This window comes from Streptomyces sp. NPDC059788, from assembly GCF_042732265.1.
GTDB lineage: Bacteria > Actinomycetota > Actinomycetes > Streptomycetales > Streptomycetaceae > Streptomyces.
Window position 1 is genome coordinate 65,988 of record NZ_JBHWHY010000023.1, and the last position, 56,391, is coordinate 122,378.

The following is a 56,391-nucleotide window of genomic DNA, read 5'->3' on the forward strand; positions in this document are numbered from 1 at the left end:
CGCCGTGCGCGACGAAGTGCAGGCGTCGCAGCGGTTCGGTGCGCAGCAGGTCGCGTTCCACCGGGTTCGGGCGAAAGGATGTCCGCCACAGGGGGTCGGTGAACACGGGGGACATGCCCACGACATTCGCCGGGACCGAGTGCACGGCGTCCGCGGAGCCTTGCGGTGCGCTCCGGCCGAGGTGACCGCCCATCTCAGCCGGTCCCGCTGGGCACGACGCAGTCGGCCGGCTGGGGCTTCTTCTCCGGCCAGCCCAGCCCCACGAACGCCACCCTCCGGGTGCGCGGATCCAGCCGGACCACGGCCACCGGCTTGTCGTAGGCGTTGCCCCCGTTGGTCAGACAGATCCAGCCGCTCGCGCCCCGCACCCGGTGCGCGGCCTCCAGGCGCGGCCACTCGGCGGCGACCCGCTCCCGCGGCGGTATCGACCCCGCGGCCTGGGCGTTCGCCAGGAACACGGCCTCGGCTATGGTGCGCACCCCGTCGTGGACCAGCATCGTCCGGGAATCCTCCAGCTGTACGGGACCGATGTCGCCCGCGGTCCCCTGGTCGATGAGGCCGCGGAGTTCTTGCAGTTCCTTGCGCGGGTCGGTCAGATAGGCCGGCCGGTCCGCGACCGCCGGCTTCCGGCCCGTGCTCGCCTGCCGTTCCTTCTCCCACGTACGCAGCGCCGCGTCCCACGCGTCCGGGTGGGCCGGAGCCGCGTACTGCACGGTTATCGTGGCGCTCTCCCCGTCACCACCCTGCAGTTTCCGCCAGTCGGCTTCGCTCATGTACCGGTCCAGGGTCGCCGCGCCGGAGCCGCTGACAATGGTGTATTTCTTCCCGTGGCACGGTACCTCGGCCAGCTTCAGGGCGAAGAGCCGGAGGTGGACCGGCCGGCCCGCGAAATAGACCACCTTCGCGTCGGACTCGCAGATGTTGTGGCCGATCAGCGAGAAGTCGTTGCCGGTGTCCCCCGGTTCGGTGATGCTCGGCGACTCGAATTCCTGGTCCTTCGGGCCGGGCGGCCCCGGTTCGGGGCGGCTGAACGCCTTGGCGAGCGACTCGTCGTAGATGTCGTGCGGCCGGATGTCCTTGACCAGGACGGTCTCGGCGTCCCGGAGCCCGCCGTGGAAGTCGGCGAGCGCGTCCGCCTGCTGCCGGTTGGTGGGGATGATGCGGGCCAGTCCGGGAAACGGGAGCCGGCCGCTGCGGTTGTCGGGGTTGGCGATCTCGTCGGCGCTGACCCGGCTGGCGAGCACCGGGATCTTCAGCTCGCCGGTCAGCCGCGCGATGGCCTGCTTGGTGGCGCCGAGGCTGAGGTTGAAGCCGGTGACGGCCCGCAGGTTGTCGCGCTCGGAGTCCGCCATCCCGGCGAGCCGGTCCACGACCGTTTCCTGCTGCGCGTAGTCGGCGCCGGGATTGGCCAGGACGAGCCGGAGCTGCGGGGTCTTCTCCATGCGGTTGGCCCGGTACTGCGCCAGGTACGCGCCCTGCAGTTCGCTGCGGAGCTGCTTGCGTTCGGCGGCGAGCTTGGGCTGCAGCGGCAGCATCATCGCGACGGTGACGCTGTTCTTCTGCTGGGCGACCCGTTCGTTCTCCTTGCGGATCGCCTCGGTCACCTGCCGGATCTCGGGCGTGCCGAAGTCGTAGCCGGAGCCGTTGACGCCGATGCACTCCCCCTCGCTCTGCACGACCCCCTCGGCACAGCGGTCGGGCGCGCCGATCCTCGCGGGGAGGAAGAGGGCGGCGGGGACGACCACGGCCAGAACGACGAGCACCGTGAACGCCTTGCGCATCCAGGTGGCCCAGAACGTGTTGTACAGCCAGTTCAGCAACGCCGCACCCTCCCTCACCCGATGTGTCTCGTGCACGTGCACGGTCTGAGCGGCTGTTTTCCGGTGAGCCGGTCGCTCCATTCGCGGGCCGTGTGGGTCAGCGCGCCGGCGCCGGCCGCGGGCTCCTCCCCCAGCCGCTCCAGCAGCTTGGGCAGGGTGTCGATCACGGCCTCGTCGAGGGGTTTTGTACGGTCCTCGCAGAGCCGTACAGCGTGCAGCAGCCGGTCGATGCGCTTGCGCCGCACGTCCCCGGCGACCTCCGCCTCGCCCAGTGCCCGCGCCCGCCGGTCGTCGGCGCGGCCGAGCAGCGGCGCCTCCGCGACGGCCAGCAGTTCGTCGCACCAGACCCGCGCACTGCGGGTCAGGAAGGTGCGGTCGAGGTAGTCCGTGACGGTGTCGGCGTCGCCGACCGCCAGGTGGTGGTGCATGCCGTGTGCGGCGGCGGTGCCGAAGAGTTCGTCGGCCGTGTCGTCCTCCAGGGCGCGGTAGTGGTCCCACAGGAGGGTCTGGTCCGCGTGCCAGGCCGCGCCGTCCGCCCGCAGGCGGTACAGGCGGCGCATCAGCAGGCGGCGCAGGCCGAGGTCGCCGATGAAGTGCCGGGGGCAGTGCGGCCAGCCGCTGTCCCGCAGCAGCTCCGCGATCCGGTACGCGGACAGGCGCTCGTCCCGGCCCGCCTGCACCTCGCGCATGAGGACCTGGGCGCATTCCGCGTCGTGCGCGACGGACAGATGGCTGAGCAGGTCGAGCCAGTGGCCGCGCTGCTCCGGCGGGAGTTCCTCCGGTGGCTGCCGGTCGACGAGGTCGTCCAGCAGGAGTTCCGCGACGGAGCGGCCCTCGGTGTCCTCCCCCGCGCGCACCCGCGCGTCCAGCAGCGCCCAGTCGGTGCCGTCGCCGGGCTCCCGGAACATCAGCGACGCCGTCGCCTCCCCCAGCCGGGTCACGAACAGCGGGCGTCCGCCGCTCAGCCGGTGGATGCCGCTGTCGATACGGAGCTGGGCCGCGTTGTCGCCCCGCGCCCGCCGTACCTGCAAGCGGGCCGTCTCCTTCGACTGCTGGTCGCGCGTGAGCACCGGCATACGGACGAGGAGGACGCCCCGCGACAGGGGCGTCAGGCCGGGTACGCCACCGGCCGGACGGCTCCACCGTGGCAGGCCGCCGTCGGAGGGCCGCCAGCTGACGGGCGCGTCGTCCTGCGTACCGCCGCGGTCGCCGGCGTGGTACAGGAAGCGTCCGCCGTCCTCCCGCCGCGCGGTCGCCATCACCACCAGCCGGTCGTGGTGTCCGCGCTCGCGGTCCTCCAGCACCGGCCTGACCAGCCGTCTGCCCAGGGCGTTGTCCGCGTGGTCGAGCAGCAGGGCGGGGCGCCCGGCCCGGGACAACCGGCCCAGCAGCGATACGTAGGCGGCCTCGATGTCCTGCCGCAGCGCGCGGAAGAGGAAGCCCTCGGCGACTTCGCGGGCCTCGCCGCCCTGCTGGAAGTGGGACGCCAGCGAGTGCAGTCCCAGCTTGGGGTGTCCGCCCGCGCCCGTGTACTCGCCGTAGCACGCCGCCAGCAGCGCCTTGCCTTCCTGGGAGGTGCGGGCGAGCAGCTCGTCGAGGACGGCGTTGATGAACGGTACGGCTCCCGGGTGCGCCACCAGGCCCGCGACGACGCCGACGTAGGTTCGCCCCGCCCGGTTCAGCACTCCCCGCCAGAAGGAGCCCCGCGGCAGCAGTTCGTCGTGCCGCTGCACCTCGCTCACCAGGGTGGCCGTGTCGGCGAGCGGGTCGCCGGCCGCGACGGCGGCGAGTCCCGCGTACAGCCGCGGGGTGGCGACCGCTCCGCCGTCGCCCTGCCACGCGCCGAACTGCCGGGCGACCTCGCGCAGCACCTCGGTCGTCACGGACCGCGTCTGCGGGTGCTGTTCCGCCTGCTCCCGGTACACCGTCAGGCCGCAGTCGATGTGCGCCGTCGGTACGTGGCGGCCGAACTCGTCCCGTACGCAGTGGAGGAGCCGGCCCTTGCCCATGCCCGGCCCGCCGACGAGCAGGACCACCGGCAGGTCGGGGCCGTGGAGCAGCTTCCGGTTGCGCCCGGCGCGGGTCTTGCCCAGCAGCCGGGCGAGCAAGCCGTCGTCGTCGAGCAGCTTGTCGAATCCGAGATCGTCAGGCACGGGCCCCCCGAGGCTTCACCGACCGTACCGCTTGTGATGACACGTCAGGTTAGTGCAGGCCCCCGGCCTTTAGGGAGAGTTCCCGCCCGAACCTGCCGCCACAGCTCCTCCTTGCGCTAATCCTCCCCCGTCTCGCCCTCCGCTCGGACGCGGCCGGCCAGCCGCTCGTACCGCTGCCGGGCCGCCTGCGGGGTGCCCAGCCCCAGCCCGAAGGCCACCTCGGGCCAGGTCATGCCGCGCCCGCGCGCCATCCGCAGCAGACCGGCCTCCAGTTCGTCCAGCTCGCCGCGGACCAGCGGGAGCAGGCTCAGCGCCGCGGTGATGTCCGCGTGGTCCACCTCGGGTTCGCCCTCGGCCGGCCGGGCCGCGCCGCTCATCAGGAACGACACCAGCCGTACGGCTTCGTGCGGCCCGAGGACCGTCGGATGCGTCTGCCGTTTGCGCTGCTCCTCGGTGGCCGCGTGCCGCTCCGCGATCCGGAAGAGCGAGGCGTGCACCCGCCGCGCGCGGGCCTGTTGCGCGTCCGGGAGGGAGAAGGGGTCGGTGCCGGGTCCGTCGTGCTGCTCGAAGGTCGATGCCATGCGGTCAGCCTGCACTCACCACGAAGCAGTGTCAACGGTTTATTGTGAACGCTTCGTTTGCACCGACAGTCACCAGCCGCACTCGTCGCCGCCGACGCGCGCGAGACGGTGGTCGCTGCCGGGCGCCGCCGCCCGGCTCGGGGGCAGAAGCCCCAGCTGCTGGGCGCGCATGACCGCGGCGAGGCGGTCGGCGGTGCCCAGCTTGCGGTACAGGTTGCGGACGTGGTTGTGCACCGTACGGGGCGAGATGCCCAGCCGCCGGGCGATGGCCGCCGCGGTGAGCGTCCGGCCGAGCAGATGCAGCACGGTGACCTCGCGAGGTGTCAGCCGCAGGGCCGTCACGGCGTCGCGGACGGCCGGGCCGGTGGCGGGGTCCTGCGCGGCACGCCAGCGCCGCAGATGCTGCTGATGGCGGTCGATGCCCGTCAGGAGAGGCTGGATGCGCCGCGCGTACGCGCGTTCCGCCGCGCTGAAGTCCCGCTCCCAGTGGTGGATGACGAAGCCGCGGGCCACCCCGGCCGGCGCGGGCAGCGGAATGGCCAGCATGTGCGCGCCCAGCGTCTCCCGGGCGATGCTGTAGCTCTCGCTGTTGCGCCAGTCGCGCTCCCCGCTGATCTGGGCCGCCGTCAGCGGAGTCGAGTCGGCGCCGGTGGAGTAGTAGGCGGAGAACGGGACACCCGCCCGCACCTGCCGTACGACCAGGGCCGTGAGGTTCTGCCGCGGCCCCATGGACGGCATCCACGTCAGCACCCGGCCCTCGCGCCGCTGCCAGTGGGTCTCGGACATGGCCACCGCCGACGACTGGAGTACGCGGGCCAGCTCCGCCTGCACCAGCGGCCACGGACGGTCCACGTCCGGGGATTCCAGTACGGCCACCGCCAGCTCCAGCATCCGCGCATGGTCCCGCCCCGCCCCGTACCCCACGTGTGGCCTCCCGTCCTCGCACCGGCGAACGCGCACCATGGCAACCCGCCGGAGCCCTTTCCTCAAGCACTGGCCACGGCCGATCCGCACGATCAGGCCACGCCCGTACCGCGCGTTCACCGCGCCCCCAGGAGCCTCGCCGGTCAATGCGCACTTTTACCCATAGCGGCGCTTTGGCCCCGTACAGCACGCTCAGTCACGACCGACCCGGTATCACCCGACCGAGAGAAGGCGATCCGCATGACCTTCGGCTCCCGCTTACCCCGGCGCGGCGCACTGACCGCGGCGGCGACGGCGGCCGCGGCCGCCGCCCTGCTGCTGGCCCCCACGTCGGCGAGCGCCACGAGCGGCCACACCGCCCCCGTGACGGCGGAGAAGAAGGCACCGCCCCGCCCCGCGGCCACCTGCTTCATCAACGGCAACAACGTCAACTACCGCACCGGCCCCGGCGTCAACTACACCTCGCGCGGCCAGGTGCACAAGGGCCAGGGCTTCGACATCACCGGCGGCAGGTGGGGCGACAACCCCGCCGACGGAATCTGGTGGAACGAGGGCACCTTCTGGGGCGGCGACGGCAACCGCTACTGGGTGCGCCGGGACTTCATGAACTGCTGACGCCGCCCGGCTCATCGGCACCCGAACGACGCCACCGCGGAAATGAGGAATTGTGGCAGCAACTCTGCGTACCCGCTCCGCCCTCGTCCTGTCCTCCGCCGTCCTGCTGGGCAGCGCCCTGGCACCCACCGCCTCCGCCGCCGAGGCGCCCCTCCTGGCCGACTCCGTCCAGACCTTCGGGAACATGGCCACCGGCTCCTGTCTGGACGACAGTCTCGCCTACGGCCTGCGCGGCTTCGGCTGCAACGGCATGGACTTCCAGAAGTGGAACGTCCATGTGTGGAACGACGCCACCTTCCAGTTCAGGAACATCAACACCCAGCGCTGTCTGTACGACGACGGCCGGGTCCTGGCCACCCGTCCCTGCAACTCCTCCCGTGAACAGAGCTGGTTCGTGACCCACCACGGCTCCGACTCCATCTCCTTCCAGAGCCAGGCCACCAACAAGTGCCTGGACGACAGTGAGTTCGGCCTGCGCACCATCCCGTGCGCCGGCGGCTCCAACCGTCATCAGCTCTGGCGCTGATCCGCCCGCACCGCGCCGTACCCGGCCGGTTCCCGCCGTACGACGGTGACGGTGGGAGCCGGCCTTCGGCCGTGACGACCGCGGCGAGTCCTTCTCGGCCCACGCGCCCCAAGGCGGCAAGGGGCGGGCCGGGGCGCCGTCGTCACCGGCTTGTTGCCGCCGAACGACCCCGGCCCGCCTGCGCTTCGTTCATCTTCCCCGAGGAACGAAGCGAGTCGATACTGCCCACCGCGGAGGCCGCCATGCGCGCCGCCGTGACGATCACCCGGACAGCGCAGCCTCGGGTGGCGGGCTCCCCTCGGCCGCCGCCCCCCGCCCGTCGCACGCGCCCGGTACCGTGTCGCCCTCCTGGGCGCCGGCAGTCCGGCCCGAGGCCGTCAGGAGGGTGAACCAGACGGTTTTGCCGACCGCGCCGGGGCGCGTTCCCCAGGCGTGGGCGAGCGCTTCGACGAGCATCAGACCGCGGCCGTTCTCCTCCGCGTTGTCCGCGAGGCGGGCCCGGGGCCGGGGCGTGCTGCTGCCGTCCAGGACCTCCACACCCAGCTCCCGGACGCTGTACCAGACGCGCAGCGTCAGCGCCCCCCGCGCGTGCAGGACGGCGTTGGTCAGCAGTTCCGACGCGAGCAGCAGCGCGGTGTCGGCAAGCGCGGCCAGGCCCCACAGCCGCAGCGTACGGAGCAGGAAGTGACGTCCCCGCGGAACCGAGGACGGCTCACCGGTCAGGCCCATGGCGGCCGTGTCGAGCGGGGCGGTGGGAAAACCGACGAGCAGGAGCGTGACGTCGTCGGAGTATGTGGCGGTGCCCGGGAGCAGGGCGTGCAGCACGCGGTCGGCGGCACCCTCCAGGTCCGCCGTGGTGGCGAAGACCTCCCCCAGCGTGGTGGTCAGCAGGTCCAGTTGCGTGTCGATGTCGGTGTGGGGCGTCTCCACCAGGCCGTCGGTGTAGAGGGCCAGCGTCGTGCCGGCGCGCAGGGGCAGGCGGACCTCCTGGTGCGGTACGCCGCCCACGCCGAGGGGGATGCCGGTCGGCACCGGCAGCGCGCTGACCTGCGCGTCCGGTGCGATGAGCCAGACCGGCAGGTGCCCGGCGGAACAGGCGGTCACCTCGCCCAGCGCCGGATCGGCCTCCAGGTAGGTGCAGGTGACGAACTGTTCCGGCAGGCCGCGGGTGAAGGTGTCGAGCGTCTGGATCAGCTCGCACGGCGGCGTCCCGGCGAGGGCCAGCGCCCGGGCGGCGGAGCGCAGCTGACCCATGACCACGGCGGCGTCCAGGCCGCGGCCCATGACGTCCCCGATGATCACGCCGACCCGTCCGGCACCCAGGTCGATCAGGTCGAGCCAGTCGCCTCCGACGCCCTGCCCCTGGGTGGAGGGCAGGTAGCGGGTGGCGGCGCGGGCCCCGGGGATCTGCTCGGAGGCGCCCATCAGACGCAGGGCCAGGGCGATGTGCCGCTGCTGCGCGTACAGGTCGGCCAGTTCCCGCTCGGCCTTCCTGCGCTCGGTGATGTCGCGCATCGTGGAGCAGACGCCGGTGATGACGCCGTCGCGGCTTTGGATCGGCCACAGGGTCACGTCGATGTCCAGCTCCCGGCCGTCGCTCGTGGCCCGCCGCGTCTCGTAGTGCTCGATCCGCTCGCCCCGGCCGACCCGCTCCAGCAGGTCCGCCTCCTCGTCCTTCAGATCCGGCGGAATCAGCAACCCGATGTGCCGCCCCAGCACCTCCCGCGCCTGATACCCGTACAACCGCTGCGCCGCCTCGTTCCAGAACGTGACCCGCCCGGCCACCGTCTTGATCAGAATCGCGTCCTGGGAGCACTCCACCAGTTCCCGGAACGGTTCCTGCTTGCCCGCGGCGTTCCGCGGGGACTCCATCGACGTCATCGGTGCCTCACTTCGCATGACGCATCCACGCCCGGGCGACAGGAGTGGCGACTTCACGTCACGGGACCCGCAGCCGGCTCGGACACGTCCCCGCCGTCCCCCGCGGTCCCTTGCCCGCGAGGGTGCGGATATTGGAGCATGTACCCTCCGCTCTCATCAGGTTTGTTCGCATTTGGACGCGACTGGCGCGGCCCTTGCCGCTTTCTGATCTGTCTACGCATGATTGAGCAAACGATCACGTGGGGCGTGCGAGCCGGAGCGGGGCCCGTGCGCAAGGGTCCGCCGTCAGGCCGGGGAACGGTCCCGGCCCGGGAGACGGTAGATGTTCTCCGCCCGGATGCCCTCGAAGTCCTCGACGAGGTTGAAGGAGACGCACTCCCCCGACAGCAGCGTGCGGGCCGGTTCGTCGCCCTGGATCGCCGAGCGGTAGGCCAGAACGTCCGGCCCCCCGCCCGACTGGGCGACCAGGCCGGCGCCTCGTTCATGGTCGAACCATTTGACGACCCCATGGGGCACAGCAATCACCTCGGTCGGGTGCAGTGGGCAGTACACCCATCGGGTGCCCCTACACCGGGGGTTAAGGGAGCGCGTTGGAGGGCGCACGCAGCTCACGCCCGGCGCCCGGCCGGCCCGTCACGTGGGCGCGAACCGTCGCCGCGCCGGTGCCTGAGCCGGTACCCGGCCGGCGACGGATGTGCCGGCGGCCGATCTGCCCGCCGGAGCTCAGCGCAGCCCTTCGATCAGGTCCGCGCCGAGAGCGGCACCGCCGCACCCCCGGACGGTGTCGCGCATCGCGTCCAGGCGGGCGCGTACGCCGGCGTCGGAGGTGAGCCGGGTGACCGCGGAGCGCAAGGCTTCGGCGGTGACGGCGTCGCCGTTCAGCGTTTCCGCCAGGCCCAGTTCCGCGGCGCGTTCGGCGTTGGCGGTCTGCTCGGGCGTGTGCGGGACGGCGACCAGGCCGACTCCGTGGTACAGCGCTTCCAGGGTCGAGTTCATGCCCGCGTGGGTGACGAACGCGGCGGCATGCCGCAGTACGGCCAATTGCGGGAAACGGGGCCGCAGTTCGACGGTGGGCGGGACGGGGCCGAGCTCGGCGGGGTCCAGGTCGCCCACGGTCATCGCCACGTACCAGGGCCCGTCGGCGAAGGCGTCGAGGCAGGTGCGGTAGAAGGCGGTGCTCCCCGTGAAGACGGAGCCCAGCGAGACGTACACCACCGGCATCCCGGCTTCCGGCGGCGACCAGGAACCGGCCTGCTCACGGCGCCCGATCGCGGGGCCGAGGAAGTGGAACCGCCCGTCGAAGGTGTCGGCGGCCGGCTGGAACGCGCGCGGCACGAAGACGAGGTTCAGCCGCTCGGTCACGTCCAGCGTGCCGTCGATGTCGATCCCGACGCCGTACTCCGCGGAGAACTCCGCGCAGTCGGCGGCGAGCGCGTCCAGCACCGGGTGTCCGGGCCCGAGCCCGGCGGTCAACTGCTCGGCAATCGAGTACGACTTGTTGGAGGCGAGATTGGGAACGGTACGCACGGCCGGTATACCGAGCCGCTCGGCGACGAGCCGCGCCGGCCAGTTCATCGCGTCGTAGCAGATATGGTCCGGCGGCCGGACGACGCAGTGCGCGCGCAGCACCGGGTAGGTGACGCGCAGCGCGGAGAAGGCGTGCCGCAGCCACCGGGCGACGGTGTCCGGCCCGATCTCCGGCGGCGTCGCGAACGGTCGCATCGACGGCAGTTCCACCCAGTGCGCACCGGCACCGGTCACCGCGTCGGCGAACTCCGCCGAGGTGGCGTAGTCCACCCGGTGGCCGCGCCGCACGAGTTCTTCGACCAGCGGCAACGTCGGATTGACGTGTCCGTGCCCGGCCAGCACCACAAAGAGCAACCGATTCGGCATCCAGGGAGCGTACCGGCCGGGAGGCCGCACGGGTCAGCCGGTGAAAAGGTTCTTGCCAAGCAACGGGTTCGGCCGTTCTTTCACCGGGATGCTGCCCGCCCCGGGAACGCGCGTTCCGGGGACGGCGACTTCGCTGTCCGTCCGCTGCAATAGCGTGGTGTTGCCCTGGGACCAGATCCGGCGGTATCCGTGCGCGAGCAGCAATTCCTGGCGCTGCCTCAGTTGCGCGGGCGCGGTAAACGGAAAGGTGGCCTCCGCTGTTTGCAGGACGACGTAATCGGCGCCGCGCGGGGCGCCGTCCAGAATCACCGTACGGGTGCGTGCCGTCAGCCGTACGGCCACGTTGTTGTCCGCCTCCACCAGCGCGCCGTCCGGGATACGGCCGGCGGCTTCGATGAGATGCCGGGCGCGCGCGGAAGGCGCCCAGTGCTGCGGGCTGAAGAGCGTGCCGAGGCCGAAGAAGCATGCGATGGCCGCGTTGAGCGTCGCCGCGAGCACCAGTCCCACGGCCGCGTTTCGCCGGTGCGCCGCGCCTTTCCGCTGCGCCGCCCGGTGCAGTCGCGCGGCGGTTTCCACCGCCGCTGTCAGCAGGAGCGGCCAGACAAACGCGTCGTAGTGGTGGATGACGGACCAGTGGTTGGGGTTGTCCGACAGGACGCGCTCGGCGATCAGCGGAACGGCGCACAGCGTGGTGGTCGATCCGAGCGGAAGGAACAGCAGCGTCGCCAGGAGCCACAGAATCAGCCCGGCTCTCACCGGAGTGCCGAACGCCACGGCGAGGAACGCGCCCGGATCGGTCAGGGCCCGCCACGCCAATCCGCCGAAGGAGCCGCCCAGTTCGCCGTAACTCCAGTAGTACTGCCGGGGTCCTCCCATCGCCGGTATCAGAACGCCGATGGTAAGCGCTGCGATCGCCGGCCCGAGCGCCAGGAGCGCCACGCCCGTCAGCCGGCCACCGCGCCGGCCGCCGCGCCGGTTGCGCCACAGCAGTACGGCTCCGTACGCGCCGACGACGAGCCCGAGGTCCTCCTTCGTCAGGCACAGCAGAACAGCGCAGACTCCTACTGCGGCGTAGCGCCGGGCGAGGCCGCGTTCCAGCATGAGGAGCGTGAGCGGCACCGCGAAGGCGACCTCGTGGAAACCGTTGCGGGCCGCCACGAGCAGCGGCCAGCCCACCGCGTAGGAAATGGCGGCCAGGAGAGCGGCCCGGGCGCGCACCGCCGGGACCGCATGGGCGAAGCAACGGAGGGCGATACGCCGGACGACGGGCACTCCGGCGGCGAACAACGCGCCCTGCGCCAGGATCAGCGTCCGAGGGTCGTCCCACAACCAGTACAGCGGAGCCAGCAGAGCGAGAATCGGCGAGAAATGGTCCCCCAGGAGGGACACCGCCGGCGGGAACTCATGGTGGAAGTTCTTTATTTCGGAGCGCGGCAGCTCGAAGTGGGCGTACGAGCGGACGCCTTGGTCGAATATCCCGAGGTCGAATCCGCCCAGACCTGCCGTATGCCACACCTGGAGGCCCAGTGCGCAGGTCACGGCGAAACATAACAGGGGCGGCCAGCAGGACGCGGAAAGGCGGGGTCTGAGTTTCCGGGGAGTATCGGAAAGGCCGGAAACCGTGTCCCGGTGGCCGGTTCTCTCCAGGAGGGTGGTCGGGTCGGTGGTCATCAGCGCACCTTAATGATCCGGCCCGTCGGCCCGTCGTGATCCGGACGCCGTTTTCGTCCCGCGCTCCGGTTACCGGACTTTCGGCGCCGCCCGCATGGCGAAGTACGCGCAGGGGGTGCCGTCGCGCAGGGTGGCGAACACGACGGGCATCCAGTCCTCGCTGACGGAGGAGTCGCCGCCCTTGGCCGCAAACACCGTTTCGGTGACCGGGACGAGGGTCATTTCGAGTGGCGGGTGGAAGTCCGCCATTCCCTCGACGAACGCGTAGGTGAGGTGCGGCGAGCCGTCGCGTTCGGCGACGGTGATGATGACGCCCGCGCGCCGGTACGTGCCGAGGTACGGCGTCAGGTCCACCACGGGAGGCTGCGCGGGCGGGGCGAAGGGCTCCGGCATCCGTACACCGGCGAGGTCGTCGAGCAGTTCGCGGAGCAGCGCGTCGTAGAGCCGGCGCGCGCTGCCGCCGTTGGTGAGCAGGGCTATGGCCACGCCTGCCTCCGGGACGACGCGCAGGAACGCGTACTGTCCGACCGAGGCGCCGTCGTGGCCGTACCCCGGGGTGCCGTTCCAGTCGTACAGCGACCAGCCGAGCCCCCACCCGTCGGACGAGACCGACCACCGGTCGGGACAGTCGGTCTCCCAGCGCTGCATCGCCGCGACGGTCTCCGGGGCGAGCACCCGGGCCCCGTCCGGGGCGAGTCCGCCGTCGAGGTGCAGTTTCGCCAGCCGTACGACGTCGGCGGCGCCGGCGACGACCCGGCCGTACGGGCCCGCCGAGCGCGGCATGAGGTCCCAGGCGGGTGTCGGGTCCGGGTCCTGCCCGGACTGTCCCATGTGGCCCATCGCCGCCCGGAAGGCGAGCGCCTCCTCGGGCAGCGTCATCGTGCGCCGGAGCCCGAGCGGGCCGACGAGCCGGTCCTTGAGCGCCTGGTCCCAGACCTGGCCGGTCAGCACCTCGACAAGGCGGCCCAGCACGTTGTAGCCGACGCTGCTGTACGAGAACGTCCCGGGCGGGCCGTCGAGCGGCACGTCGCGCGCGGCCTCGACGTAGCGGGCCAGGCAGTCGTCGCCGCGGCCGGTGTCGAGGGTGAAGTCGCAGGTCAGACCGCTGGTGTGGCTGAGCAGCTGACGGGTGGTGATGGTCTTGGTGGCTTCGGCGTCGGCGGTGGCGAACTCCGGCAGCACGCTCACGACCGGGGCGTCCAGGTCCAGGGCGCCGGATTCGGCGAGCTGCATGACGAGCGTGGCGGTGTACACCTTGGCGACCGAGCCGAGCTGGAAGACGGAGTCGGTCGTCGCCTCCACGCCGGTGCCGCGGTGCAGCACGCCGCTGGCCATCTCGTGGATGTCCCCGCCTGTGAGTACGGCCAGGGAGGCGGCCGGTACGTGGTGGGCGGCGCGCAGCTCGTCGAGGCGGGCCTGCCAGCGGGCGGCGTCGAATCGGTCCGAGGTCATGGGAGTTCGCCTTCCGGGACGGTCCGGGCCGTGCGGAGCGCACGACTCACCGGCACTCGCCGCACACTGTGCGGCGCTCCGCACACTGTACGGTCCTCGCACGGCGAACGTAAAGCCGTACACTGTGCGGGCAGGGGAACGAGGACGAGGAGACCGCATGTCGGCCGATGAGCAGGCTTTTTTGTCGGTGTGGACCCGCCCGCGGCGGCCACGGCGGGAGCAGCCGGCGCTGAGCCGGGAACAGATCGTCGCGACGGCGCTGGAGTTGCTCGACGCCGAGGGCATCGACGCCCTGAGCATGCGCAAACTCGGCACCCGCCTGAACGCCGGCGCCACCTCGATGTACTCGCACGTGGCCAACAAGGACGAGCTGATCGAGCTGGTCGTGGACGAGGTGCACGGCGAGATCGAGGCACCGGACCCCGACGGCCCGGCCGACTGGCGCACGGCCGTCGCCGCCTACGCGCACAGCATGCGTGCGACGCTGCTGCGGCACCCCTGGATCGCGTCCGTGCTGGGCGAGTCGGGAGTGTCCTACCTCGGGCCCAACATGCTGCGGCTGAACGATGCCGTGCTCGCCGTGTTCGAAGGCGGGGGCTTCTCGCTGCCGGCCGCCGACCGTGCCCTGAACACGATGGTCGCGTACGTCATCGGCGTCTCGACGAGCGAGGCCGCGTTCCTGACGACGCTCGCCCGCAGCGGACGCGGGGAACAGGAGTGGACCGACCGCCTGTGGCCGGCCGCCGAAGAAGCCGTGAAGCCGTATCCGCGCCTGCGCGCGCTGTACGCCGCGCAGCGGGACCAGGACCGGAGCGGCACGCGCGACAAGAGTTTCGCGGACGGGCTGGAGTGCGTCCTCGACGGGATCGCGGCCCGGCTCCGGGGCTGAGCGCGCCCCTGGGCGGCGCGGCCGGCTACGCCACCCCCGCCGCGTCGAGCAGCGTGGCGGCCGTGGTCACGGCCAGGCCGGACAGGCTCTCCACCCGCGCTCCGGCGCGGGCGCTCGCGCCGTCGAACACCAGGGTCAGCTGGCGTGCCAGCAGCTCCGGGTCGCGTGCCCCGGCGCGCTCGGCCTCGGCGCGGAAGGCGTCGGTCAGGTGCCGCTTGACCTCCTCGGCGACGATGCTCGCCGGGTGCCCCGGGTCCTTGAGCTCGACCTGCGCGGCCAGGAAGGGGCAGCCTCGGTAGTCGGTGGCCGCCGCCAGCTTCTCCAGCCGTTCGAAGACGTAGAGGATGCGTGCGCGTGGTGGGCCCGCGTCGACGGTACGGAGCGCGAGCTGCTCTTCGTACGCCGGGGCGCGCCGCCGCAGGCTGGCCGCGAAGACCTCGTCCTTGCTGTCGAAGAGCTGGTACATCGAGCGCTTGGAGACCCCGGCCGTCCTGCACAGCGTCTCGACCCCGATGGAGGCGCCCTCGCGGTAGAAGAGTTCGGCCGCAGCGTCGAGCAGCCGGTCCCGGGTGGACGCTTTGCCTGTACTGGACATGCGGGGAGATTATCGCGTTGCGTGGACGGCGGAAACCGATCGGTCTGTGCATGCCGGTACGGTGGGGTCGGTCGGAGTCCGGCGGCGCGGCACCGGGCCCTGACCGTGCGCTGCCGGTCCCGGCCCGCCCCCGCTACGCCGCGTCGCCGACCTCGCGTACCAGTTCCAGCGCCCTGCCCAGCGTGGCGAGCCGGGCGTCCAGCGTGGTGCCCGCCGGGTAGAGGCGGACGGTGTCGACCCCCGCGTCGCGCCACACGCGCAGGCGTCGGCGCACCATGTCCTCGGTGCCGATCAGCGTCGTGGCCAGCACCATCTCGTCGGTGACCAGGCTCGCCGCGCCGTCCCGGTCGCCGGCCCGCCAGCGTTCGCGTACCGCGGCGGCGACCTCGGCCCAGCCCTGGCGGCTGTACGCGTCGTGGTAGTAGTTCGTCGTGGCGGAGCCCATTCCGCCGAGGCTGAAGGCGAGTTCCTTCTTGCGTCCGGCCACCATCGCGCGCAGCGCGTCCTCGTCGTCGACGAAGGCCACCTCGGCGCCCTGGCAGATGTCCAGGTCGGCGCGGGTCCGCCCGGATACGGCGAGGCCCGCGTCCAGGTGGTCGAAGTACGCCTCCCGGGCGGCCTCGGGTACGAAGCTGGTGCCCAGCCAGCCGTCCGCGACCTCGCCGGTCAGCCGCAGCGTCTTCGGCGAGAGGGTGGCCAGGTAGACCGGCACGTCGTACTCGGCGCGCAGCGACAGCCGCATGGGCGTGCCACCGCCGCCGGGCAGCGGGATCGTGAACTCCCGCCCCTGGTAGGCGATCTTCTCGCCCGCGACCGCCTGCCGCACGATGTCCACGGTCTCCCGCATCCGCGCCAGCGGCCGGGCGAAGGGGACGCCGTGCAGCCCCTCGATCACCTGCGGCCCGGACGGGCCGAGGCCGAGCAGGAAGCGTCCCTCGCAGAGGTGTGCGAGGGTGAGCGCCGTCCGGGCGATGGCCACCGGCGTCCTGGTGGCGAGTTGGATGACGCCGGAGCCGAGCAGTATGCGTTCGGTGCGCGCGGCCAGGTAGCCCAGCGGCGACGGCGCTTCGGCGCCCCAGGCCTCCGCCACCCAGCAGATGTCCATCCCGAGCCTCTCGGCCTCGGTGACGAAGTCGACGGTCTCCCGCCAGGCCCCCGCCGACGCCTCGACCGTCGTCGCCGTACGCATCACGCACCCGCCCTTCCGGCGTCCTCGGCCCGTCGGCCGATGGCTTCGACCGTGGCGGCCATGTTCCGTTCGAACTCCCGCAGCCGTACGAAGACGATCTTCTGCTCCTTCTCCGGCATCCGGTCGATCGCGCGCGACAGTCCCGATCTGCCCGGCCCGAGGCGCACCCACTGGCGCAAGGTGGTGCCGCCGTCCCGGGCCTCCAGCGTGAACCGCCAGGTCGCGGCGGGGTTTTCGGGGTCTTCCACGGCCCAGGCGAAGGTGCGCGGCGGCTCGTACTCCACGACGTACGACGTGGTCCGCCACTCCCCCAGCGACGGATGCCCGCTCCAGCCCTCGAAGCGGGCGCCGAGGGCGGGCCCCGTCGCGCCGTCCAGCCATCGCACCGACCGGAGTTCGGCGCTCAGGCCCGGCATCAGCCGGATGTCACGGACCAGTTCCCACACCGCGTCGGGCGGGGCGTCGATCCATCGCGCGACTTCGGCCGTCGGCCCGTCCGCGTAACGCGCGCCTGTCCACTCCATCGCTCGGTCAACCCTTCTGTGCTGGTGGTCGCCGTCATGGCCGCGGCCGTGGGCATGTGGTCGAGCGGAGCCCTTCTTCCGACTGGCCCTGTGTGGACCAGGTTTCCCCCGGCCTACGCCCCCGGCCATGAGAGTTGCGTAGATGAACTCACCCGTCAAGGGCACGGCGCCATCGCGCTCACCCCGTGGGTCCGCGCCCCGGAACGGCCGGAAACACACCCCGGCCGCCACCCCCGCCCGCACCCCGAAAAACCGAACGGTCTACCGTTCCCCCCACGGAAACCGTTCGGTTTCCGCGATCGGCGCGACGAGATGCCGGAGGACACGTGACCGTCACCGCCCAGCACCGCTACGCAGAAGTCAACGGAGTCAGGCTGCACATCGCCGAACAGGGCGAAGGGCCCCTGGTCCTGCTGCTGCACGGCTTCCCGGAGAGCTGGTACTCCTGGCGCCACCAGTTCGGCCCGCTGGCCGCGGCCGGATACCGGGTCGTGGCACCGGACCAGCGGGGGTACGCCCGCAGCGAGCAGCCCGGCGACGCCGACGCGTACAGCCTGCTGCATCTGGCCGGCGACGTGATCAGCCTGATCCACGCGCTCGGTGAGGAACAGGCCGTCGTCGTCGGCCACGACTGGGGCGCGCCGGTCGCCTGGGTCACGGCCATGCTCCGCCCCGACGTCGTACGGGCCGTCGCCGGACTCAGCGTGCCGCCCGTACTGCCCGCGGGGATGGCGCCGCCGGAGGCCGCGCGGCAGCACTACGGCGACGGCTTCTACCAGATCTACTTCCAGCAGCCGGGCGTGGCCGACGCGGAGTTGGGGCGCGACCCGGCGTCGACGTTCCGCCGCATCCTGTCCAGCGGATCGGGCGACAGGCCCGGCGACACCACACCGCGCCCCTGGGTCGTTCCCGACGGCATGACGCTCATCGACTCCGTACCGGAGCCGGAGCGCCTGCCCGCCTGGCTCACCCCGGAAGACATCGACGCGTTCGCGCAGGACTACGCCGGGCACGGGGAACGGGCGTTCACCGGCCCGCTGAACTGGTACCGCAACATCCGGCGGAACAACGAACTCCTGACGGCCTTCAAGGGCCGCGGTATCGACCAGCCCGCGCTGTACGTCGCCGGGGACCGCGACATGGTGATGTCGCTGCGGGGCATCGACGAACTCCTCGCGTCGCTGAAGACGGTCGCGCCGAAGCTGCACCGCAGCATCGTGCTCCCCGGCTGCGGACACTGGACCCAGCAGGAACGGCCCGCCGAGGTCAACGCCGCCCTGCTCGACTTCCTCGGCCACCTGCCCGACCCGTCACCGGCCCGCCGCTGACCGCGCCTTCCCCGTCTCCCCCGGCCGCGCCACACGGTAGACGTAGTGCGCGCGGCCGGCGGCGGGACTGTCCGGTTCGAGTTCGCCTTCCGCGGCACGGCGCAGCCCGGCCTTCTCCAAGGCGCGCCAGGAGGCCCGGTTGGCGACCGGTACGGGGATCAGGATGTCCGGGGCGTACGGGTGATCGCGCCAGGTCGCACGGACGACGGCCCGGATCATGCGCGGGCCGTGTCCGCGTCCGACCTGCTCCGGTTCGCCGATGAGGTAGTCGAGGGTCATCGTCTCGCCGGTCACCTCGGTCACGGCGGCCAACTCGGCGCGGTAGTCGGGGTAGTCGGCGAACCGGGACCGCTGGACCAGGCCGAGGGGGCGGCCGTCGAGGAGGGCGAGCAGGTCCTCGGAGGGCTCCTCTCCCCTGGCGACGGGGCCGAAGTCGCGCGCCACCGCCTCGGCGGACGTCTCGTGGTTCCACCAGCGGGCCACGTGCGGCTGCGCCAGCCAGCGCCGCAGGAGGGGGAAGTCGTCTTCGGTGACCCGACGCCAAGTGATCATCACGTCCTCCACGGGCCGCCGTCCGGCGCGGTGCGGGGTGCGCACCGGCCACCCGGCACGGCGCCCCACCACGTCCCGACTCCGGCCCTCTGTACGGGTCGTGAGCCGGCCTGAGCGTACGGCGCGACGGCGTCCCGAGTGAGCCGCCGTCGGCAAAATCTTGCCCATGCGGGCCGCCGCCACTCGTATGCGGACGCTCGCGGGGCCGGGTGTCCGCCGGGCCTGTGACGCCCACCGGGCCAACGGGTCCGCCGCGGCGCCCCGCACCCGGGCTCCGCCCTCGTACGCCTCGCACCAGGCCCACAGAACGCAATTGGTCTAGTCCCATCTTGGTCCAGACCATTGACATGCTCTTGCCCTTGGAGGAATTTCTTCCCGATCCCCGGCACGCCCGGGATCAGTGGTCATCCCCCTCATCGGTTGGACACAACACACATGAGACGCATCCCCTCCCTGCGTGCGGCCCTCACCGCCGCCGTCACCGCGTTCGCCGCGCTCGGCCTCGCCGCGACCGGCACCGGCGCCGCGTCGGCCGCGACGCCTCTGCCGGCCCACGTCTTCGCCCCCTACTTCGAGGCATGGACCGGCCAGAGCCCCGCCGCGATGGCCGCCGAGTCGGGCGCCAAGCACCTGACGATGGCGTTCATCCAGACGGCCACGAAGGGCTCCTGCACCCCCCTGTGGAACGGCAGCACCTCCATGCCGATCTCCCCGGCCACCTTCGGCGACGACATCAAGACCATCCAGGCCAGGGGCGGCGACGTCATCCCCTCGTTCGGCGGGTACACCGCGGACACCACCGGCACCGAGATCGCCGACAGCTGCACCGACGTCAAGCAGATCGCCGCCGCGTACGAGAAGGTCATCACGACCTACGACATCAGCCGGCTCGACATGGACATCGAGGTCGACGCGCTGGACAACACCGCGGGCATCGACCGGCGCAACAAGGCCATCAAGCTCGTCCAGGACTGGGCGGCCGCCAACGGCCGGAAGATCGAGATCTCCTACACCCTGCCGACGACCACGCGCGGCCCCGCCGCCAACGGCGTCGCGCTGCTGAAGAACGCGGTGAGCAACGGCACCCGGGTCGACGTGGTCAACCTCATGACCTTCGACTACTACGACAACGCCACCCACAACATGGCGAACGACACCGAGACCGCCGCCCAGGGCCTGCACGACCAACTCGCGCGCCTCTACCCGGACAAGAGCGACGCCCAGCTCTGGAGCATGATCGGCGTCACCGAGATGCCCGGCGTCGACGACTTCGGCCCGGCCGAGACCTTCACCCTGGCCAACGCCCGCCAGGTCTACAACTGGGCCACCACCAAGAAGATCAACACCCTGTCGTTCTGGGCGCTCCAGCGCGACAACGGCGGCTGCCCCGGCGGCCCGGCCTCCGACAACTGCTCCGGCATCGAGCAGCAGACCTGGGACTTCACCCATATCTTCGCCCCCTTCACCAGCGGCTCCACGACCCCGCAGAACGACTTCTCGGTGACGGCGGCGCCCGCCTCCGGATCGGTGAGCGCCGGCGGTACGGCCACCACCACGGTCAAGACGGCGGTGACCGCGGGCGAGCCCCAGAAGGTGGACCTGACCGTCAGCGGCGTCCCCGCGGGCGTCACCGCCTCGCTCAGCCCGGACTCCGTCACGGCGGGCGGCTCGTCCACGCTGACCCTCGCCACGACCGCCAAGGCGACGTCCGGCACCCACCGCATCACCGTCACCGGTACCGGCCCCGCCGGCAGCCACACCACGACGTACGCCCTGACCATCACCGGCGGGAGCGGCGGCCAGTGCACGGACTCCCCCTGGACCGCCGGCACGGTCTACACCGCCGGCCAGCAGGTCTCCCACAAGGGCCACACGTGGAAGGCCAAGTGGTGGACGACGGGCGAGGAGCCCGGCGCCACCGGCGAGTGGGGCGTCTGGCAGGACCTCGGCACCTGCTGACCCCGGCGCACACGGCCCGGCTCCGTCGGCGGAGCCGGGCCCGCCCAGTCGGCCACTTCGCGGGGGGGGGCGGCGCGGGCCGGGGCGGTTCAGGCGTCCGGACCGGACAGCCGAGTACGAAGGCCTGCCCAACCATCAAGGCCCGAACCAACCGCCCCGGGATCAGGCGCCGGAGGACTCGCCCCCTCCCCCGCCCTTGGCGTCCTCCGTACCCTCCCCGCCCTCCGTGTCCGCCCGGGGCAGCACCACCACCCCCCACGTGACCATGACCGCCCCGATGCCCTCCGGGATCAGCCACCACCCGGCGCGCACCCGTTCCCCGTACACCACGATCCCGAGAGCCAGGCTGACCAGCGCCTCGCCCAGGGTGAGGGCGGGCTGCGAAGCCACCAGCGGGCCGGACTCCATGGCGTTGGCCAGCAGGAAGAGCGCGCACGCCCCGGCCGCCACGAACGCGTACGTCTGCCAGGTGGCGAAGAACGCGCCGGGGCCGTCCCGCTCGAAGGTGTCGGTGGCCGCCTTCATGAGCGTCGCGGTCAGGGCGTAACCGATCGCGGAGGCCGAACCGAACAGGGCGGCGCGGGCCTTGCCGCGTGGCCTCGGCAGGGCGGCCAGTACGCAGACGGCCATGGCACCCCCGGTGACGAGCAGCGTCAGCACCCACGTCCCGGCGACGACCTCGGTGCCGCCACCGGACGGCGCGGCGGCGGCCAGCCCCAGGCCGAGCCCGGCGGCCACCATGACCGAGGCCGCCCAGCCGATCGCGGGCAGCCGCCGCCGGGCCACCGCGGAGGCGAAGAGCAGCGTGAACGGCAGTTCGGTCACGAGGATGGGCTGCACCAGGGACAGCGAGCCCAGCGTCAGGGCGAGGGCCTGGCACGCCGCGGCACCGACGATGACGGCGATCCCGCCCAGCCACGCCGGGCTGCGCAGCAGGTGCCGCAACAGCCGGACGCTGAAGGCGTCGCCCGGCGGCACCCTGCGGGCCGCGATCCGCTGGAGCACCGTGCCCGTGGCGTTGGCCACGGCCGTCACCAGGGCGAACAACGCGGAGAGCACGACTGGCACCAAGGGCTCCTGCGGTCCGGCGCGGCGGTCACCGGCCGCCGCTGCCCCTACGGTGCCAGACCGGACGTACCTCCCGGCACCGCATCACCGCGGCGAAAAGACCGTCACACGATCGGCTCCCCGGGGCGCATGGGGCCGCCCATGGGGTCAACCACTCCACCGCGTGGCGCCGCCCCGCGCACGGCCCCGCCACCGACCGTTCGGCGTGTCGGGAACAAGCGATCTGACCTGCAATGATGTGGGATCTGGGGGCCATCCGGGCAGTTGTGTTGGGCCGGCCGGGGGGTTTCTCCGACGAATCACCCGTTCGCAGCTTTTTACGGCTTGATACTTGCTGTGAGGCTGGAAGGACTCATGGTGACCGTCCCCAGCACCGAGGAGAGAACTCCATGATTCTGTCCATCTCCGGCGTCGTTCTGCTCGGCATCGTCGTCTTTCTGTTCTTCCGCAAGGACGGGCTCAAGGTGTCCCACGCCCTGGTCTGCGCGCTCTTCGGCTTCTACCTCGCGGGCTCCGCGATCGCCCCCAGCATCAAGGCCGGCGGGGCGAGCCTGGCCAACCTCCTGGGCGGCATCAAGCTCTGACCGCGGCCCTGCCCCGCGCACCGCCCGGCGGACGGGCACCCGGCCGTCCGCGGCCCCCGGAGCGACCACCGCACGATCCACCAGGAGTTGATGTGGCCCGGCGTCCACTGCCCCGCATCCTGACCGACAGCGCGCCGATCGCGCGCGGCCGCGAGTTCGCGCGGACCGCGGCGGACGGTGCGGCCGACGTGTTCCACCCGCTGATCACGATCACCCGAGGGCTGCGCCGGCTGCTGGCCACCGGGCGGCGGCGCTGGACCGCGACGCCCAAGGAGCGGCGCGGCTCACTGCTGTTCGTCGCCGCCGGCGGTGTCCTGGCGGTGGCGCTGGTGCCGTACGGGCCCCTGCTGGCCCTGGTCACGGTCATGGGCGCGGCGGCCTGGGCGGGGCGGGAACGGCCGTCCGAGGAGCCGCCCGCCGGTCCGGCGGAGGCGGAGGTCGGCCGTCTCCAGGCGCTGTACGAGGCCCTGGTGCCGTACTTCGCGCTTGAGGGCGACCCCAGCCCCCTGTACGCCCACGACGGGGACTGGGAGAGCGCCTTCACGGAGTACGCGTTCGACGAGGCCGGGCGGCCGGCCCGGCTGACGCTGCGCTACCCGGCGTACTTCACCGACGGCGACGCCACGTCCCGGGCCCGGATCGAACAGGTGCTGTACGCGAAGTCGGGGCGCGGCCGGGAGTACCACTTCGCCTGGGACGAGGAGTCGAACCAGCTGACGCTGACGGTGCTGCCGCCGCTGCCGACCGACATCGCGGCGCAGCGGTTCGTGACGACGCAGGGCGAGACGGTCCTCGGGTTCACCGATCCCGACGCCGTCCGGCGGACGCTGCCGGTGGCCGCCGGGGACGGGACCCGGGACGAGCCGCCCGTCGTGTGGCGGACGGGGCCGCGCTCGACCGAGCCGCACCTGCTCGTGCTGGGGCACCCGGGGGCGGGCACCACGACACTGCTGCGGTCCGTCGCGCTGCAGGTGCTGCCGCACGGTGACGTCCTGGTGATCGACGGCAGCGGCACCGGCGAGTACGCGTGCCTGGCGGAGCGGATCGGCGTCATGGGCGTCGAGTCCGGGCTGTCCGGGGCGCTCGCGACGCTGGAGTGGGCGGCGCACGAGACCGAGCGGCGGCTGATCACCGCCAACCGCGCGCGGCAGGCCGGACAGCAGGCGCCGGAGGACACCCGCTGGCCCCTGTGGATCATCCTGGACCGGCCCACCGCGCTGGCCCATCTCGCGGCGGCCGAAGGGCGGGAGGACCCGCAGCACCTGTTGCAGGTGCCGTTGCGGCACGGCCGGGCGGCCTGTGTGACGGTGGTGGTGGCCGACCAGATCGACAGCGCCGAGCTGTTGAGCGAGTCGGTACTGACGCACACCCGGGCCAGGGTCGTGCTGGGACCGGCCGCGCCGGAGGAGGTGGAGGCGACGCTCGGGGTGCCGCCGCACACCACGCCCGCCGCCGACGTACCGCCGGGACGCGGCTACGCGCGGCTCGGCAGCGGCCCGGTGCACCGCCTCCAGGTCCCGGCCACGCCCGACCCGTTCGACGACGCCACGAGCGAGGCACACCGGCAGGCCGTACTGGCGCTGCTCCCGGACCGCGCCGCCCCGGTGGAGACCACGGCCGAGGAGCCGGTCCCGGCCACGGAGCGGGAGACGGAGGTGACGGCGGAGTTGAACGAGGCGGGCGAGGCAGGCGAGACGCACGAGACGGCCGAGATGGGCCGAGCGGCCGTGGTGGACGGGGCGGACGTCGCGGATCTCGACGCTTCGGGCAGGACGGGCGGGACCGGCGGGGTGGGCAAGTCCGGCGGAACGGGCAGGACCGGCGGGGCTATCGGGGTGGACGTCCTGTTCGGCGGCGGTGGCGGCGCCGGCGCCTCGCGAGCGCACCGCACGGTGGACGCGGGGCGCGCGGAGGGCTGAAGGCGGAGGGCTGAGCCTTCGCGGCACCGGTCAGCGACCGCGCCTGAACCGGTCCGCCCAGCGGCCGACACCCCGCCGTGATCGCCGCCGTCACCGTCACCGCCCGGATGCCGTGACCGCCACCGTCGACGCCGTCGACGCCCCGTCAGGCCACGAAGCTCTGCGGCGCCTCGACCTCTCCGGCCGCCGCCCCGCTCGCCACGTGGTGGGCGGCGGCGGCCAGCCGGGACGCGGCCTCGTCGGCGACGGCCCCGCTGACCGTGAAGGGCAGCCGGACGAAGCCCTCGAACGCGCCGTCCACGCCGAACCGCGGCCCGGAGGGCACCCGTACGCCGAGCCGCTCCCCCGCCTCCGCGATCCGCGAACCGGAGAGCCCGCCGGTCCGCGCCCACAGGGTGAGGCCGCCGCCCGGCACGCTGAACTCCCAGTCGGGCAGGTGCCGCCGGAGCGCGGCGACGATCGCGTCGCGGTTCTCGCGGGCCTGGTCTCGGCGGATCTCCACGGCCTGTTCCCAGCCGTCGCCCTCCAGGAGCGAGGTGATGGCGAGCTGTTCGAGGACCGGCGAGCCGAGGTCGGCGAAGGCGCGGGCGGCGACCAGGCTGCGGATGATGTCGGGGGCGGCCCTTACCCAGCCGATGCGCATCCCGGCCCAGAACGCCTTGCTGACGGAGCCGACCGTGATGACGCTGCTGCCCGCCGGGTCGAAGGCGCAGACGGACCGCGGCATCTCGATGTCGTCCAGGCGGAGTTCGCCCATGGTCTCGTCGACGACCAGGACCGTGCCGGCCGCGCGGGCGGCGTCCACCAGGCGGCGGCGCTGGTCCTCGGTGGCGAGGGTGCCGGTCGGGTTGTGGAAGTCGGCGACGACGTACGCCATGCGGGGCGCGGCGTCCCGCATGACCTGGCGCCAGGCCGGGATGTCCCACCCGGCGAGGCGGTCGGCGAGGGCGACGGGCACCAGCCGCGCGCCGGCGTCGCGCATCAGCTGCAGGATGTTGGCGTACGACGGGGAGTCGACGGCGACCCGCTCCCCGGGCCGGGTGATCTGGCGGCAGATGGCGGCCACCGCGCCCATGGCTCCGGTGGTGACCATGATCTGTTCGGGCATCGTGGGGATGCCGCGGGCGGTGTAGCGGTCGGCGAGCGCCTGGCGCAGCGCGGGCAGGCCGGCCGGGTAGTCGCCGTGGGTGTGTGCGTACAGTGGCAGGTGTTCCATGGCGCCCTGCACCCCGCGCGTCAGCCAGGGCTCGGGGGCCGGGAGCGCGGCGCAACCGAGGTCGATCATGGAGCTGGCGGCTTCCGGCGGCAGCGGTTCCAGGCCGCGGGTGGGCAGCGGGTTCCCGGCGGGTACGGCGGTCCAGCTGCCCGAGCCGCGGCGGGACTCCAGGAAGCCCTCGGCGCGGAGCGCCTCGTAGGCGGCGGCGACGGTGGTGCGGCTCACGGAGAGCGCGGCGGCCAGTTCGCGTTCCGCGGGCAGGCGGGCGGCGACCGGCACCCGGCCTTCCAGGACGAGCAGGCGTACGCCGTCCGCGAGGCCCCGGTAGGCGGGGATGCGGCGGCCGGCCGGCGCCACGGCGTCGCGGGTGTCCTGCGAGCGGAGCAGCCGGGCGAGTTGTGACGCTCCCACCGCCGAAGTCCACTGCACCATCGTGAGCAGTCCACCTTTCCCGGATTGGCCATGGAATCTGATCAACTCCGAGCCACAGAGTGTCATGCGCCAGTCCAATCATGCCAGGAGGGGGAAGATTTTGTTCAGCATGCGGAGGTCCGAGACCACTGGGGAAACGGAGGAGGGGGCTCGCACCCGTACGAAGGGCAGCGCTCGCACGAAGGACGCGGCCCGCGCGGAGGGCGGCGCCCGCGTCGGCGACGGCATCCGTACGGACAGCGCGGCAGGCCCGGCCGGCCGGCGCCTGCCCCGCCGCCTCGTCCACCTCTACACCGGACTGGTCCTGTACGGCCTCAGCATGGGCCTGCAACTGCGCGCCGGGCTCGGCCTGGAGCCGTGGAGCGTCCTGAACCAGGGCATCTCCCGGCACACAGGGCTGACGATCGGCACGATCACCATCGTCTCCGGCGCGCTGATCCTGCTCCTGTGGATTCCGCTGCGGCAGCGCCCCGGCCTGGGGACGGTCTCCAACGTCCTGATCCTCGGCCTGGCGATGGACGCGACGCTCGCGCTCGTACCGGAGATCACCTCGCTCGCCGTCCGCGTCCCCCTGCTGGCCTCCGCGATCCTGCTGAACGGCATGGCGACGGGGCTCTACATCTCCGCGCGCTTCGGCCCCGGGCCGCGCGACGGGCTGATGACCGGCCTGCACCGCCGTACGGGGCGGCCGCTGCGCCTCGTACGGACGTGCATCGAGGTCACCGTGCTCGCCGTCGGCTTCGCGCTCGGCGGCTCGGTGGGCGTGGGCACCGTGCTCTACGCGCTGGCCATCGGACCGCTCGCCCAGTTCTCGCTGCGCTTCTTCACGATCGGCGGGCAGACCGGCCGCGTGGTGGCGTCGTCCGCATCGGTCCCCGCCCCCGCGCCGCGCTCCTGAGCCCGCGCCCAACTCCCGCACCCTTGTACCGATTTATCGCCGCACACACCTTTTCCCAATCTGCCCGACTGTTACGCTTCACTCATCAATCACCCCTCTGACCTGGCCTTTTGCTGCCCGTACGAGGGGGCACCACAACTGAGGGAGCGGCCGTGAAGATCGGGATCAACATCCTCAACTACGGGGCGGGCACCACCCCCGAAGGCATCGGGACCTGGGTGCGCGGCGCCGAGGAGCTCGGCTACCACCTGGCGATGATCTCCGACCACGTGACGCAGCCCCCGGAGGTCGCCGGGGCCTTCCCGGCCCCCTTCTACGACCCGTTCACCACACTGGCCTGGCTCGCGGGCCGGACCAGCACCATCGAGCTGGGCACCACGGTGGTGGTCCTCCCGTACCGCCACCCCCTGCAGACCGCGCGCGTGACCGCCAACCTGGACCGCTTCAGCGACGGCCGGCTGGTGTTCGGCGTCGGCATCGGCTGGTCACAGCAGGAGTACGCGGCGCTCGGCATCGACTTCGCGTCCCGCGGCCGGATCACCGACGAGTACCTGGCCTGCATCAAGGAGCACTGGACGCGGCCAGAGGTCTCCTTCCAGGGCGAGCACGCCGCGTACTCCGACATCACGACCGGACCCGCCCCGGTCCGCGAGCCGCATCCGCCGATCTGGGTCGGCGGCCTCAGCGATGCCGCGCTGCGGCGGGCCGCGCGGTTCGGCGACGCCTGGCATCCGTACACGCTGGGCGCGGACGCGATTCGCGAGCGGCTGCCCGTCCTGGAGGCCGCGGCGGAAGCGGCGGGGCGCCCGGTGCCCGCGGTGACGCCCCGGATCGCCCTGCACCTCACGGAAAAGCCGGTGGAGGCGGAGTCCCGTCTGCCGGGCCACGGGAGCGTCGACCAGGTCCGCGCGGACCTGGCGGCACTGGCGGAGCTGGATGTCCCGTACGTCGTCCTCGACACGTTCCTGTCGAGCTACGCCGGTCCGGTGCCGCCCGAGGAGAGCCCCTGGCACGACCTCGCCCAGCTGGAGACCGCGGCCGAGCGGATCTTCGACCTTCCGGGGGAGACGCTGCGCTGAGGGGGTGCGGGCGGCCCCGGGCGTGCGCACCGGGGCCTGCCGCGCCCACGGCCGGCCGGTCATGGCCGGTTGCCGACGGGCCGGTCACCCGCCCTGTATATCCTCTGGCCAATGCGCTCCCAGCAGTTGACCACTCGCGGATTCCCCGTACGGCACCCCTTCCTCGACCACCCGGCTCCGCTCGCCTTCGCCCACCGGGGTGGCGCGGCGGACGGACTGGAGAACACCGCCGCGGCCTTCCGCCGCGCGGTGGCGCTCGGCTACCGCTATCTGGAGACCGACGTGCACGCCACGTCGGACGGCCGGCTCGTGGCCTTCCACGACGCGACGCTGGACCGGGTCACGGACATGGGCGGGGCGATCGGCCGGCTCCCCTGGCGGACCGTCCGCCGGGCGCGGGTGGCCGGACGGGAGCCGCTGCCGCTCTTCGAAGAGCTGCTGGAGGAGTTTCCGCGAGCCCGCTGGAACGTCGACATCAAGGCGGAGGCGGCGCTCCGGCCGCTGCTGGACCTGCTGCGCCGTACGGACGCGTGGGACCGGGTGTGCGTCGGTTCGTTCTCGGAGGCGCGGGTGGCGCTGGCCCGGCGGCTGGCCGGGCCGCGGCTGGCGACCTCGCTCGGCACGCGTGGCGTCCTGGGGCTGCGGATGCGCTCGTACGGCCGGGGCGTGCCCCTGGACCGGCTGCTGGGCGCGGCGGTCCGGCGCAACGCGGTGTGCGTACAGGTGCCGGAGCGGCAGTCCGGCATCCGTGTGGTGGACCCGCTGCTGATCAGGGCCGCGCACCTGTGGCGTTTGCAGGTGCACGTGTGGACGGTCAACGATCCGCGGCGGATGGCGGCCCTGCTGGACCTGGGGGTGGACGGGATCATGACGGACGACCTCGGGGCCCTGCGGAAGGTGCTGACCGCCCGGGGTTCCTGGCCCGCCGCATGAGGTCGGCCCCTTCGAAGCGCGGTCCGCGCCGTCCTGACGAGCCGTTACCAGAGCGCCGCGGTCCCGCCGATGGGGACCCTGATTTAGGCAAGGGGCCTGCGGGCCGGTAGTGTACGCCTTTGGCTCACCAGGCGGACCGTTACTGCGCGCTGAACTGTGGAAAGCGCTGGGTGACATCTGCTGCCAGATGTGACAAACCGGGCATTGGTGGGTACAACAAGGGGCGGCACGAAGGAAGGCAGCGGCGCGCAGCGCCTCCATCAAGGGCGGTGGTGGGCGACGGGTGGGCACATCTCCCGGTATCGGGAATCTTCACCGCCGACCGGACGTTGACCGGATGACGACGACAGCGACACCTGTCCTGTGGGCGACAAGCCCGGGAGGCACGATTCATGAGTGAGCGAGCTCTTCGCGGCACGCGACTTGTGGTGACCAGCTACGAGACCGACCGCGGCATCGACCTGGCCCCGCGCCAGGCGGTGGAGTACGCATGCCAGAACGGACATCGATTCGAGATGCCGTTCTCGGTAGAGGCCGAGATTCCATCAGAGTGGGAGTGCAAGGTATGTGGTGCACAAGCCCTCCTGGTGGATGGCGATGGCCCTGAGGAAAAGAAGGGCAAGCCCGCGCGTACGCACTGGGACATGCTCATGGAGCGGCGCACCCGCGAGGAGCTGGAGGAAGTGCTGGCCGAACGGCTGGCGGTCCTGCGCTCCGGCACCATGAACATTGCCGTGCACCCGCGCGACAACAACAACAATCGCAAGTCCGCCTGACGAACGGACGCGCGAACGGGCCGGGGCCACTGCACCACGCAGTGGCCCCGGCCCGTTTCCGTCCCCGGCCGCCTCCGTCTCCGCGCGGCGGCCCGCCCCGCCCCCGTACGGCCCGGCGCGGCGTGCGCCAGGTCACTCCCGGCGGGCGGAATCAACCGCGGCGCCAGGACGCTGTACGGGGTGCGGGTGCCGGTGGGACAGTGTCCCCGGGCCTCACCATTCGCCCGTGGGGACGATCGTTCGGCTGAAGCCCCACGGAGCCTTTCGCCGAGAGGCGACCGCCATCGGCATCCGCGCCCATAAGACCGCCCCGGCCAGTACCCCCGACTGGCCGGGGCTTCCTCGTTGCCCGCACTGCGGGAGCGGTCGGACCACCGTACGGTCACACCCTGCGACCGCTCACACGCGGAGCGTCCAATTCACCCTGCCCCGCCCTCAGTTGCCGCGGCTCAACGCGTCAGCGGCGGGTCCTCGCGGCGCGGGGCGGGCGGCTCGTCGTCGCGGATCACCTCGCCCTGCACGACCTTGCCGTCCGGCTGGTGCATACGGGCCTGCTGGAAGGCGTCCCCGAACGATCCGGGGGTGTAGTGCGCCTGGCGGGACAGCAGGCGCTCAGCGCGGCGGTGGAGCAGTTTGCACGTGGGCGGGAAGAGGCACAGCAGCCCGGCGGCGTCGGAGACCAGGCCGGGGAACATCAGCAGCAGCCCGCCCAGCATGGGCAGCGTGTTGCCGCTGCCCGAGGACTTCCGCTCCCCCGGCCTCGGGGGCGCCTCCGAGGAGGCCGCGGGGTCCCCGCCCGTCTGCATCGCCTCGGTGAGGTTCTTCCAGGCCCGGCGGCCGGCCCGCTTGATCACGTACCCGCCCGCGACCACCCCGGCGAGGAGCAGCAGGAGCACCGTCAGGCCGCCCGCCGCGTCGGCGACCAGCGTCAGCAGCCATATCTCCAGCACCAGCCAGGCGGCGATGCCCAAGGGGACGAACCGGCGGGCGCGCGAGCGCTTGGGCGGACGGGACCGGGGCGGCGGCGTGGCTGCGAACGTCATGGGTCAAGTGTGCCTGGCTCCGGTCGCTGTGCCCGCTCGCGGGTCGGCTCGCGGGCGCCTCGTGTGCCGTCGAAGACGATCAGGCAGAACTCGTTGCCCTCGGGGTCGGCGAGGACCGTGGTCGGGCAGCCCGCGTCGTCGAACGGGCCGCGCAGGACGCGCGCGCCGTGGGCCACCACCCTGCTCAGCGCGGGCTCCATGGCGGGCACCCGCAGATCGATGTGCATCCGGTTCTTGCCCCGCTTGGGCTCGCGCACCTCTTGGAGCAGCAGCTCGGGGCTTCGCCCCGCCGGGTCCGCCAGGGCGGTGTACGGGGGTGTGGTGCGCGTGATCCGGTATCCGAGCACCTGGGTCCAGAACTGCGCCAGTACCGCCCGGTCGGCGCAGTCCAGCACCACGACCATCTCCGTCGACGTCACCGCTGCCGTCACCGTCTCCTCCTCCGCTCGTGGCCCTGTCCGCTCGTGGGCCTGGGTGTACGTACGGGCCCGATCACCACGGAACGCATGTGGCCGCGCCTGTCGGGCACCCGTACCGGACACCTTCCCCGTCCCCCCACAAGGAGGCCGAACGCGATGGACAAGCGCAGCGAGACACCGGAGCAGGGCGGCAGCGCCATCCCCCGGGACCTGCCGGACCAGCAGGCGGGCCCGCAGGGCACGCCGGACCCGTGGGAGGGCCGCAGCCCGGACGACGGGGACGACCGCGAGGAGAACACGGACGTCCCCGACACCGACGTCTCCGGCACGGGCCGCCGCGGCGCGGCGCACGAGCGCGACACGCAGGCCGACGAGCCGACGCCGGACGAGCCCGCCGACTGATGCGGCGGGCCCCGGATCGCCGCGTGCCGTCCCCGTCGGGCTCACGGCCGGCGCCCCGGCCCCCGGCTCACAGCTCCCGCAGCGCCGGCAGCAGCTTCTTCCCGGCCCAGTCGAAGAACTCCCGCTGGTGGTCGCCGCCGACCTGGACGACGGCGATCTCCGTGAAGCCGGCCTCCGCGTAGGGGCGCACCGCCTCGACGAAGTCGTCGACGTCGTCGCCGCAGGGGATCGTCGCGGCCACGTCCTCCTCGCGTACGAACTGGGTGGCACCGGCGAATCCGTCCGGGTCCGGCAGCTCGGAGTTGACCTTCCAGCCGCCGGCGAACCAGCGGAACTGGTCGTGGGCGCGCCGCACGGCGGCGTCCCGGTCGGGGTCGTAGCAGATGGGCAGCTGGCCCACCCGCGGCTTGCCCTTGCCGCCGTGCTTCTCGAAGGAGCCGATCAGCTCGCCCTTCGGCTCGGTGGCGATGACGAGGTCGGCGAGGCGGCCGGCGATCTCGCAGGACCGCTCGCCCGAGACGGCCACGCCGATCGGCGGTGCCGCCTCGGGCAGGTCCCAGAGCTTGGCGGCGTCCACGTCGAAGTGGTTGCCGTGGTAGGTGACCTTGCCGCCCTCGAAGAGCGCCCGGATGATCTCCAGGGCCTCGCCGAGCATCTCGTGCCGGGTGTTCTTGCCCGGCCAGCCGTGCCCCACGACGTGCTCGTTCAGGTTCTCGCCCGCGCCCAGGCCGAGCCGGAAGCGGCCGCCGGACAGCAGCTGCATGGTCGCGGCCTTCTGCGCGACGACCGCGGGGTGGTAGCGCACCGTAGGACAGGTCACATACGTCATCAGTGGGATGCGGGAGGTGGCCTGCGCCGCGGCGCCCAGCACGCTCCAGGCGTACGGGGCATGGCCCTGGGAGTCCAGCCACGGCGCGTAGTGGTCGGAGGTCACCGAGAAGTCGAAGCCGGTCTCCTCGGCCCGGACGACGTGGTCGACCAGATCACGCGGCCCGGCTTGCTCGGTCATCATCGTGTAGCCGATTTGCACCATATGCCGCGAGTTTCCCGATCATGCGGCCGCAAACTTCGGCCCGCGACGGCGTCCGGCCGGGCCCGGAAGAACTCCGCCAGGCCGGGCCGGTGTGTGCTGGTGCGAATGTGCACGAGCCCGTAGACCAGCGGTCCGCCGGCCGGTCCGGACCGGCCCGGGACCCCACGGCCCCGGACCCGGCCGCCCGGCGCCCTCAGCGTCCGCGGAGCTTGTTCACCCGCGAGCCGACACCCCAGCCGGTGACCCGCCACAGGGCCTCCACGACGATGTCCTTGCTCATCTTGCTGTCGCCGCGCTCCCGCTCGACGAAGGTGATCGGCACCTCGACGACGTGGAAGCCGCTCTCCACGGCGCGGCGGGCCAGGTCGACCTGGAAGCAGTAGCCCTGCGAGGAGACCTCGTCCAGGCCCAGCCCCTCCAGGGTCTCCTTGCGGAAGGCCCGGTAGCCGCCGGTGACGTCGCGCAGCGGCACGTCCAGCATGGCCCGGCAGTACGTGCTGCCGCCGCGGGAGAGGTACTCACGGTGCTTGGGCCAGTTCACCACCCGGCCGCCGGGGACCCAGCGGGAGCCGAGCACGAGGTCGGCGCCCTTGAGGGCGGTGAGCAGCCGCGGCAGTTCCTCGGGGCGGTGGGAGCCGTCCGCGTCCATCTCCACCAGGACACCGAAGCCGTGCTCGATGCCCCACCTGAAGCCCGCCAGGTAGGCGGCTCCGAGCCCTTCCTTGCCCTTGCGGTGCAGTACCTGGACGTGGTCGTCCGTCGCCGCCAGCTCGTCGGCGATCTTGCCCGTGCCGTCCGGGCTGTTGTCGTCCGCGACGAGGATGTGTGCCTCGGGCACGGCGGACCGTACCCGCGAGACGATCGGCTTGATGTTCTCCGCCTCGTTGTAGGTCGGAATGATCACCAAGGTGGTCCCGAGCGGACCGTACTGCCGCTGACCGCCGTCTGTCACTGCTGCCCCTTCTCGTCCTTCGTACGCCCGCGCCGGCCCATGACTGTCGCGGCGACGCAGGACAGAAGCCCCACGATAGCGAGCACCCACTCGGGAACGGCACCGACGCGGTCGGCCACGGTCTTTTCGTCACGCAGAGGGAGGCTCGCCCGCAGCACGCCCTGGGTGAACTCCGGGATCTTGTGGGTGACGGTACCGTCCGGGGCCACCACCGCGCTGATCCCGCTGGTGGCCGCCGTGACGACGGCACGGCCGTGCTCGACGGCGCGCAGCCTGGACATGGCCAGTTGCTGCTCGGGCTGTCCGGTGCGGCCGTAGGTGGCGTTGTTGGTCTGTACGACGAGGGCGCGGGCGCCCGCGTTCACCGTGTCGTGGACGATCTCGTCGTAGGCGACCTCGAAGCAGATGACGTCGCCGAGCCGGGCGGGACCGACGTCCAGCACGCCGGTGTGGTCACCCGGGTAGAAGTCGCGCGGCACCCGCTGGAAACGTGTGATGATCTTGCTGAGCTGCTCCCGGAACGGCACGTACTCGCCGAACGGCACCGGGTGCTGCTTGGTGTACGAGGCGCCGGGGCCCTTGACCGGGTCCCAGACGATGCCCTGGTTGAAGACGTAGCCGGGCTTGTCCGGGTGGTCGACGAGGGCGCCGACGAGGACGGGCACCCCGATCGCCTTGACCGCCTCGTCGATGCGGTCGTACGCCTGCGGGTAACGGAACGGGTCCAGGTCCGAGGCGTTCTCCGGCCAGATGACCAGGTCGGGCTTCTTCGCCCGGCCCGCCTTCACGTCGGCGGCCAGCCGCTCCGTGGCCGTGGCGTGGTTGTCCAGGATCTTCATCGGGCGGCCGAGGAAGTCCATGCCGGGCCTTTGCACGTTGCCCTGGACTATGGCGATGTCGACGCGGTCGTCCGCGTCGGTGTGCACCGGGACCAGCAGTCCGGACACCGTGACGGCCCCGGCCAGGACGACGGCCCCCGCGGCGGGCAGGGCCGCCCGCGCCGAGCCGCCCGGCCCGCGCAGCCGCCACAGGACGACGGCCGCCGCGGCCAGCAGCCCGCCGGCGAGGGCGACGGCGAAGGTCACCAGCGGCGCGCCGCCCAGGGCCGCGAGCGGGGTGAAGGGCGAGCCGGTGTTGGCGAAGGCGAGCCGTCCCCACGGGAAGCCGCCGAAGGGGGCGCGGTCGCGGGCCCACTCCTCGGTGATCCACAGGCAGGCGGCCCACAGGGGCGCGCACTTCAGGCGGGAGGTGAGCGCCAGACCCGCGCCGAGCAGGGTCAGGTACAGGGCCTGGACCAGGGCCAGCCCGAACACCGCGTCCCAGCCGACGACGTGCAGCCACTTGAGCAGCAGGAAGAAGAACGGCAGCCCGAAGGCGAAGCCGCTCCAGGCACCCTGACGCGCCGTCCGGCCGCGGGTGAGCAGACCGAGGGCCGCCACGCCGACGAGGGACAGCGGCCACAGGTCGTACGGCGGGAAGGCCAGCGCGAGGACGAGTCCGCCCAGGACGGCGAGCGCCGTCCGCGGTGCCTCGCGGCGGACCAGCGCCGCGAGGCGGCGACCGCGCCCGGGAACGGCTGGTGGGGTGGTGTCGGAGCCCGATGGCACGGTCGCGGCCTTCCTTGCAGGTCGTGCGGTGGTGTGCAGACCGTACATCGGGGTTGTGCGATTGCGGACCGCGGGTGGCAGCGGGTATAAGGTGCGCCGTTCGTGGCACGGCGGGCATCGCGGCGCGGTGCGGATCGGGGCCCGGTGCCCTTCGGGCCGACCTGGGACCCGCTGGCTGCGGGTCGACCGAGAGCCGTTGTCTACTGAGCAACCGGGCCCCACCCGGATCGCACCTTCCCCCTCGCTCTTGACGAGCAGGGAGGGACCCCCATCCGGCCGAAACCTTTCCGTCGTCCCCGTGCCGCAGGTGCTGGACCTGGCTCCCAGTGGCGGTGTGCCGGTGCGACACGCCGTCCCATGGCCCAGCTGCGTTCGACGACTGCGCGGAGGTCTCGCGGTCGGACGTCCTGTGGTGGACTCGGCCGAACCTACCGGCCGCCGACCGTCTGCTGTCAACAGTTGCCCGGCCTGCGTGGTTTTCGCGTCGCCCCAGGCCGGCGCCCGCTCTCCCAGGTGGCAGAGGCGCCTTCGGGCGCGTACGGAGGTGGTACGCGCCCGCGTGAAGTCACTCGTTCGGCCGTCCGTACACCGTGCGACCGCCGACCACCGTCCGCAGGCATACGGGCAGGTCCTGGCCGGGGGTCAGGTCGGGCAGGCCGGGGGTGCCGGAGCGCGGGTCGGTGGACCAGCGCTCGACCCGCTCGTCCGGAGCCTGTACGACGAGGTCGCCGGTGCGCCAGACCGCGTAGTCGGCGGGCGCGCCGGGCACCAGGACGCCCGCGTCGTCGCGGCCGACCGCGCGCCAGCCGCCGCGGGTGTGCGCGGTGAAGGCGGCGCGGGCGGAGATGCCGTGCTCGCGGGTGCGGTGGAAGACGGCGGCCCGCACGGTGGCCCACGGGTCGAGCGGGGTGACGGGGCTGTCGGAGCCGAGGGCGAGCGGGACGCCGGCGCGCAGCAGGGCGGCGTACGGGTTGAGGGTGCGGGCGCGTTCGGTGCCCAGGCGGGCGGCGTACATGCCGTCCTCGCCGCCCCAGGCCGCGTCGAAGGCGGGCTGTACGGAGGCGGTCAGGGCGAATTCGGCGAACGCCGCGATGGTGGCCCCGGTGAGCATCTCGGCGTGTTCGACACGGTGCCGGGCGGCCCGGACACGGGCCAGGCCGACGCGGTCGGCGGCGGCCCGCACGCCGTCGGTGACGGCGGTCAGCGCGGCGTCGCCGATGGCGTGGAATCCGGCCTGGAGCCCGGCCTCGGTGCAGGCCGCGACGTGTGCGGCGACGGCGTCGGCGTCCAGGTGGGCGGTGCCGGTGTGGCCGGCGTCGGCGTACGGGGTGTGCAGGTGGGCCGTGTGCGAGCCGAGGGAGCCGTCGGCGAAGAGGTCGCCGGCGGCGCCAACCGCGCCGAGGGCGCGGATACGGTCGGCCTCCTTTGCGTTGGTGACGGCTTCGGCCCAGTAGCCGACGACGCGCGGACCGGGTCCGTGCGCGGCGCGGGCCAGCAGGGCGGTGAGGTCGTCCGCACTGGAGATGTCGGGTCCCGCGCACTCGTGGAGGGTGCCGATACCCCGCGACACGGCGTGCGCGAGGGCCGCGGCCTGGGCGGCGTCGCGCTGGGCGGGGGTGACGGTGGCGTGGGCGGCGGCCCGCACGGCGTGGTGGGCATCGCCGGTCAGCGGCTGCTCGGCGTGGAATCCGGACAGGTCACGGATGCCGGGCACGAGGTCGAGGAGGGCGGTGGTGACGACCGCGGAGTGCACGTCCACCCGGGTCAGGTAGAGCGGGCGGCCGTCGGTCGCGGCGTCCAGTTCGGCGCGGGACGGCGGGCGGCCCTCAGGCCACGCGGCGGCGTCCCAGCCGTGTCCGAGGAGCACCCGGTCGGCCGGGCGGGTCGCGGCGTGCTCCCGTACGCGGGCCAGCGCGTCGGGGAGGGTACGGGCCCCGGTCAGGTCCAGGCCGGTGAGCGCGAGACCGGTGGCCGTCGTGTGCACATGTGCGTCCGTGAACGCCGGGGTGACGAGTGCGCCGTCGAGGTGGACGACCTCGTCCACGCCGTCGGCGAAGGAATCGGCGGCACCCTCCTCGCCCACCCAGGCGATGCTGCCGCCCTCGACCACCATGGCGGTGGCGAAGGGATCGGCGGGGCTGTGCACCTCCCCGCCGCGCAGCAGGACGGTTCGGGGCCGGGCCGGGTCGGGGGTGCGCTCACTCATAGCGGACAGTTTGGCCCCTGTGGGCGGCGGGCTCGCGCGCGGGGTGGGGGTCCTGACGCCGGAGCACCTGGCACCGGAGGCCCGGGGCGCCTGGAGGACCGGAGCGCCTGGAGGCGTGCGGGGGTGGCGTGCTCGGCCGGGCGCGGTCGCGCGCGACGGCGCACGCCGCCTCCGGGCGGGGCGCCCCGCGTCAGATGCGCGGCGGCCGGGCCTCGTACGGCGTGGAGAGCACGACCGTGGTGCGCGTGGAGACCCCGGCCAGCGTGCGGATGCGGGTCAGCAGGTGTTCCAGTTCCAGGGGCGTGGCCACGCGGACCTTGAGGATGTAGTTCTCGTCGCCCGCGACGCTGTGGCACGCCTCCAGTTCGGGGACCTCGGCGAGCCGGTCGGCGATGTCGTCCGGGGCACTGGGGTCGAAGGGTTTCACCGAGATGAAGGCGGTCAGCGGCAGCCCCACCGCCTCGGGGTCCACGATCGCGGCGTAGCCGCGAATGACGCCGCGCTGCTCCAGGCGGCGCACCCGCTGGTGCACCGCCGAAGTGGACAGGCCGGTGGCCTTGCCCAGGTCGGTGTAGCTCATCCGCCCGTCCTTGACGAGCAGATCCACGATTTGTCGGTCCAACTCCTCCACCCGATCAACCTACTGTGCTCGGGCGCGTGTGCGCACCGTACGCCGGTTCATGGCCGCGCCCGCGCGGGTCATGTGACCAATGCCACACACGTGACCCCGTATCCCGAAGGGCTCGGCGATTATGCGCGAGGCATGAGGGGAATTGCTCGTGTTGGCCGGAGCCGCCCGTCACAGGAAGCCGGCGGCCCGCACGGCCCACCCGAGGGGGATGACCATCATGCGACGCCTGAAGACCGAATCCGTGCCGCTCGGCCTCGACGCCCAGGAGGGCGACAGTTCCGGCTTCGCCGGCGAGGACGATCCGTACGACGCCTTCGAGACCCTGGAGATCTTCCGGGTGACGTGCCCGGACTGCGCCCAGCCGATCGCGATGCTGGCGGACGAGGACACCCTGCCCGAGCACGCGCTGTGCCCCACCCCCTGGAACCCCTTCTGCCTGACGGTGTGCGAGGGCTCGGGACGGCCGCTGGCCGACGCCCCCTCTTCGGACGACTCGCTGGAGGCCCAGGAGCAGGACGCCGGCGTGCTGCTGACCCTCCCGGAGGGCCTGGACTGGCGCCGTCAGCCGTTCTCGCACGTGGGCGGGCCGGGCACGCGGCCGACGCGCGTGCCGCGGATGCGCCGGCCCTGAGGCCCGCGTACGTCCTGCGGGAGCGGACGGCCGCTCCCGCGTCGCCTTCGCACCGCTTCCCGGCCTCGCCGAGGGTCGTCCTCGGCCCTCACCAGTAGCGGCCTTCGATCATCGCCTCCAGCGCGGCCCGATGCAGGATCAGCACATCCGGGTCGGCCGGCACGGGCACCTCCCCGAAGTGGACCTGACGGTACGCCACGCGCAGCATGACCACGGCGTGCCGCAGAGCCGCGTAGAGCGTGTGGAAGTCCATGGCGCGCGGGGTGTGGCCGGTGAGCCCGGCGTAGCGTTCCTCGACGCGGTCGCGGCGCAGCAGCTCGGGCAGGCCTCGCCCACCACCGCTCTCCGCCAGGTCCTGGAAGAACCGGTGCAGGTAGATCATCCAGCCGAGGTCGAGTTCGCGCGGGCCGGGCACGGCCAGTTCCCAGTCGAGGACCGCGGCGGGTGCGAAGCCGTCGTAGACGATATTGCCGATCCGCGCGTCACCCCAGGTCAGCACGGTGTCGTCGGTGCCGGCGGCCGGGGCTGTGCCGTGGCTGTCGCCGGCTTCCACGGGCTCGGCGGGCCAGTGGTCCGCCAGCCAGGCGAAGCCGCGCTCGATCAGCGGTGACGGTTGCCGTCCGTCGACGACCCAGGCGTAGTACGCCCGTTGGGCCGCCACATGCCGCCGCAGCGCGCTTCCGCTGCCGGGCAGGGCGAGGAACTCCGCCTCTTTGACCGGTACTTGGTCGTGGATACGGGCCAGGACGGAGACCGTGGCCGCTTCCAGCTCGGCGCGTTCCGCGTCGGTGGCGGCGTACAGCCAACTCCCTTCGTACGTGTACGGCATGACGTCCGGCGGCACGCGGCCCTCGGCGCGCTCCATCACGAAGAACGGCGCGCCGAGCGGCGCCGGATCCTCTTCGAGCCAGAGGGCTCGTGGCACGGGCACGTCGGTGTGCTCGGCGACCAGGCGCATCGTGCGGTACTGGCGGGCCATGTCATAGGTGGGGAATACCGTGTAAGCGGCGGGGTCGGCGGCGAGGCGCAGCGCGCAGGAACGGACGGGCGGACGGGGGTGGTCGATGTCGAAGAGCAGGGTTTCGCTGGACATGCCGTTGGTGGCGGGGACGGTCGCGGCGACCGCGCTCGCGCCGGGCAGCCGGGTGGCCAGCCAGGCGGACAGGCGCCGGGTGACGTCCTCGGGGTCCCGGGTCGTGGTGCGTGGCCTCGGTGTGCCGCTCATGCCCGGTCCTCGCGGGGGCGCGGGGCCTCCGGGCGGGCCGGTGCCCTGTCGGCGTAGCCGGTGAAGCCGCTGGGGTCGTGGCGGCCGAAGCTGCCGTGCTCGAAGATCCCGTATCCGGTGCGGCCGTCGAGGGTGAAGCGGGCGGCGTGGTCGGTGACGCCGTAGGCGGCGAGCGGGTGGGTGGCGGGGTCGCCGAGGTCGTAGGTGCGGCGGTCGGTCCAGCCGTGTCCGCGCCAGGTGCCGTGCTGCCAGTCGTCGGCGGGCGGGTAGCCCGCGCCGACGGCCAGGGGTGAGGAGGTGAGGATCTCGGCGGCGAGTTCGCGTGGTTTGCGGGCCGGGTCGGCGAGGTGGAGGACGGCTCTTTCGGGCTGCCGGGTGCCGGGCGTATAGGTGATGTCGGCGTGTGGCCAGCCGAGTTGGACGTCGTGGAAGCCGTTGCGTACGAGCAGCGCCTCGTTCAGCGTGCGGTGCCCGTCGGCGTCCTCCTGGACGACGACCATCACGAAACGGTCGTCGAAGCGGACCGGGCACCAGATCCAGTGGAAGCCTTCGGGCCGCGCTTCCTCCGCGGCGCGGCCGCCCTCCTCGCCGGGTATCGGCCGCACGCCCCAGCTGCGGTCGCGGGTGCCGGTCCACTCCCCCGCCGTGACGGCCAGTTCCTCACCGGCCGCGCGGATGGTGCCGGTACAGGTGCCCGCCTGGACGAACCGCCGGCCTTCCAGGACGAGCCGTCCGCCGCGGTACTGGGTGTGGTGCGGTTCCCAGACGGCGGGGAAGGCGGCATGCCACCGGAGGTCGCAGGAGAGGCCGTCGGGGTCGGCCGGGTCGGCGGCGCAGCGCAGCCGGAGCTGTTCGAGGGGCCGGTCGACGGTGATGCCGATCGGCCCGACGGTGAGGGCGAGGCGGTCGTCGCCCAGCGCGTCGGAGGCGCGCACGGCGTGCAGCCGGTCGCCGATCCGCAGGGTGACGTAGGCGTCGATGACACCGGTGTTGGGGTAGACGCCCAGTCCGGCGACGAGCAGCGCGCGGCCGCTGTGGTCCATGACGTGGAAGATGCAGCGGTCGTAGGCGTTGCGGTCGCCGGTGGCGACGTGCCGCATGGACAGCGGCACCTGGTGGATCGGGTATTCGTCGAGCGCGATCGGGCGGTCGGTCACGGAACACCTCCTGGACGCGCGTGCGGGCGCGGCCCGGTGGCGACGGGGCGCGCGATCCGCCTGCGAAGCGACCGGTTCCGCGAGGAGAGTTGACGGTACGTCAGCAGTACGCGCGAGGACCATATCCGTACCCGCCTCTCCGCACGCGCCCACGGCCGTACCCGCGCGAGGCCGGAACGCCCCCGCGCCGCGCCCCCACTTCCCCGTCCATCAGCCCACCGGCCGGGGACGCTCTCGGACACGAGCCCCCCGGCGCTGCTCTGTACGGCGCGTCCACCCCCGTACAGTGAAGGCCGGAAGCCATCGCGGACACCGGCGGCGAAGCGGCGACGGAACGAGGGGGACACCATGACGACGGCCAGCTCCGCGCAGGGCCCGAGCAGCCTGCACTGTCTGCGCTGCGGCCTGGGGGTGACGGGCTTCGCCGGCTGCCCCCGGTGCGCCGCGGAGGGGATCGGGGTCAACGCGATGCCGCCGCTGGCCGACCTGGAGGGCCTGGAGCTGTCCTCGTACGCCGGCGGCCCGTGGGGCTGGCCGGAGACCCTGCCGGTCAGCGGCCCGCCGGTGGCGCTCGGCGAGGGCGACACTCCGAACGTACGGCTGCGCACCGACCCGGCCGCGCTCGGCGACGGGAACGCGCCCGAGTGCGGCAGCGAGCTGTGGGTGAAGTACGAGGGCGCCAACCCGACCGGCTCGCACAAGGACCGGGCGATGGCGGTGGGCGTGGCCGCGGCGGTGGAGACCGGCGCCGACACGGTCTGCGCCGCGTCGTCCGGCAACGCGGGCGCGGCCGCCGCCGCCTACGCGGGGCGGGCCGGGCTGCGCTGCGTGGTCTTCACCGACGAGAACGTGCCGCCCGCGCTGGCCGCGCAGATCGACTTGCTGGGCGCCGAGCAGGTGCGCTGCGAGGGCGGTTTCACGACCCGCAACGCCGCGATGGCGCGGGCCGTCGAGGAGCACGGCTGGTATCCGCTGACCAGCTTCTCCGCGCCGTCGCCCGGCGGGAACCCGTACGCCAACGAGGGGTACAAGTCGGTCGCCTACGAGCTCGCGCGGGACTTCGCGGGACGGCGGATCGGCGCGGTCGTCGTGCCGACGAGCCGTGCGGACCTGCTGTCCGGGATCGAGCGCGGTTTCCGGGAGCTGGCCGCTGCGGGCCTGGTGTCCGCCGCGCCGCGGATGGTGGCTGCCGAACCGGCCGGTTCGGCGCCCTTCACGGCCGCCCTGCGCCACGCCGACCGCGCGGCCCAGGAGCGCACGCGCGTGGTGAGCCACCGCACCGCCGCCTTCTCACTCGGCGAGGAACGCCCGTGCTGGCAGGGGCTGGACGCGCTGTGGCGGTCCGGTGGCACGGCCGTCGCGGTGGCGGAGAAGGAGTTCGTGGCCGAACAGCGCCGCCTCGCCGAACAGGGCCTGCTGCTGGAGTCGTCGTCCGCCGTGGCGGTGTCCGTGGCCCGGCGGATGCTGCGCGAACTGCCGGAGCTGGTGGTGGCGGTCGGTACGGCGACGGGCATGAAGGAGCTGGGCTCGGCGGCCGGGTGAGCACGCTCCGGCGGCCGCGACGGTCTGCGCGCCTCGGCGCTCCGGCGGCGGCAGACGGCTGACCGGCCCGCCCACCGCCTCCCGGCGCCGCGCCGGTCAGCCGGTCTCGGGACCGGCGAGGTGCCGCGCGACGACCATCCGCTGGATCTGGTTGGTGCCCTCGACGATCTGGAGCACCTTGGCCTCGCGCATGTAGCGTTCGGCCGGGAAGTCGAGCGTGTAGCCGTACCCGCCGAGAAGCTGTACGGCGTCCGTCGTGACGCGCATGGCGGCGTCGGTGCAGAACAGCTTGGCCATCGCCGCTTCCTTGGAGAACGGCAGGCCGGCGTCCTTGAGGCGGGCAGCGGTCAGGTAGAGCGAGCGGCCGGCCTCGATCTGGGTGGCCATGTCGGCGAGCATGAAGCGCAGGCCCTGGAAGTCGGCGATCGGGCGGCCGAACTGCTGCCGGGAGGCGGCGTACGCCAGCGCCTCGTCCAGGGCGGCCTGGGCGACACCGATCGCGCAGGCGGCGATGCCGAGACGGCCGGAGTCCAGGGCGGACAGGGCGATGGTGAAGCCCTGTCCCTCGTCCCCGATGCGGCGGGCGTCCGGGACCCGTACGCCGTCGAAGTGGAGCTGGGCCGTGGGCGAGCCCTTCATGCCCATCTTGCGCTCGGGCGCGGCGGCGGTCAGCCCCTCCGCATCGCCGGGCACCAGGAAGGCCGAGATGCCGCGGGGGCCCTTGCCGCCGGTACGTGCCAGCACCGTGTAGAAGTCGGCGACACCACCGTGGGTGATCCACGCCTTGGTGCCGTCCAGCGTCCAGACGTCCCCGTCGCGGACCGCCCGGGTGGTCAGGGAGGCGGCGTCGGAGCCGGACGCGGGCTCGGAGAGGCAGTAGGCGCCCAGCAGGCCACCGCCGAGCATGGCGGGCAGGTGGGTGGCGCGCTGCTCCTTCGTACCGAACTCGGCCGTCGCGTGGCAGGCGAGGGTGTGCACGCTGACGCCGAGGCCCACGGTCAGCCGCGCGGCGGCCAGTTCCTCCAGGACCTGGAGGTAGACCTCGTAAGGCTGTTCCCCGCCGCCGAACTCCTCCGCGTACGGCAGGGAGAGCAGCCCGGACTCGGAGAGCAGGGCGAAGGTCTGCCGGGGGAACCGTCCCGCCTCCTCCTGCTCGGCGGCGACCGGCTTGATCTCGCGCTCGATGAGGTCCCGCACCAATACCAGCAGGTCGCGGGCCTCCTCTGTGGGCAGCCTGCGGTCCACCGGCCGGGGGCCGTACTCGGTCATGGCGGCGCTCTCCTCCCTGTCGGGCGCTGCGACGGCGCGCGCGAGGGTTGGGGCGGCGCCGTCGGTGGTTCGCACAGTACTCGGCAGATGATCTCCCACCGGATCGCGGAGGGCGGTGACCTGCAGCTGTGGCGCTAGGAGTATGCCCGATCGGCAGCGTCACGTCACTGGTTGATCGAGATCTTCCGGGCGTAGGACCAGGACTTCGTCAGCGGCGGGTCCGGGCGGGCGGGAGCCCGGTCGCACCGACTGCTCCGTACGGGCGGCCCGCGGCCGCCCCGCCCATCCCCCGGATTCCCTCATTCCGCTCCCCCTCAGGCCTCTCACCTGGCCTGTTACCTCGGCCCATGCCCTGCCCGCCATCGGTGCGGCACCGCCAACGGAAGCTGTACGCACCGCGAAATTGGTCCAAACCATTGACCGGACTGGTCTAGTCCTTCTACGTTCTCCCCCGCAACACTCAACGCGTCCATGCCAATTCGGCACACGCGTCCCTTCCGCTCCACCCCTCGACCCCCCTCCGAGGAGACGACATGCCCAGACAGCTCCGTACGCGATCATCGCGCCGGCTGCTCGCCGCCACCACCGCGCTGTGTACGGCCGCCCTGGCCGGCACCCTGTTCGCCGGCACGGCCGCCGCCGACCCCACCGGCGACGCCGCCTCCACCGCCCCCGCGGCCGCGTCCGCACCGGCCGCCGCCCAGCCGGCCGGCGCCCAGGCAGCCGGCAACAAGGTGGTCGGCTACTTCACCAACTGGGGCGTCTACGACCGCAATTACCACGTCAAGAACATCCAGACGTCCGGGTCCGCCGACAAGCTGACCCACATCAACTACGCCTTCGGCAACGTCCAGGGCGGCAAGTGCACGATCGGCGACGCGTACGCCGACTACGACAAGGCGTACACCGCGGACCAGAGCGTCGACGGCAAGGCCGACACCTGGGACGCGGGCGCGCTGCGCGGAAACTTCAACCAGCTGCGCAAGCTCAAGAAGCTGCACCCGAACCTCAAGGTCATCTGGTCCTTCGGCGGCTGGACCTGGTCCGGCGGCTTCGCCGAGGCCGCCAAGAACCCGAACGGCTTCGCGCAGTCCTGCCTGGACCTGGTCCAGGACAAGCGCTGGGCCGATGTCTTCGACGGCATCGACATCGACTGGGAGTACCCGAACGCCTGCGGCCTGACCTGCGACACCAGCGGCCGCGAAGCGCTCACCAACGTCGTCAAGGCGCTGCGTTCGAAGTTCGGCAGCAAGCTGGTGACCGCGGCGATCGCGGCCGACGCCTCCGCCGGCGGCAAGCTGGACGCCGCCGACTACAAGGGCGCCGCGCAGTACCTCGACTGGTACAACCCGATGACGTACGACTACTTCGGCGCCTGGGACGCCAAGGGGCCGACGGCACCGCACTCGCCGCTGACCGCGTACAACGGCATCCCGAAGGCCGGCTACAACACCACCGACACCATCAAGAAGCTCAAGGGCATGGGCATCCCCGCCAACAAGCTCCTGCTGGGGATCGGCTTCTACGGCCGCGGCTGGCAGGGCGTGACCCAGGACGCCCCGGGCGGCACGGCCACGGGCGCGGCGCCGGGCAAGTACGAGGCCGGCATCGAGGACTACAAGCTCCTCAAGACCCGCTGCCCGGCAACCGGCAAGGTCGGCGGCACGGCCTACGCCAAGTGCGGCAACCAGTGGTGGAGCTACGACACCCCGGAAACCATCGGCACCAAGATGACGTACAAGAACCAGCAGGGACTGGGCGGCACGTTCTTCTGGGAGCTGAGCGGCGACACGACCAATGGTGAGCTGATCAAGGCCATCAAGTAAGGGTTCCGCAGGCGTCACGGCGCTGCACTACCGCCGGTTCGGCGTTCGCGCCCTGTCCGCCACCGTGTTCGGTGCCGGACAGGGCGCATCGCTGCGGGAGATGCCAGGTCACAGCGATGCCGCAGCAGCGCACGCGCGCTCGCCACCGCAGCCCGGCCCGTACTGCGCGGGCCGGGCTGCGTCACCGGACCCACGTACACACACGGCAGTTTCGCGCAGTTGTAGGCAGCTTCCGGTAGAAGCTCGCAGAGGCCTGCCGCGCCGATTTCCCGGTCGTCTCCCAGTTGATCACGACCAACCTGCCGCGAACGGTCCGCATTTCTGCGGCCTGCGGCGGATGCACCGACTGCACCCATGACTTCACCCTGACCGCACGGGCGGCGGCTCTCCCAGTGCCTGACGTCCCTCACGCATCGCGGAGAGCCGTCTTGCGGGAAGCCCAGCACCCGCACCTGCTGAGATGAGCTGGTTGACAATGGCCGCGCGCGGGCGCGGGTCGGTGAAGGGTGCGGGTCCTCTCAAGCGACGGTCTGAGCTGGTGTCTCGCCGCAGCGACGGTTGGCCACCCTCCGTGCTGGGGGCCGGGATAAGGTTCGGTGGGAGGTGCGGAGATGAGTTTCCGTCTGGCGGCGTACGCCGTGTGCATCGAGGACGGGCGTGTGCTGCTCGCCCGTCATGTGCCCCCGGTGGGCCGGCCCAATTGGACACTTCCGGGCGGAAGGGTGGAGCACGCGGAAGATCCGTTCGACGCGGTGATCCGGGAGGTCTCCGAGGAGACCGGCTGCGAAGCGGTGGTCGAACGTCTGCTGGGGGTGGACTCAAGGGTGATCCCCGCGAACGAAGCCCGTGCCGGCACCGAGCACCAGAACGTCGGCGTCTTCTACCGGATTCGGATCACCGGCGGCCGGCTCCGGCCCGAGCCGAATGGCGAGACCGCTGAGTCGGTCTGGACTCCGATCTTGGACGTCGCGCGCCTGCGCCGGTCATCGCTGGTCGATGTCGGCCTCACGCTGGCGCAGAGTTCCCCGGCAACCGGTCATGTCGCTCCCGTCCCGGTCGGCGGCCTGATCCAGCACTGACCCCGGCCGATACGACCACCTGCTCGCACCCGCCCAGGGCTCGGGGCGAAGCTGTCACGTGCCGGAGTTCGAAGCCGCCGATTGCCGTGTGGTGGCACCGTCGTACTTCTACCGTGGCGGGGTGGAGGTGGGACGCCATGGTGTCCTTGCCGGGCAAGGCCCACCACGACCGGTATCAAGACGATCACAGCCGGAGCAAGCCCACTTCGGCCTGCACAAAAAGTGCACAGCGCACCGCACGACGAGACCTGCTGATGCGCCGCCGCCAGCAGATGATGCCGGGCCCGCGCCCCGGTGCCTGCCCGCTCCCCGACGACGTATCGGGGTGGAATTCGGGACGAGCCGGGGGCATCACCGATGAGCAGCGCGCGGTGCGGCGGTGAAGGTTGCTCCAGCGCGCAAGCCGCGCCGATCCGTCCCGATGCGTTTCAGGGAGCCACCGATGACCCCGCGTTCTCGCGCCGTCCGCCGTCTGGTCACCACCGGCGTAGCACTGGCTGCACTCGTCACCGCTCCGGCGGCCACGGCCGTGCCCAGCCCGTTTGCCCCGCATGCCGCTCCCGGCACCCGTGGCCCGGCCGCCGTGAGGGCGCTGCTGGCCGCCCTGCCCGACCAGGTGACGGACGCGGCCCTGGTGCGGGTGGCCGGCCGGGGCCTGCGGCCTGCGTATACCGGGAAGGCCGGGCGGGTGGCGGCGGACCGGCGTTTCCCGGTGGGCAGCGTGACCAAAATCTTCACCGACGCCGTGGTGCTCCGGCTGGTCGCCGAAGACCGGATCGGCATCGACGAGCCCGTCCGCCCCCGTCTGCCCGAGGTGATTCCGGCCGCCTACGCGGGCGTGACGGTGCGCCAGCTCCTGGACCACACCAGCGACCTGCCCCGCCCGGCCCGGGTGCCGCTGGACCCGTACGCGGTGGTGGCCGCCTCCTTCGCGGCGGACGCGGCGGCGCACCCCGGCCGTGTCCCGGCCCCCGGAACCGTCCAGCAGTACAACGGGCTGAACAGCTTCGTGGCCGGACTGCTGGTGGAGCAGATCACCGGCCGCCCCTTCGCCCGCGAACTCGACCGGCGGATCCTGCGCCCGCTGGGCCTGCGCCGCACCGGGCTCTCCGAAGATCCAGAGATCGCATGGGCCTGGTCGGAGGGCGGGCTGGTCTCCACTCCGGCCGACCTCGACACGTTCCTCAGATCGCTGCTGGAGGGCAGGCTCCTGCCGCCGGCCGGGCAGCGGCACCTCTTCGAAGTGCCCGCGGTGCCCGGCGCGTCCGAGAACACCAGCTGCCCCACGTCCGCGGCCTGCTTCAGCGCCGGCGGGCTGATGAGGATCGACCTGGACGGAGTCGAGGTGTGGGGCAAAACCGGCTTCAGCGGCGGCTGGACCAGCGGCATCTTCGCGAGCGCGGGCCGGCACCGCCGGGCGGTCCACCTACTGCGGCCCGGCACCGGGGCCACCCCCGCACAGCAGCGGGCCCGCGTCGAGGCAGTGGTCAAGGCGGCCCTGCTCGGGTGAGCCGTACGCCGTTGTCCGGGGACCAGGCCCTGTAGGCGATCAAGCCGCACGACAGCGGTCCCACCCACAAACACCCACTGACCAGCCCCGTAACACCCACCCATGGACCAGCGCGACTGACTCTCACCACCACCGACACCAACCCGGCAGATCGCACCAGTGACGCTGCCTCGGCACTCGAAGCAGTTACCGAACGCGGAACCAGCCGTGGACGGCGGCGAGGTCGTCGTGCTGGTCGCCGCGCGTCGTACCGGTCTCCCCGCAGCCTGGTCGTTCGCAGGTGCAGCGAGACCAGGCGCCCCACCCCGAGACGCATCGCCGCGTCGTGGACGGAGAAGTCACCCTGGTCGATGTCCGCGAGGACGAGGAATGGGCAGCGCGTCACCCAGCCGGCGCCGTCCACGCCGCGCTCGGCACGTTGCCGGCCTCGCTGCCCGGACTGCCCGACGGACCGCTGGCCTTCCCATGCCGCACGGGCGCGCGCAGCGTGCGGGTCAGCTCGCAGGCGATCCGCGCGGGCCGGTTCCCCGTCCACAACGTGGCGGGGCCCCGAGGCATGGGTGACCGGCAGGGCTGCCGGTCACCCTCTCCGGCCGCGAGGACGCGCTGGACAACGGCGACCATGCCGGAACCGCCCGCTGAGCTGAAGGGGGCGTCTGGTTGGGCCAATGGCTTAAACGGGCCCGCCCAGAAGCGCCCCACGCAACGTCGGCCGAGGTCGGCTGGCAGCAGCGAGTTGACGGTTCACGTGCGGGTGGTGAGTCGCGCGAGTGCCGCGTCGTATCGTGCCTGGAGCCCCGCGTCGGCCGATACGCGCAGCAGGGCGGCGAGCGCCCGTACCGCGCCGTCGTCGTAGCCGGCGGACTCCGCTTCCCGGGCCGCCAGGTCGAGGTGGCTGATGCCCTCGGTTTCGTTCCCGAGCCCCAGCAGCGCCTCTCCTTTGACCATGAGCAGCAGTGTCCGGGGGATGTCGGTGGTGCCCGGCCGGTCGTGGAGGGCCAGGGCCTGGGTCGCGGTGTCGAGGGCCTGGCGCCATTTGCCGGCGTCGGCCCGGTGGCGGGCGAGGTGCTGCAGGGCCAGTTTCTCGATGGTCCGGTCGCCGGCCTGGCGCGCCAGTTCCACCGCCCGCTCGCAGTCTTGCGCGGCCTCGTCCAGGCTGCCGAGTGCCGCTTGTGCCATGGCCAGGACGATCAGGGCGTTCGCCTCGGCCACCGCATCCCCTGCCCGGGAGGCGAGTGCGCGGGCGGCTTCCAGGTGGGTGAGCGCCTCGGGGATGCGTTCTTCCTCGATCAGGATCCAGCCGAGGACGTTGAGTATCCGTGACTCGCCGTGGTGGTCGGCGTCGGCCCGGGCCGCTTCGAGCGCGGTCTCAAGGAGCGGGGCCCAGCCGTCGCGCACGCGCCAGACGATCAGCGGCCACAGCGTCAGGGCGATCCGCCAGGTCCTGCCGTGCAGTGCGGCGGCGTGCGCCGCGGCCACCGCCAGTGTGAGGTCGTCCCGCTCGGCCGCGTACCAGGCCACGGCGGCGGACCGGTCGCCGAACTCCCGCACGGCGGCGGGCGGCAGAAAGTCCGCCGGCAGCGCGAAGCACTCCTCGTTGCCGGGCTCGGCGGCGGCCACCGCCGCCAGGCCCGTGGCGATGTAGTGGTCGAGCACGCGTTTGAGCGCATCGGGCCCGGCGTCCAGGCTGCGTGCGTAGAGCCGCACGAGATCGTGCATCGTCCAGCGGCCGGGCGCCGTCTCCGTGACGAGGTGCGCGACGGCCAGCCGCTCCAGAGCGGCCTCGGCGGCTGCTGGGCCGGTGTGCGCCAGGGCCGCGGCGGCATACCGGTCGACGTGCGTGCCGGGGTGGCGGCCGAGATGGGCGAACAGGCGGGCGACGTGCCCCGGGAGCTGTTGCAGCGTCACACGCAGCGCCGCTCGCACGCCGGTGTCCTCCACGTCCAGCAGGCTCAGCCGACGCGTCTCGTCGGACAGTTCGGCGGCCATCGCGCCCATCGGCCAGGTGGGCCGTTGTGCCAGCCGGGCGGCCGCCACCCGTAGTGCCAGGGGCAGCCCGCCGCACAGCTCGGCCACCCGTCGTGCGGCCGCCGGCTCTGCGTGTACCCGTTCGGCGCCCAGTACCCCGGCCAGGAGCATCGTGGCGTCCTCTGGCCCGAGCACGTCCACGGCGACGGGCCGGGCGGCGTCGCTGACGATCAGCCCCGGAAGCCGGTGTCTGCTGGTGACGACGGTGACGCAGCGGCGCCCGCCGGGCAGGAGCGGCCTGACCTGCTCCGAGTCGCGCGCATTGTCGAGCAGCACGAGGAGCCGGCGCTCGGCGGCCAGCGACCGGAACAGTGCGGCCGCGCCGTTGACCGACTCCGGTATCCGGCCGTGCGCCACACCGAGCGCCAGCAGGAACTCGCGCAGCACCTCCAGGACAGCGGGCTCGCCCGTGTCGCCGAAGCCGCGCAGGTCGGCATGGAGCCGCCCGTCGGGGAACCCGGCACGGCTGAGGTGGGCCCAGTGCAGCACGAGCGCCGTCTTGCCCACCCCGGCCGGCCCGATGACCAGACAGACGGGCGACTCGCCCGCAGCGGCCCGGGACACAGCGGCGAACTCCGCCGCCCGCCCGTGAAAGCCGCGCGGCGCGCGCGGCAGCAGATCAGGCACATCCGCGGGCGCCACGGCCTTGGGGCCGGCGGCAGGCGGCAGTACCTCCGCCGCGGGGGCCCGGCGGGGCCGGCCCAGGCTCGCCAGGCGCTCCAGTTCCCTCGCGTCCGGCGGGCTCAGGCGCAGGGCCGTGGCCAGGGCCTGCACGGTCCGGCGCTGCGGCCCCCGCGAGCGTCCGCGCTCCATGTACGACAGGGCCCGCACACTGATCCCCGCCGCCTGCGCCAGCTCCTCCTGGGTGAGCCCGGCGCTCCCGCGCAGGCTGTGCAGGAGCGCGCCGAAGTCGCCGTCGGCCGGTGTACCGGTACCCATGCTCAAAAGTCCTCACAACGCCAGGGTCCACCGGACCCGCAACCTCACCCGCAAAAGTATGCAGCAACCTACTTTTGCGGGTGGAATTTCCTGTTGCGTCTGGTTGGCGTCGGGTTGGCGCGCGGACGAGGACCGGAACACCGGCGCTTGCGAAGCCGCCACGTTCCTCTTCGCGAGGCCCGCCTCAGCCGCCCTCCAGGCCACCTGCACCCTGGTGACCGTGGCCACCACGCCCGCCCACGCCGAGACCACCGAGCAATACCTCAGGCTCAACTGACGCCTGGAGGACTTGAGCGAGATTTACGATGAGGATGCGGGCCGGGACCGCGAATATCGGTGCCGCGATCTCATCTGTGACGCCTGCCCATGCAAATGCTGCGCTGTACCGGACACCGTCCTGCTGCAACCATCGCCAGGACCACGAGCAGCTCCGTCACCGCAAGCCCTCGCCTCACACGCACCTCGCTCACCGGCGGCCGGGGGAACGGGCTGTGTGCCACACAGGAACAGCCGGCATCGGAGGTCCACAGGACGGTTTCGTGCAGGGCACGACGGTCGCCGGACATCGCGTAGCGGCGGGCTGTGCGGCCGTGCTCGAAGGGCTTGCCGGTCTCCTCGCACAGCAGCGCCAAAACATCGGACGCGTCGGTGTCGGACAGGTAGGCCGGCGCGACCTGGAGCATCAGCTCTCCGATCGCGTACGAGCCGGCGGCGAGGTCGTCGACGACGCGGCGCAGCGCGGCAACCATGGGATCCGCCGACGGCTCGGCAGGCGCTCAAGGCGGGGCGATGCAGACGTCGCGGACGGCCTGGCGGACCACCACGCGCACCGTCGGCTCATCGAAGGCATCGAGGCCGTTGTGGGTGAGCGCGGCGAGTCGGCGGACGTCATCCGCGATGTCGTCGGTACGGCTGGAGGCGGCGATCAGGGCGCGCTGGAACAGCGCGGCGTCGGTGTCTCGCGTGCGAGACGTCTTGGTTTCGACCGGTTCTTCGAGCGCCTGGCCGATGCTGGCGATGCCGCTGCCGAGGTGCGGCAGGGCAAGTGGTGGGGCGGTCCTGATCTGCGGATGCTCTGCACCACACCGAAGCCGCCCACGCCTGGCCGTTGTGGGCTTTGTGAAGGTCGCGGTCGAAGGCCGGTGGTCTGCCGCCGCCCGGCCACGCCGCACGCGGTTGGCTTTGGGTGCGGCTCTTCTGTAAGGAGCTTTGACCTGTGTGGTTGCTGACCGGGGGTTGGTTGCTCGATCGTCGTGGTGTCGGGGGGCCGAGTTCCGGGGGTGGCGGCGATGGTGTCGTGGCTGGAGGAGATCGAGCGGCGGGAGGCTGCCGCGCGGGAGGAGATCGGGGAACTGCGCGCTCAGCTTGAGGAGTTGACCGGATGCCTCGCCGAGCAGGAGGCGGCGCTGTCCCGTTTGGAGATCACCCGGGAGACTATTCGCGTGGATGCCGCGGTTGTTCGGTCGCAGGCGCGGCGATACGGCCGCTGTCGCAAGATGGCGCAGGGAAGGAATCTCGATTGATCACGGATCCGACGATCATCCGGATTGGCCAGGCCGTGCAGCTCAGCCACAGCGGCGAGCGGGAGGCCGCCCGCCGCCAGTTCGCAGAGATCTGGGACGAGATCGGAGGCGAGCAGGGGGACCCCCTGCAGCGTTGCACGCTCGCGCATGCGATGGCCGATGTGCAGGACGACGTGCACGAGGAGCTGATCTGGGACCAGCGAGCGCTGGTGGCCGCCGACCTGATCACCGATGCGCGAGTCGCGCAGGCCGGGGTGTCGCTTCCGGTGGCCGGACTGTACCCCTCGCTGCACCTGAACTTGAGCGAGTGCTATCGCAAGCTGGGCGATCTCGATCGTGCTCGTGAACACTTCCAGCGCGCGCAGGAAACGATCGGTGCGCTCGGCGATGACGACTACGGGCAGCTGATCAGGAAGGGCCTGGAGCAGGTGGCTGAACGGCTGCGCTGACCTGGCATCGGTGACCGCAGAACCAAACGGGTGGGGCTTTTCTGCGGTGAGATCGTCGGTCAGGGTTGGAGTCCGTCGTTGCGCTGGCCGGGCGGGGGATAGAGGCGTTCGCGTTCCTTTTGGGCGTGGTAGGTCCAGTAGGCCGGGAAGTCGCCGTTGCTGATGACGGCGCGGAGGGTAAGGACGGCTTCGGCTCCGCCGACGCTCCATCGGCTGCCCGTGATGTCGAGGCGGTTGGCGATCAGATGGCGGGCTGCTCATTCGACAATGCCGCTGGCGATCGGCCAGCCCGCGTCGAGGGCCTGGTCGTAGTGGACGAAGGAGGCATTGTTCTCCAGGTAGCGGCAGGCCTTGTCCGCTGCGGCCCGCTGTTCTGGTGACAGGCTCGTGCGGTCGGCCTCGGTGCGAATGGCTGCGGGGGCGTCACCAGCCAGGGTCCGGGCGGCTTTGGTGCCGACCCATTCTTCGGCGGCGGGATCGGTGGCGGTGTGGAAACACCGCGCGGCCGCCCATAACGCCTCCAGCACGTGCCCGATGTCGAGGACGATATGGATCGTGATGCTCCGGCGGGCGGCTTCCGCCTGGATCAGTTCCAGCTGGTGGGCGGCGCCGTCGACCAGGACCACCCAGCAGCGGTGGCGCTGCGGGGCACGGGCCTCGGCCTGGTCGAACGCGGCGGCGATGACCTGCTCGGCGTCGTCCCTGACCGAGGCGGTGAGCCACTTCTGCCGGGCCTTGGGGGCCCTTGCGCGCGGTGGGCGGCGGACGGTGCGGCCTCCGGGTGGGGCGATGATGTCGTGCGGACGGCGCGGGGCCGGGTCGGCGTCGTGGACGACCGCCAGGGTGGCCATCCTCTTGCGGCAGGTCTTCTCCCCGGCGGACAGGCGGGTGCGGAAGGCGCACCGGGCTCGCTCGACGGCCTTGCGGGTCGCTTCGCGCAGATCGCCCGGGCGCATCACGACCCCTTTGCCGTCGATGCCGAGGACCAGCAGTGTCTTCTTCCCGGCCAGGCCGGGGGCGCGCTGCGCGTAGAAGGCGCAGACGTCCGCCGCACTCGCCCGCACGAGGTGTTCCACCTGGCGCTTGCCGACCGCCCGGTGGCCGCAGCGGCGGTCGATCGCCTCCAGCGCACTGTCGTAGGAGCCGCGGGCGGCTTCCAGAACCGCCAGACGCCGAAGGCCCAGGCTGTGCCGCTCACGCGGCAGGCCGAGAGGGGCATCGGCCGGATGGAGGTTGGGCAGGCCAGGAGAGCGCAGCGCGCACCGGAAGACGGTCACCGTCCCGACCACGGTGGCCAGTTGGCGCCGGTGCCCCTTCACCGGACGGGTGCGGCCGCCGGCCCCAGCGGCCCTCGCGTGAGTGTCCAAGGCGGACAGCCGGACTTCCTCCCGGCTGGCACGCAGATCGAAGTGGCCCTGCGGGAGCAGACGGCCCAGTTCCCTGGCCCCTTCTTCGACGCTCTCCTCCACCCGCTCGTGCGACAGGCGCAGTGTCTCGGGGCTGGAGAGGTCGCAGACGAGGGAAGTGAGGAAAGAAACGGCTCGGTCAAAGGGGTCAGCCGTCGAGGCGGCCGCAAACACTCCAGTCATCGGGCTCTCGCTTTTCGGGCGTGGAATCGGTTGGCACCTTCGACGCCAGGCACGAGAGCCCGACCCCACACCGGCGCGAGGGCGCGAGGCCGGTGGCCGTCCTTGCCCCGGCGCATCCGCCTCCACCGGAGCCAGGCCCCGCGCGGCAAAGAGCCCTGATTGCGCCTCCGTCAGCCAGCCCCGCTCAACCAGCCGTTTCAGCTTCGGCCGGAAACCCTCCACCTTGGCCTTGTCCGTCGACAACCCCAGCGCGGCGCAGATGTGATGCGCCCGCATCGGATGCACCGCGTCTTCGAGGATCTTGAGAATGTCCTGGTAGGAACGCGGCAGCACCCCAACCGCCAACTCCGCCGACCACTGCGGTACCAGCCGCACTCCGACCGGCGACCCCACCCCGAACCGGCTCTCCTCTTCCTTCGCCGGCTGCCCCGACGCTTCCGCCACTCCGGCGTCCCCCAGCTCGATCCCGGGCCCCGTGACTGCCTCACCACCGGACAGGATCTCCGTCATCGTCTCCCGGGTGATCTCCAAACGGGACAGCGCCGCCTCCTGCTCGGCGAGGCATTCGGTCAACTCCTCAAGCTGAGCGCGCAGTTCCCCGATCTCCTCCCGCCGCTCGATCTCCTCCAGCCACGACACCATCGCCGCCACCCCCGGAACCCCGGCACCGGCCGGGCCGCGGCTACCATCCGGCGGGGCTCGGCATCGATGATGACCTGCACGTTCGCCGAGAACCGGTAGTTGCGCGAGGACGCACCGATCTTTCGGTCACGGACCGGGACGAGGGTGCCGTCCACGATTCACAACCGGTCGGCGACCTCGGCGGAGGTCCGGCACGGCTCCAGCGCGAGCAGCGGGCCGAGCCGCTGGATCACCCCGCACACGGTCGCCGGCGAAATCCCGAACAGCGGGGCGAGCTGCCGCATGGTCAGATTCGTGCGGTAGTACACGGCCACCAGCAGCACCCGCTCGGCCAGCGGCAGCCGCCACGGACGGCCCCATCCGCAGCCCTCGCCACCGCGTTCCCGGACCGCTCTCAGCAGCCGGCCGAACTGATCCACCCGCAGCCCGGTAAACGTCTCCACCCACACCCGCTCAGCCCGCAACACCCCCGCCATACGACAGAGATGCCCAGTTCACAGCCTTCTGCAACACCCTTTACGAGCAGTCCGACACCACGACCACGCTCACCGCGCTCTTCTCGCCCCGCTCACTCTTCGCGGCCGGATTCCCGGACAACCAGCGGCAATTCCTGAACGGGCTCGGCCGAGGCACCGGCGGCACTTCCTGACAGCCCTTCGACGAAGGCCACACCGCCCCGGTCGCCGACGCGAGGCACGCCCTGCCTGACACGGCTGACGGGGAGACCGTCGCTGTGACGATGCCTGGGATTCTGACTCGCTGCGGGAATTTTCAGCAGCGTGGGACCAGGAGTACGCGTCTTCAAACCGTTCCGCGTCGCCGTCGGGGAGCGCACGGGATCACATCGCAACATGACCATCGGAAAACCCGCCCCCAGCGCACTACACACCGCCGTGAGCGAATCATTGTGATGATGCTCTCGCCGCTTTTACGGTTACGTCGCGGCCACAACCGCTCGCGGGAGCGAAGGCGCAAATGCTTCCGCATTTCGTCGGCCAGGCCCCGTGATTCCCGTCATCCCCCAAGGGAAAAGGAGTGCGACCATGACGTACGAGCGTCCCACACTGACCAAGGCCGGCGGCTTCCGGAAGGTGACGGGCGTCAAGAACACCGGCCCCAAGGATGTTCTCGGCGGCAAGCAGCTCCTCTGACGCGACCGGTGCGGGACGCTGAACGCACCCGCACCCGCACCCTGCCCGGTCCGGGCCGGCCCCGCGCCGGCCCGGTCTGCG

General features: G+C 72.4%; 51 protein-coding genes and 2 pseudogenes (1 of these 53 cut by a window edge). 22 read left to right on the forward strand and 31 right to left on the reverse strand.

From position 1 onward, the window contains the following. The 5 genes from ACFV57_RS21115 to ACFV57_RS21135 all read right to left on the reverse strand — a co-directional run. On the reverse strand, positions 1-115 hold the 5' end (the start) of the coding sequence (locus tag ACFV57_RS21115) for an HD domain-containing protein (protein WP_385234275.1). Its footprint begins 854 nt before the window's first position; the window shows 115 of its 969 coding nt (coding positions 1-115); the start codon lies at positions 113-115; the stop codon falls past the left edge of the window. A 79-nt stretch (positions 116-194) separates the two neighbouring features. Further along, positions 195-1,820, reverse strand: a complete 1,626-nt coding sequence (locus ACFV57_RS21120; RefSeq protein WP_385234278.1) for an ABC transporter substrate-binding protein — start codon at positions 1,818-1,820, stop codon at positions 195-197. A gap of 14 nt (positions 1,821-1,834) precedes the next feature. Further along, entirely contained in the window at positions 1,835-3,973 is a 2,139-nt protein-coding gene (locus ACFV57_RS21125; RefSeq protein ID WP_385234281.1) for a hypothetical protein, read from the reverse strand. Between the two features lie 116 nt (positions 3,974-4,089). Beyond that, positions 4,090-4,554 carry a DNA-binding protein gene (locus tag ACFV57_RS21130; protein WP_385234284.1) on the reverse strand — a complete coding sequence of 155 codons (465 nt, stop codon included), beginning with the start codon at positions 4,552-4,554 and terminating at the stop codon, positions 4,090-4,092. A gap of 69 nt (positions 4,555-4,623) precedes the next feature. Continuing rightward, positions 4,624-5,445, reverse strand: a complete 822-nt coding sequence (locus ACFV57_RS21135) for a response regulator transcription factor (RefSeq protein ID WP_385234287.1) — start codon at positions 5,443-5,445, stop codon at positions 4,624-4,626. 273 nt (positions 5,446-5,718) lie between these two features. On the opposite strand from ACFV57_RS21135, the gene ACFV57_RS21140 reads away from it, so the two are divergent. Then, positions 5,719-6,093: a hypothetical protein gene (locus tag ACFV57_RS21140; RefSeq protein ID WP_385234289.1), complete on the forward strand. Its 375-nt coding sequence runs from the start codon at positions 5,719-5,721 to the stop codon at positions 6,091-6,093. Between the two features lie 52 nt (positions 6,094-6,145). Further along, complete coding sequence (locus tag ACFV57_RS21145; protein ID WP_385234291.1) at positions 6,146-6,619, forward strand: RICIN domain-containing protein; 474 nt, start codon at positions 6,146-6,148, stop codon at positions 6,617-6,619. A gap of 261 nt (positions 6,620-6,880) precedes the next feature. Here ACFV57_RS21145 and ACFV57_RS21150 read toward each other — a convergent pair whose 3' ends face one another. The 5 genes from ACFV57_RS21150 to ACFV57_RS21170 all read right to left on the reverse strand — a co-directional run bounded on the left by ACFV57_RS21150 (position 6,881) and on the right by ACFV57_RS21170 (position 13,516). Beyond that, complete coding sequence (locus ACFV57_RS21150; protein WP_385234293.1) at positions 6,881-8,518, reverse strand: SpoIIE family protein phosphatase; 1,638 nt, start codon at positions 8,516-8,518, stop codon at positions 6,881-6,883. A 267-nt stretch (positions 8,519-8,785) separates the two neighbouring features. Next, positions 8,786-9,016, reverse strand: coding sequence for a cold-shock protein (locus ACFV57_RS21155; protein WP_385234295.1), 231 nt, complete (start codon positions 9,014-9,016; stop codon positions 8,786-8,788). Between the two features lie 207 nt (positions 9,017-9,223). After that, entirely contained in the window at positions 9,224-10,393 is a 1,170-nt protein-coding gene (locus tag ACFV57_RS21160; protein WP_385234298.1) for a macrolide family glycosyltransferase, read from the reverse strand. Positions 10,394-10,426: 33 nt separating this feature from the next. Continuing rightward, entirely contained in the window at positions 10,427-12,064 is a 1,638-nt protein-coding gene (locus ACFV57_RS21165; RefSeq protein ID WP_385234301.1) for a DUF2079 domain-containing protein, read from the reverse strand. 69 nt (positions 12,065-12,133) lie between these two features. Beyond that, entirely contained in the window at positions 12,134-13,516 is a 1,383-nt protein-coding gene (locus ACFV57_RS21170; RefSeq protein ID WP_385234304.1) for a serine hydrolase domain-containing protein, read from the reverse strand. Positions 13,517-13,673: 157 nt separating this feature from the next. Between ACFV57_RS21170 and ACFV57_RS21175 the strand changes: the two genes are divergently transcribed. Next, positions 13,674-14,405 carry a TetR/AcrR family transcriptional regulator C-terminal domain-containing protein gene (locus tag ACFV57_RS21175; protein WP_385234307.1) on the forward strand — a complete coding sequence of 244 codons (732 nt, stop codon included), beginning with the start codon at positions 13,674-13,676 and terminating at the stop codon, positions 14,403-14,405. A gap of 25 nt (positions 14,406-14,430) precedes the next feature. Here the strand turns inward: ACFV57_RS21175 and ACFV57_RS21180 are convergent, their stop codons facing one another. The 3 genes from ACFV57_RS21180 to ACFV57_RS21190 all read right to left on the reverse strand — a co-directional run bounded on the left by ACFV57_RS21180 (position 14,431) and on the right by ACFV57_RS21190 (position 16,713). Then, positions 14,431-15,000 carry a TetR/AcrR family transcriptional regulator gene (locus ACFV57_RS21180; protein ID WP_385234310.1) on the reverse strand — a complete coding sequence of 190 codons (570 nt, stop codon included), beginning with the start codon at positions 14,998-15,000 and terminating at the stop codon, positions 14,431-14,433. Between the two features lie 133 nt (positions 15,001-15,133). Then, positions 15,134-16,189 carry an LLM class flavin-dependent oxidoreductase gene (locus ACFV57_RS21185; protein ID WP_385234313.1) on the reverse strand — a complete coding sequence of 352 codons (1,056 nt, stop codon included), beginning with the start codon at positions 16,187-16,189 and terminating at the stop codon, positions 15,134-15,136. Continuing rightward, positions 16,189-16,713, reverse strand: coding sequence for an SRPBCC family protein (locus ACFV57_RS21190; RefSeq protein ID WP_385234316.1), 525 nt, complete (start codon positions 16,711-16,713; stop codon positions 16,189-16,191). Before ACFV57_RS21190 ends, ACFV57_RS21185 begins: the two co-directional genes overlap by 1 nt. 326 nt (positions 16,714-17,039) lie before the next feature. On the opposite strand from ACFV57_RS21190, the gene ACFV57_RS21195 reads away from it, so the two are divergent. Continuing rightward, positions 17,040-18,041 (forward strand): alpha/beta fold hydrolase, encoded by a 1,002-nt coding sequence (locus tag ACFV57_RS21195; RefSeq protein ID WP_385234319.1) that lies wholly within the window; start codon positions 17,040-17,042, stop codon positions 18,039-18,041. Here the strand turns inward: ACFV57_RS21195 and ACFV57_RS21200 are convergent. Further along, positions 18,024-18,593, reverse strand: a complete 570-nt coding sequence (locus ACFV57_RS21200) for a GNAT family N-acetyltransferase (protein WP_385234322.1) — start codon at positions 18,591-18,593, stop codon at positions 18,024-18,026. The two genes, ACFV57_RS21195 and ACFV57_RS21200, sit on opposite strands and share 18 nt — an antisense overlap. Before the next feature lie 435 nt (positions 18,594-19,028). On the opposite strand from ACFV57_RS21200, the gene ACFV57_RS21205 reads away from it, so the two are divergent. After that, entirely contained in the window at positions 19,029-20,552 is a 1,524-nt protein-coding gene (locus ACFV57_RS21205; RefSeq protein WP_385234325.1) for a glycosyl hydrolase family 18 protein, read from the forward strand. A 162-nt stretch (positions 20,553-20,714) separates the two neighbouring features. On the opposite strand, the gene ACFV57_RS21210 is transcribed toward ACFV57_RS21205, so the two are convergent. Beyond that, a complete protein-coding gene (locus ACFV57_RS21210) occupies positions 20,715-21,620 on the reverse strand; it encodes a DMT family transporter (protein ID WP_385234328.1) in 906 nt (301 codons plus the stop codon). A gap of 389 nt (positions 21,621-22,009) precedes the next feature. Here ACFV57_RS21210 and ACFV57_RS21215 point away from each other — a divergent pair, with 389 nt between their 5' ends. After that, the gene (locus ACFV57_RS21215; protein WP_385234331.1) at positions 22,010-22,204 is read left to right on the forward strand and encodes a hypothetical protein; all 195 of its coding nucleotides are present in this window, start codon (positions 22,010-22,012) and stop codon (positions 22,202-22,204) included. A 92-nt stretch (positions 22,205-22,296) separates the two neighbouring features. After that, positions 22,297-24,123 (forward strand): hypothetical protein, encoded by a 1,827-nt coding sequence (locus ACFV57_RS21220; RefSeq protein WP_385234334.1) that lies wholly within the window; start codon positions 22,297-22,299, stop codon positions 24,121-24,123. Between the two features lie 145 nt (positions 24,124-24,268). Here the strand turns inward: ACFV57_RS21220 and ACFV57_RS21225 are convergent, their stop codons facing one another. Then, entirely contained in the window at positions 24,269-25,771 is a 1,503-nt protein-coding gene (locus ACFV57_RS21225; protein WP_385234337.1) for a PLP-dependent aminotransferase family protein, read from the reverse strand. Positions 25,772-25,871: 100 nt separating this feature from the next. On the opposite strand from ACFV57_RS21225, the gene ACFV57_RS21230 reads away from it, so the two are divergent. From ACFV57_RS21230 to ACFV57_RS21245, 4 genes are all read left to right on the forward strand, one after another. Beyond that, entirely contained in the window at positions 25,872-26,669 is a 798-nt protein-coding gene (locus ACFV57_RS21230) for a YitT family protein (protein ID WP_385234340.1), read from the forward strand. Positions 26,670-26,821: 152 nt separating this feature from the next. Next, the gene (locus tag ACFV57_RS21235) at positions 26,822-27,748 is read left to right on the forward strand and encodes an LLM class F420-dependent oxidoreductase (RefSeq protein ID WP_385234343.1); all 927 of its coding nucleotides are present in this window, start codon (positions 26,822-26,824) and stop codon (positions 27,746-27,748) included. 111 nt (positions 27,749-27,859) lie between these two features. Continuing rightward, positions 27,860-28,681: a glycerophosphodiester phosphodiesterase family protein gene (locus ACFV57_RS21240; RefSeq protein ID WP_385234346.1), complete on the forward strand. Its 822-nt coding sequence runs from the start codon at positions 27,860-27,862 to the stop codon at positions 28,679-28,681. A 392-nt stretch (positions 28,682-29,073) separates the two neighbouring features. Then, positions 29,074-29,457: an RNA polymerase-binding protein RbpA gene (locus ACFV57_RS21245; protein ID WP_031000331.1), complete on the forward strand. Its 384-nt coding sequence runs from the start codon at positions 29,074-29,076 to the stop codon at positions 29,455-29,457. Positions 29,458-29,906: 449 nt separating this feature from the next. Here ACFV57_RS21245 and fxsA read toward each other — a convergent pair whose 3' ends face one another. Both fxsA and ACFV57_RS21255 read right to left on the reverse strand, forming a co-directional pair. Beyond that, complete coding sequence (gene fxsA, locus ACFV57_RS21250) at positions 29,907-30,500, reverse strand: FxsA family membrane protein (RefSeq protein WP_385234349.1); 594 nt, start codon at positions 30,498-30,500, stop codon at positions 29,907-29,909. Then, positions 30,497-30,931 carry a VOC family protein gene (locus tag ACFV57_RS21255; RefSeq protein ID WP_385234352.1) on the reverse strand — a complete coding sequence of 145 codons (435 nt, stop codon included), beginning with the start codon at positions 30,929-30,931 and terminating at the stop codon, positions 30,497-30,499. Before ACFV57_RS21255 ends, fxsA begins: the two co-directional genes overlap by 4 nt. A 144-nt stretch (positions 30,932-31,075) precedes the next feature. Here ACFV57_RS21255 and ACFV57_RS21260 point away from each other — a divergent pair, with 144 nt between their 5' ends. Continuing rightward, complete coding sequence (locus ACFV57_RS21260; protein WP_385234355.1) at positions 31,076-31,321, forward strand: hypothetical protein; 246 nt, start codon at positions 31,076-31,078, stop codon at positions 31,319-31,321. A 67-nt stretch (positions 31,322-31,388) separates the two neighbouring features. On the opposite strand, the gene ACFV57_RS21265 is transcribed toward ACFV57_RS21260, so the two are convergent. The 5 genes from ACFV57_RS21265 to ACFV57_RS21285 all read right to left on the reverse strand — a co-directional run bounded on the left by ACFV57_RS21265 (position 31,389) and on the right by ACFV57_RS21285 (position 37,750). Beyond that, on the reverse strand, positions 31,389-32,354 hold the full coding sequence (locus ACFV57_RS21265; protein ID WP_385234358.1) for an LLM class F420-dependent oxidoreductase: 966 nt from the start codon (positions 32,352-32,354) through the stop codon (positions 31,389-31,391). A 193-nt stretch (positions 32,355-32,547) separates the two neighbouring features. After that, positions 32,548-33,306 (reverse strand): polyprenol monophosphomannose synthase, encoded by a 759-nt coding sequence (locus ACFV57_RS21270; protein ID WP_385234360.1) that lies wholly within the window; start codon positions 33,304-33,306, stop codon positions 32,548-32,550. After that, positions 33,303-34,961: an apolipoprotein N-acyltransferase gene (gene lnt / locus ACFV57_RS21275; protein WP_385234363.1), complete on the reverse strand. Its 1,659-nt coding sequence runs from the start codon at positions 34,959-34,961 to the stop codon at positions 33,303-33,305. The genes ACFV57_RS21270 and lnt overlap by 4 nt, the downstream gene beginning before the upstream one ends. A 517-nt stretch (positions 34,962-35,478) precedes the next feature. Next, positions 35,479-37,119, reverse strand: a complete 1,641-nt coding sequence (locus ACFV57_RS21280; protein ID WP_385234366.1) for an amidohydrolase — start codon at positions 37,117-37,119, stop codon at positions 35,479-35,481. 190 nt (positions 37,120-37,309) lie between these two features. Beyond that, a complete protein-coding gene (locus tag ACFV57_RS21285) occupies positions 37,310-37,750 on the reverse strand; it encodes an Lrp/AsnC family transcriptional regulator (protein ID WP_026170119.1) in 441 nt (146 codons plus the stop codon). 208 nt (positions 37,751-37,958) lie between these two features. Here ACFV57_RS21285 and ACFV57_RS21290 point away from each other — a divergent pair, with 208 nt between their 5' ends. Next, positions 37,959-38,381 carry a hypothetical protein gene (locus ACFV57_RS21290; protein WP_385234369.1) on the forward strand — a complete coding sequence of 141 codons (423 nt, stop codon included), beginning with the start codon at positions 37,959-37,961 and terminating at the stop codon, positions 38,379-38,381. 88 nt (positions 38,382-38,469) lie between these two features. On the opposite strand, the gene ACFV57_RS21295 is transcribed toward ACFV57_RS21290, so the two are convergent. Together ACFV57_RS21295 and ACFV57_RS21300 are read right to left on the reverse strand one after the other, a co-directional pair. After that, positions 38,470-39,606, reverse strand: coding sequence for a phosphotransferase family protein (locus ACFV57_RS21295; RefSeq protein ID WP_385234372.1), 1,137 nt, complete (start codon positions 39,604-39,606; stop codon positions 38,470-38,472). After that, the gene (locus ACFV57_RS21300; protein WP_385234375.1) at positions 39,603-40,763 is read right to left on the reverse strand and encodes a hypothetical protein; all 1,161 of its coding nucleotides are present in this window, start codon (positions 40,761-40,763) and stop codon (positions 39,603-39,605) included. The genes ACFV57_RS21295 and ACFV57_RS21300 overlap by 4 nt, the downstream gene beginning before the upstream one ends. A 348-nt stretch (positions 40,764-41,111) precedes the next feature. Here ACFV57_RS21300 and ACFV57_RS21305 point away from each other — a divergent pair, with 348 nt between their 5' ends. Next, a complete protein-coding gene (locus tag ACFV57_RS21305) occupies positions 41,112-42,305 on the forward strand; it encodes a pyridoxal-phosphate dependent enzyme (RefSeq protein WP_385234378.1) in 1,194 nt (397 codons plus the stop codon). 96 nt (positions 42,306-42,401) lie between these two features. Here ACFV57_RS21305 and ACFV57_RS21310 read toward each other — a convergent pair whose 3' ends face one another. After that, complete coding sequence (locus ACFV57_RS21310) at positions 42,402-43,574, reverse strand: acyl-CoA dehydrogenase family protein (protein ID WP_385234381.1); 1,173 nt, start codon at positions 43,572-43,574, stop codon at positions 42,402-42,404. Positions 43,575-44,107: 533 nt separating this feature from the next. On the opposite strand from ACFV57_RS21310, the gene ACFV57_RS21315 reads away from it, so the two are divergent. The 4 genes from ACFV57_RS21315 (at position 44,108) to ACFV57_RS21330 (ending at position 48,845) form a co-directional block, all read left to right on the forward strand. Continuing rightward, entirely contained in the window at positions 44,108-45,400 is a 1,293-nt protein-coding gene (locus ACFV57_RS21315) for a glycoside hydrolase family 18 protein (protein WP_385234384.1), read from the forward strand. Between the two features lie 611 nt (positions 45,401-46,011). After that, complete coding sequence (locus tag ACFV57_RS21320; RefSeq protein ID WP_385234387.1) at positions 46,012-46,479, forward strand: NUDIX hydrolase; 468 nt, start codon at positions 46,012-46,014, stop codon at positions 46,477-46,479. Between the two features lie 442 nt (positions 46,480-46,921). Continuing rightward, positions 46,922-47,989 carry a serine hydrolase domain-containing protein gene (locus ACFV57_RS21325; protein WP_385234390.1) on the forward strand — a complete coding sequence of 356 codons (1,068 nt, stop codon included), beginning with the start codon at positions 46,922-46,924 and terminating at the stop codon, positions 47,987-47,989. A 325-nt stretch (positions 47,990-48,314) separates the two neighbouring features. Further along, positions 48,315-48,845: a rhodanese-like domain-containing protein gene (locus ACFV57_RS21330; protein WP_385234393.1), complete on the forward strand. Its 531-nt coding sequence runs from the start codon at positions 48,315-48,317 to the stop codon at positions 48,843-48,845. On the opposite strand, the gene ACFV57_RS21335 is transcribed toward ACFV57_RS21330, so the two are convergent. Next, positions 48,734-50,956 (reverse strand): helix-turn-helix domain-containing protein, encoded by a 2,223-nt coding sequence (locus ACFV57_RS21335; protein WP_385234396.1) that lies wholly within the window; start codon positions 50,954-50,956, stop codon positions 48,734-48,736. The genes ACFV57_RS21330 and ACFV57_RS21335 overlap by 112 nt on opposite strands. A gap of 103 nt (positions 50,957-51,059) precedes the next feature. Between ACFV57_RS21335 and ACFV57_RS21340 the strand changes: the two genes are divergently transcribed. Continuing rightward, entirely contained in the window at positions 51,060-51,233 is a 174-nt protein-coding gene (locus tag ACFV57_RS21340; RefSeq protein WP_385234399.1) for a hypothetical protein, read from the forward strand. Positions 51,234-51,303: 70 nt separating this feature from the next. Here the strand turns inward: ACFV57_RS21340 and ACFV57_RS21345 are convergent, their stop codons facing one another. Both ACFV57_RS21345 and ACFV57_RS21350 read right to left on the reverse strand, forming a co-directional pair. After that, a complete protein-coding gene (locus ACFV57_RS21345) occupies positions 51,304-51,705 on the reverse strand; it encodes a hypothetical protein (protein ID WP_385234401.1) in 402 nt (133 codons plus the stop codon). A 27-nt stretch (positions 51,706-51,732) separates the two neighbouring features. Beyond that, the gene (locus ACFV57_RS21350) at positions 51,733-52,128 is read right to left on the reverse strand and encodes a hypothetical protein (RefSeq protein ID WP_385234404.1); all 396 of its coding nucleotides are present in this window, start codon (positions 52,126-52,128) and stop codon (positions 51,733-51,735) included. A 117-nt stretch (positions 52,129-52,245) separates the two neighbouring features. Here ACFV57_RS21350 and ACFV57_RS21355 point away from each other — a divergent pair, with 117 nt between their 5' ends. Both ACFV57_RS21355 and ACFV57_RS21360 read left to right on the forward strand, forming a co-directional pair. Beyond that, the gene (locus ACFV57_RS21355; RefSeq protein ID WP_385234407.1) at positions 52,246-52,479 is read left to right on the forward strand and encodes a hypothetical protein; all 234 of its coding nucleotides are present in this window, start codon (positions 52,246-52,248) and stop codon (positions 52,477-52,479) included. After that, positions 52,476-52,928 carry a tetratricopeptide repeat protein gene (locus ACFV57_RS21360; RefSeq protein WP_385234410.1) on the forward strand — a complete coding sequence of 151 codons (453 nt, stop codon included), beginning with the start codon at positions 52,476-52,478 and terminating at the stop codon, positions 52,926-52,928. The genes ACFV57_RS21355 and ACFV57_RS21360 overlap by 4 nt, the downstream gene beginning before the upstream one ends. 59 nt (positions 52,929-52,987) lie before the next feature. Here ACFV57_RS21360 and ACFV57_RS21365 read toward each other — a convergent pair. Together ACFV57_RS21365 and ACFV57_RS21370 are read right to left on the reverse strand one after the other, a co-directional pair. Next, positions 52,988-54,517 (reverse strand): annotated as a pseudogene (locus tag ACFV57_RS21365) (ISKra4 family transposase). A 617-nt stretch (positions 54,518-55,134) separates the two neighbouring features. Further along, a pseudogene (locus ACFV57_RS21370) lies at positions 55,135-55,635 on the reverse strand (transposase family protein); the annotation flags it as partial. 567 nt (positions 55,636-56,202) lie between these two features. Here ACFV57_RS21370 and ACFV57_RS21375 point away from each other — a divergent pair. After that, positions 56,203-56,310 (forward strand): keywimysin-related RiPP, encoded by a 108-nt coding sequence (locus tag ACFV57_RS21375; protein WP_106970745.1) that lies wholly within the window; start codon positions 56,203-56,205, stop codon positions 56,308-56,310. Positions 56,311-56,391: the final 81 nt, after the last annotated feature.

Coding starts and splice junctions, on each gene's coding strand:
- ACFV57_RS21130 (WP_385234284.1), bottom strand. CDS start 4,554: ATGGCATCGACCTTCGAGCAGCACGACGGACCCGGCACCGACCCCTTC.
- ACFV57_RS21135 (WP_385234287.1), bottom strand. CDS start 5,445: ATGCTGGAGCTGGCGGTGGCCGTACTGGAATCCCCGGACGTGGACCGT.
- ACFV57_RS21140 (WP_385234289.1), top strand. CDS start 5,719: ATGACCTTCGGCTCCCGCTTACCCCGGCGCGGCGCACTGACCGCGGCG.
- ACFV57_RS21150 (WP_385234293.1), bottom strand. CDS start 8,518: ATGCGAAGTGAGGCACCGATGACGTCGATGGAGTCCCCGCGGAACGCC.
- ACFV57_RS21160 (WP_385234298.1), bottom strand. CDS start 10,393: ATGCCGAATCGGTTGCTCTTTGTGGTGCTGGCCGGGCACGGACACGTC.
- ACFV57_RS21165 (WP_385234301.1), bottom strand. CDS start 12,064: ATGACCACCGACCCGACCACCCTCCTGGAGAGAACCGGCCACCGGGAC.
- ACFV57_RS21170 (WP_385234304.1), bottom strand. CDS start 13,516: ATGACCTCGGACCGATTCGACGCCGCCCGCTGGCAGGCCCGCCTCGAC.
- ACFV57_RS21175 (WP_385234307.1), top strand. CDS start 13,674: ATGTCGGCCGATGAGCAGGCTTTTTTGTCGGTGTGGACCCGCCCGCGG.
- ACFV57_RS21180 (WP_385234310.1), bottom strand. CDS start 15,000: ATGTCCAGTACAGGCAAAGCGTCCACCCGGGACCGGCTGCTCGACGCT.
- ACFV57_RS21185 (WP_385234313.1), bottom strand. CDS start 16,189: ATGCGTACGGCGACGACGGTCGAGGCGTCGGCGGGGGCCTGGCGGGAG.
- ACFV57_RS21190 (WP_385234316.1), bottom strand. CDS start 16,713: ATGGAGTGGACAGGCGCGCGTTACGCGGACGGGCCGACGGCCGAAGTC.
- ACFV57_RS21200 (WP_385234322.1), bottom strand. CDS start 18,593: ATGATCACTTGGCGTCGGGTCACCGAAGACGACTTCCCCCTCCTGCGG.
- ACFV57_RS21205 (WP_385234325.1), top strand. CDS start 19,029: ATGAGACGCATCCCCTCCCTGCGTGCGGCCCTCACCGCCGCCGTCACC.
- ACFV57_RS21215 (WP_385234331.1), top strand. CDS start 22,010: ATGATTCTGTCCATCTCCGGCGTCGTTCTGCTCGGCATCGTCGTCTTT.
- ACFV57_RS21225 (WP_385234337.1), bottom strand. CDS start 25,771: ATGGTGCAGTGGACTTCGGCGGTGGGAGCGTCACAACTCGCCCGGCTG.
- ACFV57_RS21240 (WP_385234346.1), top strand. CDS start 27,860: ATGCGCTCCCAGCAGTTGACCACTCGCGGATTCCCCGTACGGCACCCC.
- ACFV57_RS21245 (WP_031000331.1), top strand. CDS start 29,074: ATGAGTGAGCGAGCTCTTCGCGGCACGCGACTTGTGGTGACCAGCTAC.
- fxsA (WP_385234349.1), bottom strand. CDS start 30,500: ATGACGTTCGCAGCCACGCCGCCGCCCCGGTCCCGTCCGCCCAAGCGC.
- ACFV57_RS21260 (WP_385234355.1), top strand. CDS start 31,076: ATGGACAAGCGCAGCGAGACACCGGAGCAGGGCGGCAGCGCCATCCCC.
- ACFV57_RS21265 (WP_385234358.1), bottom strand. CDS start 32,354: ATGGTGCAAATCGGCTACACGATGATGACCGAGCAAGCCGGGCCGCGT.
- lnt (WP_385234363.1), bottom strand. CDS start 34,961: ATGTACGGTCTGCACACCACCGCACGACCTGCAAGGAAGGCCGCGACC.
- ACFV57_RS21280 (WP_385234366.1), bottom strand. CDS start 37,119: ATGAGTGAGCGCACCCCCGACCCGGCCCGGCCCCGAACCGTCCTGCTG.
- ACFV57_RS21290 (WP_385234369.1), top strand. CDS start 37,959: ATGACCATCATGCGACGCCTGAAGACCGAATCCGTGCCGCTCGGCCTC.
- ACFV57_RS21295 (WP_385234372.1), bottom strand. CDS start 39,606: ATGAGCGGCACACCGAGGCCACGCACCACGACCCGGGACCCCGAGGAC.
- ACFV57_RS21305 (WP_385234378.1), top strand. CDS start 41,112: ATGACGACGGCCAGCTCCGCGCAGGGCCCGAGCAGCCTGCACTGTCTG.
- ACFV57_RS21310 (WP_385234381.1), bottom strand. CDS start 43,574: ATGACCGAGTACGGCCCCCGGCCGGTGGACCGCAGGCTGCCCACAGAG.
- ACFV57_RS21315 (WP_385234384.1), top strand. CDS start 44,108: ATGCCCAGACAGCTCCGTACGCGATCATCGCGCCGGCTGCTCGCCGCC.
- ACFV57_RS21320 (WP_385234387.1), top strand. CDS start 46,012: ATGAGTTTCCGTCTGGCGGCGTACGCCGTGTGCATCGAGGACGGGCGT.
- ACFV57_RS21325 (WP_385234390.1), top strand. CDS start 46,922: ATGACCCCGCGTTCTCGCGCCGTCCGCCGTCTGGTCACCACCGGCGTA.
- ACFV57_RS21335 (WP_385234396.1), bottom strand. CDS start 50,956: ATGGGTACCGGTACACCGGCCGACGGCGACTTCGGCGCGCTCCTGCAC.
- ACFV57_RS21345 (WP_385234401.1), bottom strand. CDS start 51,705: ATGGTTGCCGCGCTGCGCCGCGTCGTCGACGACCTCGCCGCCGGCTCG.
- ACFV57_RS21355 (WP_385234407.1), top strand. CDS start 52,246: ATGGTGTCGTGGCTGGAGGAGATCGAGCGGCGGGAGGCTGCCGCGCGG.
- ACFV57_RS21375 (WP_106970745.1), top strand. CDS start 56,203: ATGACGTACGAGCGTCCCACACTGACCAAGGCCGGCGGCTTCCGGAAG.